We start from the raw sequence: 52,719 nt of genomic DNA, 5'->3' as shown, positions 1-52,719 counted from the left end.
GGCGACCTGACGGTGCGGATGGAGGGCGAGTTCCACGGAGTGTTCGCGCGCATGCGCGACGACGCCAACGCCACCGTGGCCCAGCTCACCGCCATCGTCTCCCGCATCCAGGACGCCTCGGCCGCCATCAACACCGCCTCCACCGAGATCGCCTCCGGCAACAACGACCTGTCCCGCCGCACCGAGCAGCAGGCCGCCAACCTCGAGGAAACGGCCGCCTCCATGGAAGAACTGACCTCCACCGTCAAGCAGAACGCCGACCACGCCCGACAGGCCAACCAACTGGCCATCGGCGCGGCCAACGTCGCCTCCGAGGGCGGACAGGTCGTCGGACAGGTCGTGGCCACCATGGCCGACATCCAGGCCGCCTCGCGCAAGATCGCCGACATCATCTCCGTCATCGATGGCATCGCCTTCCAGACCAACATCCTGGCCCTGAACGCGGCCGTGGAAGCCGCACGCGCCGGCGAACAGGGCCGCGGCTTTGCCGTGGTCGCCACCGAGGTCCGATCCCTGGCCCAGCGCAGCGCCACCGCCGCCAAGGAAATCAAGGCCCTGATCGAGGATTCCACCGGCAAGGTCGCCGACGGCGCCGCCCTGGCCGAGCGCGCCGGCAGGACCATGGGCGAGATCGTGGCCTCCGTGCAGCGGGTCACCGACATCATGGCCGAGATCAGCGCCGCCTCCCAGGAACAGGCCGCCGGCATCGAGCAGGTCAACCAGACCATCGTGCAGATGGACGAGACCACCCAGCAGAACGCCGCCCTCGTGGAAGAAGCCTCCGCCGCCGCGCGCGCCATGGAGGAACAGGCCGCTGGCCTGGCACAGGCCATCGCCGTGTTCCAGACCGGACAGGATCGCGCGCCACTGCCCCGCGCCGCCTGACCGGCCCCGCCGGCCCGGCCCGGCGACGGACCCCGCACCGGCGTCAACTCCGGGCCGGCGGCGCCGATAACCGCCACGACCCCGTGCCCGCTCCACCGCCTCCGGATCCCGAAATGAGCGCCGCCCACCTGCCGCACCCGCCCGCGGACCCGCGCGAGTTCGCCTTCTCCGACCGCGACTTCCGCCGCGTCTGCCAGATGATCCACGCCCGCGCCGGCATCGCCCTGGCGCCGGGCAAGCGCGACATGGTCTACGGCCGCCTGTCGCGGCGGCTGCGCGCCCTGGGCCTGTCCGGGTTCGGCCCGTACCTGGACCTGCTCGAGGACGACCCCGCCGGTGCGGAATGGCAGCATTTCACCAATGCCCTGACCACCAACCTCACCGCCTTCTTCCGCGAGCCGCACCACTTCGAGCGGCTGCGCGCCCAGCTGCGCGAGATCGGCGGCGGCGCCACCGTCCGGCTGTGGTCCTGCGCGGCCTCCACCGGCGAGGAGCCCTACTCCATGGCCATCGCCGCCTGCGAGGCCTTCGGCTCCCTCGCCCCGCCGGTGCGCATCCTGGCCACCGACATCGATACCCAGGTGCTGGCCACCGCACGCCGGGGGGTGTATCCGCTCGAGCGCGTCGCCGCGCTGGACGAGGGCCTGCGCCGCCGCTACTTCCAGCGCGGCGTCGGCCCCAACGAAGGCCGCTGCCGCGTCCACCCGGCGCTGCAGGCGCTGGTCGAGTTCCGCCAGCTCAACCTGCTGGCGCCGCGCTACGAGGTCGGCGGGCCCTTCGCCGCCATCTTCTGCCGCAACGTGATGATCTACTTCGACAAACCGACCCAGCGCGCCATCCTCGCCCGCCTGGTCGGCCACATGGGCGACGGCAGCCTGCTCTACACCGGGCACTCGGAGAACTACCTGCACGCCGCCGACCTGATCCAGCCCTGCGGCCGCACCCTCTACCGCCGCACTCCGCCGGCGACGCGCGCATGACCGCCCTGCGCGCCGACGATGTCCTGCGTTACCAAGACCCGCAGTTCCGGGTGCCGGCGGCCAAGCTGCTGCCCACCCAGTACCTGGTGGTGGACGACGGCACCGCGCTGGTGACCGTGCTCGGCTCGTGCGTGGCCGCCTGCATCCGCGACCCGCTGCTGCGCCTGGGCGGCATGAACCACTTCCTGCTGCCCGACGGCAACGGTGGCGACGGCGCCCCGGCCCGCTACGGCAGCTACGCCATGGAGGTGCTGATCAACGAGCTGCTCAAGCGCGGCGCCAGCCGCAAGCGGCTGGAGGCCAAGGTCTTCGGCGGCGCCAACGTGCTCAAGGGGTTCACCAGCAATCCGGTGGGCACCCGCAACGCCGAGTTCGTGCGCGCCTACCTGGACGCCGAGCGCATCCCGGTGGTGGCCGAGGACCTGTGCGGCATCCATCCGCGCAAGGTCTGGTTCTTCCCGCAGACCGGGCGGGTGATGGTGCACCGGCTGCCGCATGCGCACGACGCCGCGGTGGCCGCGGCCGAGTCGGCGGTGCGCGCGCGGCTGTCGCGCACGCCGGTCAGCGGCGGCGTGGAGCTGTTCTGATGGGCCAGCCGGTGCGGGTGCTGGTCGTGGACGACTCGGCGGTGGTGCGGCAACTGCTGACCGAGCTGCTGGCGCGCGACCCCGAGATCGAGGTGGTGGGCACGGCCGCCGACCCGCTGCTGGCGCGCGAGAAGATCCGGCGGCTGAACCCGGACGTGCTGACCCTGGACGTGGAAATGCCGCGGATGGACGGCCTGGCCTTCCTGGAGCACCTCATGCGCCTGCGGCCGATGCCGGTGGTGATGGTCTCCTCGCTCACCGAGCGCGGCGCCGACGTCACCCTGCAGGCCCTGGCGCTGGGTGCGGTGGACTTCGTCACCAAGCCGAGGCTGGGCGTGGCCCAGGGGCTGGCCGAGTACGCCGGCGAAATCGCCGCCAAGGTCAAGGCCGCCGCCCGCGCCCGGGTGCGGCCGCTGACGCGGCCTGCGACGCGCCTGGAGCCGCTGGCGCCGGCGGCGGCGGCCACCGCACCGTTCCGGACCACCGAGCGCATCATCGCCATCGGCGCCTCCGCCGGCGGGACCGAGGCCATTCGTGCGGTCCTGGAACGGATGCCGCCGGACGCGCCGGCGGTGATGCTCGCCCAGCACATCCCGGGCAGCTTCAGTCGCGCCTTCGCCGAGCGCCTGGACCGGCACTCGCCGCTGCTGGTGCGCGAGGCGAGCGACGGCGAAGCGGTGCTGCCCGGGCACGCCTACCTGCCGCCGGGCGACCGCCACCTGCAAGTAGTGCGCGACGGCGCCCGCTGGCGCTGCCGGGTGGACGACGGCCCGCCGGTGAACCGGCACCGGCCCTCCGTGGACGTGCTGTTCCGCTCGGTGGCGCGCAGCGCAGGCCCCAACGCAGTGGCCGCCATCCTCACCGGCATGGGCGACGACGGCGCCCGCGGCCTGCTGGAACTGCGCCAGGCCGGCGCCGCCACCCTGGTCCAGGACGAGGCCAGCAGCGTGGTCTGGGGCATGCCGGGCGCCGCGGTCAAGCTCGGCGCCGCCCAGGAGATCGTGCCGCTGGAGCGCATCGCCGGCCGCCTGCTGGAACTGGCCGCGGGCTGAGGCCGGCCGCGGGCGCCGGGCCGCGCTTCCGCGCCGGCCGTCCCGCCGGCACGAGGCCGCTCACCCCTCCTGGTTGGCCACGCCGTGCGGCACGTGGCCGGCGGCGACGTGCAGGCGGGCGCTGTCGATGTTGTGGGTCGAGTCGTCGAAGAAGATGTCGGCCCCGAACGCGGCCAGGAACGGACCCTTGTCGCGCCCGCCCAGGAACAGCGCCTCGTCCAGGCGCACGCCCCACTCGCGCAGGGTGCGGATGACGCGCTCGTGCGCCGGCGCCGAGCGCGCGGTGACCAGGGCGGTGCGGATCGGCGCGTCCTCGCCCGGCGGAAACGCCGCCTGCAGCGCGTGCAGCGCCGACAGGAAGCCACGGAACGGCCCGCCGGACAGCGGTTCGCGCGCACGCTGCCGCTCGTGAAGGCCGAACGCCTCGACGCCCTGCTCGCGCGAGATGCGCTCGCTCTCGTCGCCGAAGATCACCGCGTCGCCGTCGAAGGCGATGCGCAGCTGGTCGCGCGGCGCATCCACCGCACGCGCCGGCAGGATCGTCGCCGCGGCCACGCCGTGCTGCAGCGAGCGGCGCACCGACTCGGGGTTGGCCGAGAGGAACAGGTCGGTCTTGAACGGCGCCACGTACGGCCAGGTCGGCTCGCCGGAGGTGAACACCGCGCGGACGATGTCCAGGCCGTGGTGCTGGATCGAGTTGAAGATGCGCAGCCCGGTGTCGGCCGAGTTGCGCGACAGCAGGATCACCTCGACCTTTGGCACCTCCGGCGGCAGCCGCCGGTTCAGCGCCAGCAGCTTGCGCACCACCGGGAAGGCCACGCCCGGATCGAGGACCTGGTCCTCGTGCTGGCGCTGGTACTCGGCGTAGGCCTCCACGCCCTCGCGCTCGAACAGCGCATGACTTTCCTCCAGGTCGAACAGCGCCCGCGAGGTGACCGCGATGGTGAGCAGGCGGGCGGCGTTGTCGTCGGGTCGGGCCATGCGCCGATTATCGTGCATGCGTGGCGACGGTGCTCGCCTGTCGACCGGCTCCGGCTACTGGGTCACCGCCACCCGCACCGGTGCGCCGCGCTGGCTGTCGCGCGTGACCGCGCGCACCTCCAGCATCAGCCGGATCGGGCGCTGCTCCGGCGGCAGCAGGTCGTGCCAGGTGAACTGGTGTTCGGCCTTGCGGCCGTTGACCGGCGAAGTCACGACCCCCTCGGGGATCAGCCCTTCGGGAGCGGCACCGTCCACCACGCGGTACTCGAAGCCGATCTCGTCCAGGTCGTAGCCGGTGCCGCGCGGCCACTTGATCTGCACCGACAGGAAGCCCAGTGCATCGCAGCTGGCGCCGCCACCGGCGCCGCGGATGACGCTGGTGGCCTCGATTTCCGGTGGCGGGATGGATGGATTGTCGATCAGCGACGGATGGATCACTGGAAAGGGCGTCATGTTGCTGGTGAACAAGCACGCCGCAAAAGCCTGCGCCGGCAAGACGCAGAGCAAGAACAACAAGCGCAACTTCACGGGACCCCTCCCCTTCCGTTGTCTCGACCCCAGGTTGTACGCCGGCGAGGAAGACCCACTTCGTCCGGCGCTCCGGACGCGGCAGGGCCGCATCCGGAAACGCTATTTCATACCACGAACTGCTCGCTCAGGATACGTTCCTCGAGGTTGTGTTCCGGATCGAACAACAGCGTCACAGTCCTGTCGGTCGATTCGCGGATCACCACCTCCACCACGTCGCGCGTCTCGTGCGAATCGGCGGTGACGCTGACCGGGCGCTTGTACGGATCCAGCACCTCGAAGCGGACCTCGGTGTCGGCCTTGAGGATCGCGCCGCGCCAGCGTCGCGGGCGGAACGCGGCGATCGGGGTGAGCGCGATGGTGTGCGAGCCCAGCGGCAGGATCGGGCCGTGCGCGGAAAAGTTGTAGGCGGTGCTGCCCGCGGGCGTGGCGACCATCACGCCGTCGCAGATCAGCTCGTCCAGGCGCGCCTGGCCGTTGAGATGGATGCGGATGTGCGCCGCCTGCCGGGTCTGCCGCAGCAGCGAGACCTCGTTGTAGGCCAGCGAACCGACGCTGCTGCCGGATTCGGTCTGGGCGAGCATTTCCAGCGGGCGCAGCTTGGCCGGCTCGGCCCCGGCGAGGCGCTCGAGCAGGTCGTCGGCGAGGTAGTGGTTCATCAGGAAGCCGACGGTGCCGAGCTTCATCCCGTACACCGGCTTGCCCAGTCCGCCGTGGCGGTGGAGGGTCTGCAGCATGAAGCCGTCGCCGCCAAGCGAGCAGATCACGTCGGCCTCCTCCGGCGCATGCTGGCCGTGGCGCGCGACCATCGTCGCCAGCGCCTCCTGGGCGTTGGGCGCGGTGCTGGCCAGGAAAGCGATGCGGGGGCTGACGCTCATCGGGGTCTCCATGCGCGGTGCTGCGTCCGGCACGGGAGCATAACCCCAGCGGCCCCGCCTTGCCCCCTGGGGGCGAGGCGGGCGCGCGGCCATCGCACACCGTGGCGGCGATGGCAGGGACAACGCGGGGCGCCGGCGATCCGGCGCCCCGCCAGGGCTCAGCCGCGGGCTGCCAGCTGGCCCAGCTTCTGCACGGCCACCGACAGGGTCGGGTAGTCGAGCGTCTTCTGCGCGGACAGCTCCGCCAGCATGCCCAGGGTGAAGCGCAGGGCCGCGTCGTCGCGCTGCAGCCAGTGGCGGACCTTGGCATCGGCGTCCGCGCCCGGCATCGCGATCACCTGGCCGGCGAGCGCGCGGTGGTGCGCGGCCAGCTCGTCGCGCATCACCCCGCGGGCGACCGCGTGCCAGCGGCCGTCCACCGCCAGCGCGTCGATCTGCTCGAACAGCCACGGCAGGCCCAGCGCGTCGCCCAGGCGGAAGTGCACGCGCGAGACATCCACCGGCTTGAGCTTGCGCGAGCGGGCCAGCTCGATGATGTCGAACGCCGGCTCCAGGTACGGCAGTTCGGCCAGCTGCTGGGCCAGCTTCGGCGGCATGCCCTTGTCGCGCCACTCGCGCAGCGAGGCCTCGTAGGCCGGACGCTGCGAGTCGGGCAGCACGCCGGACGCCTCGCGGATGTCGTTGAACGGGTCGTGGTAGCGCTCCACCGCCTCGGTGATGCTCGGCATCGGGCCGGGGCGGTTGAGCAGCCAGCGCACGAACGAGCGCTGCAGGCTCCAGATCACCTGCAGGGCGTCGATCTGCGAGGCCTCCGGCAGCTTGCCGTCCAGCGCGTCGATCTGCGTCCACAGGTCGCGGGCGCCCAGCACCTCGCGGCTGATGGTGTAGGCCTTGGCCACCTCGGCCGGGCTGCGACCGGTGTCCTCCTGCATGCGCAGCAGGAAGGTCGCGCCCATCCGGTTGATCGTCTGGTTGGTCACCGCGGTGGCGATGATCTCGCGCTTCAGGCGGTGCTTCTCCATCTGCGCGGCGTACTTCTTCTGCAGCGGCACCGGGAAGTAGCGCTGCAGCTCCTTGGACAGGTACGGGTCCTCGGGGATGTCCGAGTCCAGCATCTGCTGGAAGGCCACCAGCTTGGAGTACGACAACAGCACCGCCAGTTCCGGACGGGTCAGGCCCTGGCCGCGCGCCTTGCGCGCCGACAGCTCCGCGTCCGAAGGCAGGAATTCGATCTGGCGGTCGAGCAGGCCCTGCGCCTCGAGGGTGCGGATGAAGTGCTGCTTGGAGCCCAGGCGCTTGACGCTCATCCGCTCCATCAGGCTCAGCGCCTGGTTCTGGCGGTAGTTGTCGAGCAGCACCAGGCGGGCGACCTCGTCGGTCATCGAGGCCAGCAGCTTGTTGCGCGCCGGCACCGTCAGCTTCCTCTGCGCGACGACCTCGTTGAGCAGGATCTTGATGTTCACCTCGTGGTCGGAGGTGTCCACGCCGGCGGAGTTGTCGATGAAGTCGGTGTTGAGCAGCACGCCGGCCTGCGCGGCCTCGATGCGGCCGAGCTGGGTCATGCCCAGGTTGCCGCCCTCGCCCACGATCCGGCAGCGCAGCTGGCAGCCGTTGACGCGCAGCGCGTTGTTGGCACGGTCGCCGACGTCGGCGTTCTGCTCGCTGGATGCCTTGACGTAGGTGCCGATGCCGCCGTTCCACAGCAGGTCGACCGGCGCCTTGAGGATGGCGCTCATCAGCTCGTTCGGGGACAGAGACTTCACGCCCTCCTCCAGGCCCAGCGCGGCGCGGACCTGCGGGGTGATCTCGATCGCCTTGGCGCTACGGGGGTAGACGCCGCCGCCCTTGCTGATCAGTTTCGTGTCGTAGTCGGCCCAGCTGGAGCGCGGCAGCTTGAACAGGCGCTCGCGCTCGGCGAACGACGTCGCCGCGTCCGGATCCGGGTCCAGGAAGATGTGGCGGTGGTCGAACGCGGCCACCAGACGGATGTGCTTGGACAGCAGCATGCCGTTGCCGAACACGTCGCCGGACATGTCGCCGATGCCGACGCAGGTGAAGTCCTCGCTCTGGCAGTCGCGGCCCAGGGCGCGGAAGTGGCGCTTCACCGACTCCCAGGCGCCGCGGGCGGTGATGCCCATGCCCTTGTGGTCGTAGCCGACCGAACCGCCGGAGGCGAAGGCGTCGCCCAGCCAGAAGCCGTGGGCGATGGCCAAGCCGTTGGCGATGTCGGAGAAGGTCGCCGTGCCCTTGTCGGCGGCGACCACCAGGTACGGGTCGTCCTGGTCGTGGCGGACCACGTCGCGCGGCGGCACGATCTTGCCGCCGACGATGTTGTCGGTGATGTCCAGCAGGCCCTGGATGAACAGCTTGTAGCAGGCGATACCCTCGGCCAGCACCGCGTCGCGGTCGCCGGAGGCCGGCGGCTGCTTGACGAAGAAGCCGCCCTTGGCACCGACCGGCACGATCACGGTGTTCTTGACCATCTGCGCCTTGGCCAGGCCCAGCACCTCGGTGCGGAAGTCCTCGCGGCGGTCGGACCAGCGCAGGCCGCCGCGGGCCACCGGGCCGAAGCGCAGGTGCACGCCTTCCACGCGCGGGCCGTAGACGAAGATCTCGCGGTACGGGCGCGGCTTGGGCAGGTCCGGGACCTGCGCCGAGTCGAACTTGAAGCTGATCGTCGGCGGCGGGTTGCCGTCGGCGCCGGTCTGGAAGTAGCTGGTGCGCAGGGTCGCGTCGATCGCGCCGATGAAGCCGCGCAGGATGCGGTCGTCGTCGAGGCTGGAGACGCGGTCCAGCAGCTTCAGCAGCGCGCCGCGGGTGGCCGCTTCCTGGGTGGCGCGGTCGCCGCTGCGGGCGTCGACCACTTCCTGCAGGATCTTCACCACCGACTCGTCGCCGCCGGCCAGCACGCGCAGCTGGTCGGCCAGGCGCTGCTGCCCGGCCAGGATCTGGGCGCGTGTCTCGCGGCCGGTGGCCGGGTGGAAGCGCGCCTCGAACAGCTCGACCAGCAGGCGCGCCAGCAGCGGGTAGCGGCCGAGGGTCTCCTCGACGTAGTTCTGCGAGAACGGCACGCCGGTCTGCAGCAGGTACTTCCAGTAGCCGCGCAGCAGCGCGACCTGGCGCCACTCCAGGCTCGCCGACAGGACCAGGCGGTTGAGGCCGTCGTTCTCGGCGCGGCCGGACCAGATCGCGGCGAAGGCTTCCTCGAACGCAGGCGCCAGCGCGGCGACGTCGGCGCCACCGGCCGGGCGCTCGACCTCGAAGTCCTGGATGTACAGCGGCTGCTCGCCGCCGCCCGGCAGGCTGGCCTGCAGGCGGTACGGGTGCTCGGAGATGACCTTCAGGCCCATGTTCTCCATGAGCGGCAGCACGTCCGACAGCGGGATGTCGTCGTGCTGGCGGTACAGCTTCAGGCGCAGGCTCGGCACCCCGTCGCGGGTGACGGTGTGCAGGCTCAGGCGCAGGTCGTCCGGACCGGTCAGCGCGGCCAGCTGTTCGACGTCGTGCGCGGCGCGCTCGGGCGAGATGTCCTCGATGTAACCCGCCGGCAGGGCGCGGCCGTAGACGTCGGCCAGGCGCAGTCCTTCGGCCTCGCCGTGGCGGCCGATCAGCACCTCGCGCAGGTCGTCGCGCCAGTTGCGCAGCAGGTGCGCCAGGCGCTGCTCCAGCTCGCTGGTGTCCAGTTCGGCGGCGCCGCCGCCGCGCGGACGCACGATCAGGTGCAGCTGGGCCAGGGGCGACTCGCCCAGGACCACGCTGGAATCGACCTGCTCGCCGTGCAGCGCGTCCTTGAGCAGGGTCTCGATGCGCAGGCGCACGTCGGTGTTGAAGCGCTCGCGCGGGATGTAGACCAGCGCCGAGAAGAAGCGGCCGTAGCGGTCGCGGCGCAGGAACAGGCGGCTGCGCACGCGCTCCTGCAGGCCGAGCACGCCGGTCGCGGTGCGGTACAGCTCGTCCTCGGTGGACTGGAACAGCTCCTCGCGCGGCAGCGTCTCGAGGATGTGGCGCAGCGCCTTGCCGCTGTGGCTGGCCGGCGACAGGCCGCTGCGGCGCATGACGTGCTCGTAGCGCTCGCGCACCAGCGGGATCTCCCACGGGCGGCGGTTGTAGGCGCTGGAGGTGTACAGGCCGAGGAAGCGCTGCTCGCCGGTGATGTTGCCGTTGGCGTCGAACTCGAGGACGCCGATGTAGTCCATGTAGCCCTTGCGGTGGATCCGCGAACGGGCGCTGGTCTTGGTCAGGATCAGCGCTTCGGTGACGCCGGACTGGTTCAGGCCGTGCGCGGCCAGGCCCTTGACCGGGCGCGGCTGGCCGTTGTCCTTGCCGCGCATCAGGCCCAGGCCGGTGCCTTCGACCGGCGCCAGCACCGCTTCGCCACCCTTCCTGACCACCTTGTATTCGCGGTAACCGAACAGGATGAAGTGGTCGGCGGCGGCCCAGCGCAGGAACTCCTGCGCCTCGCGGCGGCCGGTGTCGTCCACCGGCATGCGGCGGGTGGCCAGGTCGTCGGCCAGCACCTGCATGCGGTCGCGCATCACGCCCCAGTCGGCGACGACGGCGCGGACCTCGGCCAGCACGTCGGCGATCTGCTGTTCGATGCGGCGCATTCCTTCGGCCGGCTGGCGGTCGATCTCCAGCAGCATCAGCGACTCGGGCTTGCCCTCGCCCACCGACAGCAGCTTGCCGGAGGCGTCGCGGCTGATCCGCACCAGCGGATGGCCGAGCACGTGCACGCCCACGCCCATCTCGGCCAGCGCCATGCTCACCGAGTCGACCAGGAACGGCATGTCGTCGTTGACGATCTGCAGCACGGTGTACGGCGATTCCCAGCCGTTGTCCTTCAGCGAAGGATTGAACACGCGCACGTTCGCGGTGCCCGGACGGCGGCGGCGGGCGAACTCGAGCATGTCCACGCCCATGGCGGCCCAGACCTGCGCCGGGTGCTGCGGGTACTCGTCCTCTTCAAGGCGGCGGTAGAACTCGCCCAGGAACTCCTGCAGCTCGGCCTGCGCCGTGGCCGGCGCCTGCTTGCGCGCCGCGGCGAACACCGGCTCCAGGGAGAAGCGGCCGGCCGTCGGCGCCGCCGCGGCGGCAGTGCTGGCCTGCTTCCTGGGGCGGGCCGGCGCCTTCTTCGTGGTCCGTTTGGCACCGGAGGAGGACGATTTCATGGAATTGCAGCTCCGCGAAAGTTTGAGTGCGCGAATTGTATGCCGTCCTCCCGCGGGAACCTTGCTGCACCACGGAAGAAATTACCTCTTCCTTAATAATGAACTGGACGGTATAGTCCAATCCCTCATGGACCCGGCCACCCAGCCCGCCCTGCGCCAGCCCGCTGACGCCCGCCACCGGCGGGTGCACGACGCCGTGCGCGACCTGGTGCGCGAACAGGGCGTGCAGATCAGCATGGACGCGGTCGCCGCGCGCGCCGGCTGCTCCAAGCAGACGCTCTATGCGCGCTACGGATCCAAGCAGGCGCTGCTGCTGCAGGTGCTCGCCGACGACAGCCGCATGGACAGCCGCCTGTCCGGGCAGCCGGATGCGGCGAACCTGCGTCCGGCGCTGGTCGAGTTCGCCCGCGACCACCTCGCACGGCTGTCCAGCCCCGGCACGATCGGCGTGGCCCGCCTGGTCACCAGCCAGGCCGTGCAGTTCCCCGACGAGGTCCGCTCGCTCTACACCATCTGGATCCAGGCCCTGCAGGACCGGGTCGCCGCCTGGCTGCAACAGGCCATGCGCCGCGGGCTGCTGCGGCATGACGATCCACACTGCGCGGCCGAGCTGCTGCTTGGCATGATCACCGGCCTGGATTTCGACCGGCAGCGTTTCCTCGTCCCGCACCGCGACACCGAGGCGGCGCAGGCCCACTGGGCCGAGTTCGCCGTCGACAGTTTCCTGCGCGCCTTCGCACCTCCCGTTTCCCGCAACTGAACATTCCCCCCGGAGTTCCCATGCGCCTCCACCGCCCCCTCCTCCTGGCCTGCAGCCTGCTCGCCCTGACCGCCTGCGGCGGCAAGGAACAGGCCGGCGCGCCGCCTCCGCCGGAAGTCGGCGTGATCGAGGCGAAGCCGCAGACCGTGCCGCTGACCCGCGACCTGGTCGGCCGCCTGTCGCCGTACCGCAGCGCCGACGTGCGCGCCCGCGTGGCCGGCGTGCTGCAGCGCCGGGTCTACCAGGAAGGCAGCGACGTGCGCGAAGGCCAGGTCCTGTTCGAGATCGACCCGGCCCCGCTGCAGGCCAGGCTGGGCGTGGCCCGCGGCCAGCTGGCCCAGGCCGAGGCCAGCTACGCCAATGCGCGTTCCAGCGCCGAGCGCGCGCGCCAGCTGGCGCCGCAGAAGTTCGTGTCGCAGAACGACCTGGACAACGCCATCTCCGCCGAGCGCACCGCCGCCGCCGCGGTCGAGAGCGCGCGCGCCGCGGTGCGCACCGCCGAGATCGACCTGGGCTACGCCAAGGTGACCGCGCCGATCTCCGGCCGCGCCGGCAAGCAGCAGGTCACCGAGGGCGCCCTGGTCGGCGAAGGCCAGGCCACCCTGCTGACCACGGTCGACCAGCTCGACCCGCTGTACGCGAACTTCTCGATCAACTCCAACGAGCTGGCGCAGCTGCGCGGCGCGGCGAACGTGTCGCTGGCCGGCACCGGCAACACCCCGGTGCAGGTGGTGCTGGGCAACGGCGAGGTGCATCCGGAAGCCGGCACGCTGGACTTCTCCGACACCAGCGTCGACCCCGCCACCGGCGCGGTCACCATGCGCGCCCTGGTGCCCAACCCGGGCCTGGCCCTGTTCCCCGGCAGCTTCGTCACCCTGAAGGCCAAGCTGGGCGAACTGCGCGACGTCTACCTGGTGCCGCAGGAAGCGGTGCTGCGCGACGCCAACGGCCCGTACGTGCGCGTGATCGGCGGCGACGGCAACGTCCAGCGCAAGAACGTCACCACCGGTGGCGTGCACGACGGCCAGTGGATCGTCAGCAGCGGACTTGCCGCCGGCGACAAGGTGATCGTGTCGGGCGTGCAGAAGGTCATGGAAGGCGCCCCGGCCACGGCGACGCCGTGGCAGCCGGGCGCCGACGGCAATGCCGCCGGCGCCGCCCCGGCGCAGCCACAGGCCAAGCAGCCGGCCGACCAGGCCGCCAAGTCCGAGCCGGCCGAGTAAGGATTCCCGCCGATGCCCAAGTTTTTCATCAACCACCCGGTCTTCGCCTGGGTCGTTGCGATCCTGATCTCGCTTTCGGGCGTGATCGCGATCCTCGGCCTGGGCGTGGAGTCCTATCCCAACATCGCCCCGCCGCAGGTCACCGTCAGCGCCACCTATCCCGGCGCGAGCGCGGCCACGGTGGAACGCGCGGTCACCCAGGTGATCGAGCAGCAGCTGACCGGCATCGACCACCTGCTGTACTTCAGCTCCTCGTCCAGCGCCACCGGCCGCGCCAGCATCACCCTGACCTTCGAGACCGGCACCGATCCGGACATCGCCCAGGTGCAGGTGCAGAACAAGGTCGCCCTGGCGACCCCGCGCCTGCCGACCGAGGTAACCCAGCAGGGCGTGGTGGTGGCCAAGGCCAACGCCGGCTTCCTGATGGTGGTCGGCCTGGTCTCCGACAACCCCGCGGTGGACCGCAACGCGCTCAACGACATCAACGGCTCGCGCGTGATCGACCAGATCTCGCGCATCCCGGGCGTGGGCAGCGTGCAGCAGTTCGGCGCCGAGTACGCGATGAACATCTGGCTGGACCCGGGCAAGCTGCAGGGCTACGGCCTGTCGGCCAGCCAGGTACTGGCCGCGGTGCGCGCGCAGAACGTGCAGTTCGCCGCCGGTTCGGTCGGCGCCGACCCGGCGCCGGAAGGCCAGGTGTTCACCGCCACGGTTTCGGCCGAGGGCCGCTTCACCAGCCCCGAGCAGTTCGAGCAGATCATCCTGCGCGCCGATTCCGACGGCACCACGGTGCGCCTGCGCGACGTGGCGCGGGTCAGCTTCGGCCCGGGCGCCTACGGCTTCGACACCAGGTACAACGGCAAGCCGGTCGGCGCCTTCGCCGTGCAGCTGCTGCCGGGCGCCAACGCGCTGAACGTGGCCGAGGCCGTCCGCGCCAAGATGGACGAGCTGCAGGCGACCTTCCCGCAGGGCGTGACCTGGATCTCGCCGTACGACTCCACCACCTTCGTCAAGATCTCGATCAAGGAGGTCATCAAGACCCTGCTCGAGGCGGTGGTACTGGTGTTCCTGGTGATGCTGGTGTTCCTGCAGAACATCCGCGCCACGATCATCCCGACCCTGGTCATCCCGGTGGCCCTGCTGGGCACCTTCCTGGGCCTGTCGATCATCGGCTTCACCATCAACCAGCTGACCCTGTTCGCGATGGTGCTGTCGATCGGCATCGTGGTCGACGACGCGATCGTGGTGATCGAGAACGTCGAGCGCATCATGAGCGAGGAGGGGCTGTCGCCCTACGACGCCACGATCAAGGCCATGGGCCAGATCACCGGCGCGGTGGTCGCGATCACCGTGGTCCTGGCGGCGGTGTTCATCCCCTCCGCCCTGCAGGGCGGCGCGGCCGGCGAGATCTACAAGCAGTTCGCCCTGACCATCGCCATCGCCATGGCCTTCTCGGCGTTCCTGGCCCTGGGCTTCACCCCGGCGCTGTGCGCGACCTTCCTCAAGCCCAGCCACCACGCCAACTCGAACTGGGCGTTCCGCACCTTCAACAAGTACTACGACCGGATCAGCCGCACCTACGTCGGCCACATCGGCAGCGCGGTCAAGCACGCGCCGCGCTGGATGATCCTGTTCGCGGTGCTGGCGATCCTGTGCGGCTTCCTGTTCTCGCGCATGCCCGGCAGCTTCCTGCCCGAGGAGGACCAGGGCTACGCGATGGCCATCGTGCAGCTGCCGCCGGGCGCCACCCTGCAGCGCACCCAGGCCGTGTTCGACGACATGCGCGGCCGGCTGAGCCAGATCGAAGGCTATGAGAGCATGATGCAGGTGGCCGGCTTCAGCTTCGTCGGTCAGGGCGAGAGCGTCGGCATGGCGTTCATCAAGCTCAAGCCGTGGGAGGAGCGCAAGCTCACCGCGCCGGAGTTCATCCAGCAGGCCAACGGCGCGCTGTACGGGCTGAAGGAAGCCAGCATCTTCGTGGTCAACCTGCCGACCGTGCAGGGCCTGGGCCAGTTCGGCGGCTTCGACATGTGGCTGCAGGACCGCAGCGGCCAGGGCCAGGCGGCGCTGACCGCCGCGCGCAACCAGCTGCTGGGCGCCGCGTCGCAGAACCCCGCGCTGGTCGGCGTGCGCCCGAACGGCCTGGAGGACGCGCCGCAGCTGCAGCTGAGCGTGGACCGCGTGCAGGCGCAGTCGATGGGGCTGGACGTGGGCGACATCTACAACGCCATCAGCCTGATGCTGGCGCCGGTGTACGCCAACGACTTCTTCTACGAAGGCCGCATCAAGCGCGTGAACCTGCGCGCCGACGCCCCGTTCCGCACCGGCGCCGAGTCGCTGGGCAACTTCTACACGCCCAGCCCGGTCAACGGCGAGATGATCCCGCTCAACAGCGTGGTCAGCACCGACTGGATCACCAGCCCGCCGTCGCTGAACCGCTACCAGGGCTATGCGGCGGTCAATATCGTCGGTTCGCCGGCCCCGGGCCACAGCTCGGGCGAGGCGATGGCGATCATGGAAGGCATCGTCGAGAACGACCTGCCGGCCGGCTTCGGCTACGACTGGTCGGGCATGTCCTACCAGGAGATCCTGGCGGGCAACACCGCCACCCTGCTGCTGGTGCTGTCGATCGTGGTCGTGTTCCTGTGCCTGGCGGCGCTGTACGAAAGCTGGTCGATCCCGGTGGCGGTGCTGCTGGTGGTGCCGCTGGGCATGCTCGGCGCGGTGCTGTTCACGATGATGCGCGGCCTGCCGAACGACATCTTCTTCAAGATCGGCCTGATCACCATCATCGGCCTGGCGGCGAAGAACGCGATCCTGATCGTGGAGTTCGCGGTGGAGCAGCGTGCGGCCGGCAAGACCCTGCGCGACGCCACCGTCGAGGCGGCCCGCCTGCGCTTCCGCCCGATCCTGATGACCTCGTTCGCGTTCATCATGGGCGTGGTGCCGATGGCCCTGTCCACCGGCGCCGGCGCCAACGCCCGCCACGCGATCGGCACCGGCGTGATCGGCGGCATGCTGTTCGCCACCTTCCTGGGCCTGCTGATGATCCCGGTGTTCTTCATCGTGGTCCGGCGCATGCTCGGCGACAAGCTCGACGAGCCGTCGCGCGAGTGGCGCGAGAAGCAGGCCCGTGAGGGCGGCCAGGCCATGCGCTGACCGCCACGTCCCCGCAGGCAACCAAAGCCCCGGCCACAAGCCGGGGCTTTTCTTTTGCCGTTGCGCTGTGGCCGTTGCTCGTGCCGTTGCTTCTGCCGTTGCCGTTGCTTGTGCGGTTGCTTCTCCCCCGCCTTCGAGCGAACCGGGCATCGCAGCGGCGATGGGGGCGAAGAGGCCCACCTGTCTGAGCGAAGCGGGTTGTGGGCCGTCCCCCGCCGTCGCTTGCGATGCTCGGCAAATGCGGAAGCAACGGCCAGAGCTTCGGTGAGCCGTTGCGCGGATCCGGGCACCTCGTGGCTGCTGCGCCGTCGGTAACCGGCCCTCTCCCCTGCCCCTCTCCCGGAGGGAGCGGGGAAAAGCAACGGCCCAGAAGCAGACGCTCCGGCGAGGCCGGGGCGTCCGTGGGATCGGGCAAGCCGGGAAGGCTTACTTGATGGCCGCCTGGTAGCGGCGCTCGACCTCGTCCCAGTTGATCACGTTGTAGAACGCGCCGATGTATTCCGGACGGCGGTTCTGGTACTTCAGGTAGTAGGCGTGCTCCCACACGTCCAAGCCCAGGATCGGGGTGTTGCCCTCGCTCAGCGGGCTGTCCTGGTTGGCGCTGCTTTCGACCACGACCTTCTTGTCCGGGGTCACGCTCAGCCACGCCCAGCCGCTGCCGAAGCGGGTCAGCGCGGCCTTGGTGAAGGCTTCCTTGAACTTCTCGAAGCCGCCCAGATCGCGGTCGATGGCCTCGGCCACGCCGCCCTTGGGCTCGCCGCCGCCGTTGGGCGACATCACCGTCCAGAACAGGCTGTGGTTGGCATGGCCGCCGCCGTTGTTGCGCACCGGGCCCTGCAGGTTCTCCGGCAGGGTCTTCAGCCTGGCCACCAGCTCCTCGACCGGCAGGTCGGCGTACTCGGTGCCTTCCAGCGCGGCGTTGACGTTGTTGATGTAGGTCTGGTGGTGCTTGGTGTGGTGGATCTTCATCGTCTCCGTATCGATGTGCGGTTCCAGCGCATCGTAGGCATACGGAAGCTCGGGGAGGGTGTAGGCCACGTTTGGTCTCCTTGTGAACGTTTGCCCGGGATGCCGGGCGCAGCCCCGACAGTGTAGGGATACCGGCGCGCCCGACCAAGCCGTTGACGGCAATGCTGCATCCCGGCGGTTGGAGGGAACGCCCAGCCTGGCGATTCCCGGGTTGCACCGGCGTGAACCATCGCGTCGCCGCGGAGGACCGCGTTCAACATCGCCGGCGCGGGCTCGCGCATACTCCCGAGTATCCCTTCGCGAGCCGGACCCATGCGTTTCCAGCGTACCCGTCGCCTCCTCGCCGCCGTGCTCGTGCTCGGCGTCCTGGCCTGGCTGCTGCGGCCGGACGCGCCGATGGTGCCGGCGCAGGCGCCGCTTCCCGCCGCGGGCCAGGCCGCCGCCCCGGCCGCTGCCCTGCCCTCGTTCCTGCCGCCGGAAGCGGCGCCGGTGATCCGCGCGATCCAGCAGGGCGGACGCTTCCCGCACCGGCAGGACGGCAGCGTGTTCGGCAATCGCGAAGGACGGCTGCCCGCCCGCGAACGCGGCTGGTACCGCGAGTACACCGTGCCCACGCCGGGACTGGACCACCGCGGTCCGCGCCGGATCGTCCCCGGCGGCGATCCGCCGAGCGAGTGGTACTACACCGCCGACCATTACGAGAGCTTCCGCGCCTTCGAGCCGGGGGCCGGAGCAACACGATGAGCGATTCGGGATTCGACATCGGCCTGGACGACGCCAGCCAGGCCGGCGTGTTCGAGGTGGACGCCGCCGACCTGTCGGCGCTGGCCGCGGCCGCGCGCGACGCCGGCCTGCTGGTGCGGCGCATCGAACTGGACGGCTGCCAGGACAAGCAGTCGCTGCTGATGCGCCTGGGTGCGGTGCTGGACCTGCCGCCGGGCTGGGGACGCAACTGGGACGCGCTGATGGACGCGCTGCGCGACCTGGGATGGCTGCCGGCGCCGGGCTACGTGCTGCTGTTCGAAGGCGCCGGGCAGCTGCACGGACGGCTGCCGCACGAACTGGAGACGCTGGTCGGCATCCTCCAGGAAGCCTCGGCCTGGTGGGCCGGCTCGGACGTACCGTTCTGGGCCTTCGTGGCGATGCGCGCCTCGACGCCTCAGGGCGCGGACAGGTAATCGGCCAGCCTGCCGAGCTGCAGCCCGATCACCCCGTCGACCGCCGGGGCGATGGCCTCCAGACCGCCAGGCGTATAGCCGCCGGCGCGGTAGATGACGGTGATCCGCGTGCCCTGATCCTCGGGCGCCAGGTGCCATTCCATCACCCCGTGCAGGCCCATGCCCTGCAGCGGGCCCAGCGCGCCGACCATGCGCAGCGTGCGGGGCGCGTCGACGAACCCGACCTGCAGGTGCATGGCTTCGCGGCCGTCGCCAGTGCGCTCGCAGAAGCAGCCGCCGGCGCGCGGCTCGATCGAGAGGGTGGACTCGCTGCCCCACCAGTTGTGGTCCTTGGACCACCAGCGGTCGACGCCGCCGACCAGGCCCTGCCAGGCCACGTCCGGCGCCACGGCGACGGTGCGCGAATGTTCGACGGTGAAGCCGGCCGGGCCGGCTTCCTTGACCGCGGCAGCGGCCGGGGCCGCCCACGCCAGCAGCACTGCCAGCAGCACGGCGGCCTTGGTCAGGCCGGCGTTGATCCGGAAGTCCATTCCCCTGCCCCTGCGCTGGATGCCAGCGGGTGGTGTACGCCGTCCGCCGCGGCGCCGGCAAGTGCCATTAGCCGTCCAGTTCGGCCCAGCGGGCATAGGCATGGTCCAGTTCGGCCTGGGCTTCGGCCATGCGCCGGGTGTGTGCGGCGACCTGCCCCGGGTCCTGCTGGTAGAACCCCGGCTCGGACATCGCCGCGGCCAGCGCCGCCAGTTCGGCTTCCAGCGCCTCGATCCGCGCCGGCAGCTGCTCCAGTTCGCGTGCGTCCTTGTAGCTGAGCTTGCGCTTGCCGGCGGCGGGTACGGGCGCCGGCGTGGCTGCGGGCGCGGCCGGGGCCGGGGCGGCGGCCGCCTTCAGTGCGGGCGCTTCCTTCGGCGCCGGCCGCTGCCGCAACCAGTCCGAATAGCCGCCGACGTATTCGCCGACCTTGCCCTCGCCTTCCATCACCAGGGTCGAGGTGACCACGTTGTCGAGGAAGTCGCGGTCGTGGCTGACCAGCAGCAGCGTGCCCGGGTAGTCGGCCAGCAGCTCCTCGAGCAGTTCCAGCGTCTCCACGTCCAGGTCGTTGGTCGGTTCGTCCATCACCAGCAGGTTGGACGGCTGCGCGAACAGGCGCGCCAGCAGCAGGCGGTTGCGCTCGCCGCCCGACAGGCGGGTGATCGGCGCGCGCGCCCGCTCGGGGGTGAACAGGAAGTCCTGCAGGTAGGCCAGCACGTGCTTGCGGCTGCCGTTGAGTTCGACGAAGTCCTGGCCGCCGGCCACGTTCTCCATCGCGTTCCAGTCCTCGCGCAGGGCGGCGCGGTACTGGTCGAAATAGGCGATCTGGAGGTTGGTGCCCAGCTTCACCTCGCCGGCCTGCGGCTGCAGTTCGCCCAGCAGCAGCTTCAGCAGCGTGGTCTTGCCGCTGCCGTTGGGGCCGACCAGGCCGATGCGGTCGCCGCGCAGCACGGTGGTGGAGAAACCGCGCACCATCACCCGCTCGCCGTAGGCGAAGGACACGTCCCTGGCCTCGATCACCTTCTTGCCGGAGGACTCGCCCTGCGCGGCTTCCAGGCGCACGTTGCCGGACAGCTCGCGACGCTGCATGCGCTCCACGCGCATCGCCTTGAGCCGCCGCACGCGACCTTCGTCGCGGGTGCGGCGGGCCTTGATGCCCTGGCGGATCCAGGCCTCCTCCTGCGCCAGCAGCTTGTCGAAGCGCGCGTTCTCCTGCGCCTCGGCGTGCAGGCGTTCCTCGCGGCGGCGTTCGTAGTTGGCCCAGTCGCCCGGCCAGCTGCTGACCTGGCCGCGGTCGATCTCGACGATGCGGGTGGCCAGGGCGCGCAGGAAGCGGCGGTCGTGGGTGACGAAGACCACGCTGCCCTTCCATTCGCGCAGGAACGACTCCAGCCAGTCGATCGCTTCGATGTCGAGGTGGTTGGTCGGCTCGTCCAGCAGCAGCACGTCCGGGTCGGAGACCAGCGAACGGGCCAGCAGCACGCGCCGCTTCATGCCGCCGGACAGCCGCGCGAACACCGCCTCGCCGTCCAGTTCCAGGCGGCTGAGCACCGATTCGACGCGGCGGTCCAGCGCCCAGCCGTCGGCGGCGTCGATCTTCGCCTGGACCCGCCCCACCGCCGCGGCGTCGTAGTCGGCGGCGTGGCTGAGATGGTGGAACTCGGCCAGCCAGCGGCCCAGCTCGCCCAGGCCGTCGGCAACCACGTCGAACACGGTCCCGTCGGTGCCTCCGGGCACTTCCTGCTCCAGCCGCGCCACGCGCACGCCGGCCTGGACCCGGACCTGGCCGTCGTCCGGCTGCAGTTCGCCGGCGATGAGCTTGAGCAGGGTCGACTTGCCCGCGCCGTTGCGTCCGATCAGCGCGATGCGTTCGCCCGGTTCGATGGCGAGGTTGGCGTGGTCCAGCAGCAGCGGGCCGCCGACGCTGTAGTCGACGTCCTGGAGGGTGATCAAAGGCATCCGCGCATTGTACGCGGCGGGTCGCGGCCACCGGGTGCACGCGACCTGCGACAATGGCGCATGACCGATTTCGCCTCGCTGCCCCTCTCCCCCGCCTTGCGCCCCGGCCTGGAAGCGCTGGGATATACCAGCGCCACGCCGGTCCAGGCCGCGTCGCTGCCGCCGATCCTCGAAGGCCGCGACCTGATCGCGCAGGCGCCCACCGGCAGCGGCAAGACCGCCGCGTTCGGGCTTGGCCTGCTGCAGCGCCTGGATCCGGCCGGATCGCGCTGCCAGGCGCTGGTGCTGTGCCCGACCCGGGAGCTGGCCGACCAGGTCGGCCGCCAGCTGCGCAGGCTGGCCACCGGCATTCCCAACCTCAAGCTGAGCATCCTCACCGGCGGCACCGCGCTGGAGCCGCAGGTCGCCTCGCTGCAGGCGCACGATCCGCAGGTGGTGGTCGGCACGCCTGGCCGCGTGCAGGAACTGGCGCGCAAGCGGGTCCTGCATCTGGGCGCGGTGCGCACCCTGGTCCTGGACGAGGCCGACCGGATGCTCGACATGGGCTTCGAGGAGGCGGTACGCGAGATTGCCAACCGCTGCCATGGCCAGCGCCAGAGCCTGCTGTTCTCCGCGACGTTCCCTGAGGAGATCCGCGCGTTGGCCCGCCAGCTGCTGCGCGATCCGGCCGAGGTGGCCGTCGACGGCGGCGAGTCCGCGCCGGATATCGAACAGCGCTTCTACGAGGTCGATCCGCAGTTCCGGCAGAAGGCGGTGGCGGGGCTGCTGCTGCGCCACCGGCCGGAGTCGGCGGTGGTGTTCTGCAATACGCGCAAGGAAGTGGACGAGGTGGCGGATTCGCTGCGCCAGTTCGGCTTTTCCGCGCTGGCCCTGCACGGCGACATGGAGCAGCGCGACCGCGACGAAGTCCTGCTGCAGCTGGCCAACCGCAGCTGCAATGTGCTGGTTGCCAGCGACGTGGCCGCGCGTGGCCTCGACGTGGAGGACCTGGCGGCGGTGGTCAACTACGAGCTGCCGACCGACGTGGACGCCTACCGCCACCGCATCGGCCGCACCGGTCGCGCCGGGCGCCGTGGCCTGGCCCTGAGCCTGGTGGCGCCGCGCGAGAACGCGCGCGCGGAGATGGTCGCCGCCGCGCAGGCGGTGGCACCGTCGCGCGAGAACGCGCCGCTGGCGACAGGCCGGCCCTCGCAGCCGGCGCAGGCCCCGATGACCACGCTGCGCATCGACGGCGGCAAGACCGACAAGCTGCGCCCCGGCGACATCCTCGGCGCGCTGACCGGTGAAGCCGGGCTGCCGGGTTCGGCGATCGGCAAGATCGTGATCGGCGCGACGCGGTCCTATGTGGCCGTCGCCAATGCGCAGGCCGGGCGTGCGCTCGCCCGCCTGGAGGCCGGGAAGATCAAAGGCCGCCGCTTCCGCGTGCGCAGGCTCTAGGCGCGGCGGGATCCCCTGCCCCCCGGGTGCGCTGCGCTTACCCGGGCTACGTCACCGCACCGGGCCCACCAGGTGGTAGCGGGACAGGGCCAAAGGCCGCTTCCGGGGCCGATGCTGTGCAACCGCCGGCTCAGTGCTTCAACAGCGCCAGCAGCGGCGCTTGCGCCGGCCAGCGGGCGCGTCCGCCCAGGGCTTCCAGTTCCATCAGCACGGCACCGCCGGCCAGCTGCACGCCCAGGCGCTGCAGCAGGCGCGCCGCGGCGGCCAAGGTGCCGCCGGTGGCGAGCACGTCGTCGACCAGCAGCACGCGTTCGCCGGGGCGCATGGCGTTGGCCTGCACCTGCAGGCGATCGCTGCCATATTCGAGCGCATAGGACTCCTCGAACAGTTCGCCGGGCAGCTTGCCCGGCTTGCGCAGCGGCACGAAGCCGGCGTCCAGTTCGCGCGCCAGCGCAGCGCCGAGGATGAAGCCGCGCGACTCCACCCCGGCCACGGCCTGGATCCCGGCTTCGCGCCATGGCGCCGCCAGGTCGGCCAGCATCGCGGCGAAGCCGGCGCGGTCGGCGAGCAGCGGCATCATGTCGCGGAACAGGATGCCCGGCGAAGGGAAATCGGGGACCTCGCGGATCAGCGAGGCCCAGGCAGGCGTGGTGTCGTCCATGGCGTGCGGATACCGGTGGCGGTGCCGGCGATGCTAGCGCCGTCGCGCCGGCCGTGTCTCAGGAGCTGCACGACAGCATCGAGCAGCCGGCGCGATGCCGCGCCCATTCCGGCCGGCGGCTGGCGTAGTGCGCGCGGCCCGCCTGGTCCTCGTATGGACGGCGCATGACCTCCAGCAGGTCGGTGATCCCCCGGGGCTCGCCCTGTTCGGCCCGGTCGATCGCTTCCTGCGCCAGCCAGTTGCGCAGCACGTAGCGCGGATTGGCCAGGCGCATGCGCTCGTGGCGCCGTGCCGGATCCAGTGGATCGGCGACCAGCCGTGCGGCGTAGCGCTGCAGCCAGTCGCGCAGGCCCACATCCACCCTCGCCCGAGCGGCCGGGTCGTAGAACGCGTCCTCGAACACGCCGACGTCCGGTGCGGCCGGATCCAGCTCCATCAGCTGGCGGAACGACAGGGTCATGTCCATCCGTCCGTCGTGCAGCAGCTCCAGCAGCTCCGCGTACAGGCGCAGGTCCTCGCCGGCGCATGCGGCCAGGCCCAGCTTGCGCGCGACCATGTCGCGCTCGGCTGCGGCCCAGGCGGCGTTGAAGCGGTCCAGTCCCGCTTCCAGCGGCGCAACGCCGTCGAACAGCGGCGCCAGGGCCTGGGCGAGCCGGGTGAGGTTCCAGTACGCGACCTGCGGCTGCCAGCCGAAGCGGTAGCGACCGCCGGCCGCGTCGGTGGTGTTCGGGGTCCAGTCCGGGTCGAAGTCCTCGATCCAGCCGTACGGGCCGTAGTCGATGGTCAGGCCCAGGATCGACATGTTGTCGGTGTTGAGCACGCCATGGACGAAGCCCACGCGCATCCATCCGGCGACCAGCCGCGCGGTGCCCTCGCACACGCGCGCGAACCACTCCGCGTCGCCGGCCGCGCCCTGCCCGGCCAGGTCCGGGAAATGATGGCGCTGCACATGATCGGCCAGCGTGCGCAGCAGCGCGGTGTCGCCCCGCGACGCAGGCAGCTGCCAGCTGCCGAAGCGCAGGAAGCTCGGCGCCATGCGGCACACCACCGCGCCCGGTTCGGGCTTCGGATGGCCGTCGTAGAACATGTCGCGCACCACGTCCTCGCCGGTGGCCACCAGCGACAGCGCCCGCGTGGTCGGCACGCCGAGGTGGTGCATCGCCTCGCTGCACAGGAACTCGCGGATCGAGGAGCGCAGCACCGCGCGGCCATCGGCGAAGCGCGAGTACGGCGTGCGCCCTGCCCCCTTGAGCTGCAGCTCCCAGCGCCGCCCGTCCGGCCCCAGCGCCTCGCCCAGCGAGATCGCGCGACCGTCGCCGAGCTGCCCGGCCCAGCTGCCAAACTGGTGGCCGCCGTAATTGGCCGCCCAGGGCTGCATGCCGGGCAGCAGCGCATTGCCGGCGAACACCCGGGCGAATGCCGGATGCGCGACGTCCGCTTCGCCGAAACCGACCAGCGCTGCCGCTTCGCGCGACCAGGCCAGCAGGCGCGGCGCCGCCACCGGCGTGGGATCGACCCGCGACCAGGCGGCCGTCACCTCGCGCAGGCGCGGCCCCGATTCCGGATCGCCGGGCAGGTCGCGCAGGAAGCTGTTGTCGAACTCGATGTGCATGGGATCGATGGCGCGCATGCGCGCGCGGCGTGGATGACGCCCGGGATGGATGCGCGCGGTGAACCTGATCGCGCGAACCCGGTGCGCGCAGCGGATGCGGCGCCCGCCTATCCGGTCGCCAGCTCGAACGGCCCGCCCTTCGCCAGCGCCCGCTGGTAGGCAGGGCGCGCATGGATGCGGTCCAGGAAGCCGGCCAGCTGCGGATAGGCATCCAGCCCGGCGCGCACCGCCGCCGCTTCGATCGGGAAGCTCATCTGGATGTCCGCCGCGGTGAAGCGCTCGCCGCCGAACCAGCCGCCGTTCCGGCGCAGCGCGTCTTCCATCCAGCCCAGGTGCAGCTTCACCTGCGGGCCGATGAAGCCGGACATCGCGCCGTCGACGATGCGCCTGGCGATGGGCCTGGCGAAGAACGGCATCGGCGCCGAGCGGATCTTCGCGAATACCAGGCTCAGCAGCATCGGCGGCATCGCCGAGCCTTCGGCGTAGTGCATCCAGTAGCGGTACTGCAGGCGTTCGGAGGAATCCACCGGCGTGGGCGTGGGCGAGAACGCGTGGGTGGTGTCGTAGCGCTCGACCAGGTACTCGAGGATCGCCCCGGATTCGGCCAGGGTGTGGCCGTCGTCCACCATCACCGGCGACTTGCCCAGTGGGTGCACCGCGCGCAGTTCCGGCGGCGCCAGCAAGGTCTTCGGATCGCGCGTATAGCGCACCAGCTGGTACGGCAGGCCGAGCTCTTCCAGCAGCCAGAGCACGCGCTGCGAGCGGGAGTTCTCGAGGTGGTGGACGGTGATCACGGGCGAGCCTCCGCGCGGTGGGGGGAGCCCCATCCTCGCATCCGGCCCCTGAAACGGAAAACGCCGGAGGCTTGCGCCCCCGGCGTTCCGTGGTGACCTGCCTTGCGGCGGGCCGGCGCGATTACAGCGCCTGCACCTGGTCGGCCTGCAGGCCCTTCTGGCCCTGCACGACGACGAAGGAAACCTTCTGGCCTTCCTGCAGCGACTTGAAGCCGGTGCCCTGGATCGAGCGGAAGTGCACGAACAGGTCGGCGCCGCTTTCCGGGGTGATGAAGCCGAAGCCCTTGGCGTCGTTGAACCACTTGACGGTGCCGGTCTGACGATCGGACATGATTGCTAACTCCTCAACTTAAGTAATGTAAAAGACACCGGTCCCGGGATTTCCGGTCCGTACTGGGTTGCAGGCGTTAGGCAAAGCGGATCGATGTAGACCGACCTTTGGGATCGGTTGTCACCAGGCCACGATTAACGGTGACCCATGCAAACACAGTGGGCGCACGATACCCGGATTCCCTCTGAATAGCGAGCCTCCCCCCGAACGGCCTGTTCAGCCGCCCCGGTTCCAGGCCTCGGCGGCGATCCGGTAGGACTCCAGCCGCGCCCCGTGGTCGTGGATGTTGGCGACCACCATCAGCTCGTCCGGCCGGTGCCGGGCGACGAAGGCTTCCAGGCCTCTGGCGACGGTTTCCGGGCTGCCGACCACGCTGCAGGCCAGCGCCCGCTCCACCCCGGCCTTCTCCTCCGGCGACCAGTAGGCCTCGATGTCGTCGATCGGCGGTGGGACCAGCCCCGGCCGCCCGCGGCGCAGGTTCACGAAGGCCTGCTGCGCGGTGGTGAACAGGCGGCGCGCCTCGGCGTCGGTGGCCGCGGCGATCACGTTCACCGCCAGGATCGCGTACGGCTGGCGCAGCCGCGCCGAAGGCCGGAAATCGCGGTGGTAGAGCATCAGCGCCTGGTCCATCGCATCCGGGGCGAAGTGCGAGGCGAAGGCGAACGGCAGGCCCAGCGTCGCGGCCAGCTGCGCGCCGAACAGGCTGGAGCCCAGGATCCATACCGGGACGTCCTGGCCCTCCCCCGGTACCGCGCGCACCACCTGCCCCGGCCGGGCCGGTTCGAAATAGCGCAACAGCTCCTGCACGTCCTGCGGGAAGCTGTCGGCGGCGTCGTAGTAGCGGCGCAGCGCCCGCGCGGTGGCCTGGTCGGTGCCGGGCGCGCGGCCCAGACCCAGGTCGATCCGGCCGGGGAACAGCGCGGCCAGGGTCCCGAACTGCTCGGCCACCTGCAGCGGCGAATGGTTGGGGAGCATGATCCCGCCGGCGCCCACGCGGATGCGCGAAGTCGCCGCGGCGACCTGGCCGATCAGCACTGCGGTGGCGGCGCTGGCGATGCCGGGCATGCCATGGTGCTCGGCCAGCCAGAAGCGGGTGTAGCCCAGCGCCTCGACGTGGCGGGCCAGGTCCAGGCTGTTGCGCAGCGCCGTGCCCACGTCGGAGCCCTCGCAGACGGGCGCGAGATCGAGGACGGAGAGCGGAACGCGCGGCGTCATGGACGTCCGGGACTTACTGGCGGGCCGGCTCGCGCTGGGGCGCCGGCGGACGGGCCACCTCCGCACCGGCCGGCAGCAGCGTGGCCACGCCATGGCCGCGCTCGGCCAGGTATTCCAGCCACTTGCCGAGGAAGGTGTTCATGCGCAGCCGGTGCCCGACCAGCTCGGCCGGCGGCGGGTACAGGCCCATCACGTCCTGCCAGCGGCGGCCCACGTAGCAGTGCGTGGTCTCGACCTGGCGCGCGTCGGTGTAGACGCGCAGGTAGGCCGAGGGGTCCGGTTCGCCGGTCAGCGGATCGCGCAGGTCGTAGGTCAGGCGCAGCTCGAGCGTATAGGGATGGCGCTCGAGCACGTCCAGGCGCACGTCCAGGCCGTCGCCGACGCTGGACAGCCAGCTGCCCTCGCCCAGCCGGGCCGGCGCGAACAGGCGCTGCATGCGCGCGTGGTTCTCCGCATACAGGCCCATCAGCCAGCCGAAGCGGCTGAGCCGTGGGATCCGCATGCCGGTGGGGGTGACCTGCTGCATGCGACCGATGCTACACGCTGCAGTGTGTACGCGGCAGGATTGACCGTCGCGCCCACCGGGCCTACCTTGGAGGAACCCTGCCGGAACGCCCGGCAGCGGTTCAGAACATCTCGCGCTGCAGGCCCAGGGTGGTCAGCACCTTGCTCGAGATCTCCTCGATCGAGGTGTGCGTGGTGCTGAGCGTGGGGATCCGCTCCATCTGGAACATGGTCTCGGCCGCCTGGACCTCGCGCTTGCAGGTCTCCAGCCTGGCGTAGTTCGAGTTCGGACGTCGCTCCTGGCGGATCTGCGCCAGCCGCTCCGGGTCGATGGTCAGGCCGAACAGCTTGCGGCGGTACGGCTTCAGCCGCGCCGGCAGGCGGTCGCTCTCCAGGTCCGAATCAGTCAGCGGGTAGTTGGCTGCGCGGATGCCGTAGTGCAGCGCCAGGTAGACGCAGGTCGGGGTCTTGCCGGCGCGCGACACGCCGACCAGGATCACGTCGGCCTCGTCGTAGCTGACCGCGATGCCGTCGTCATGGGTCAGCGCGTAGTTCATCGCGTTGATGCGGCGATGGTAGGTCTCGAAGTCGACGATGCCGTGGGCGTGGCCGACGCGCGGCTGCCGCGGCTCGTTGAGCTCGCGTTCCAGCGGCTCGATGAAGGGTTCGAACACGTCCAGCATCAGCGCCCCGCTCTCGGCCAGGATCGCGCTCAGCTGCGGGTCCACGCAGGTGTTCACCACGATCGGGCGGGTGCTGTGCTCGAGGCCGGCGGCGACGATGCGATCGCGCGCCTCGCGCGCCTTGTCGGGCTCGTCGACGAACGAAATCCGGTCGGTCAGGAAGCGGAAGCCGCTGAACTGGGTCAGCAGGCTGTGGCCGATGGTTTCGGCGGTGATACCGGTACCATCGGACACGTAGAACACGGGGCGGATGCTGGACATGTAAGCGTTTTCCCGGGACGAACACGAAACCGCCGGCACTTTCAAGATTTGTATGCCGCGATGCTGGGGTGCATCATAACGGTTCCACATATCTCGGGACGGCGGCCATTGCCCGGCCGGGCGGTGGCTCCAATGGAGCATCGCACTTGAACCAGAACATCCTGTGGTTGCACGAACTGCGCTTGGCCGACCTGGCACGCGTTGGCGGCAAGAATTCCTCTCTCGGTGAGATGATCGGCCACCTGGCCGGTCTCGGCGTGTCCGTTCCCGGCGGCTTCGCCACCACCGCGGAAGCCTTCAAGGCCTTCATCGCCCACAACAACCTGCACCAGCGCATCTACGACCGCCTGGCCACCCTGGACGTCGAGGACGTGCCGGCGCTGACCGCGGCCGGCGGCGAGATCCGCGGCTGGGTGATCGATGCGCCGCTGCAGCCCGAGCTGGACGCCGACATCCGCACCGCCTACGCGCAGCTGTGCGCCCAGAACGGCGGCAGCGACATCGCCGTCGCCGTGCGCTCCTCCGCCACCGCCGAGGACCTGCCGGACGCCTCGTTCGCCGGCCAGCAGGAAACCTTCCTCAACGTGACCGGTGCCGACGACGTCGTGCACAAGGTCAAGGAGGTGTTCGCCTCGCTGTACAACGACCGCGCCATCGCCTACCGCGTGCACCACGGCTTCAAGCACGAGGACGTGTTCTTGTCCGCCGGCGTGCAGCTGATGGTGCGTTCGGACGTGGGCGCCTCGGGCGTGCTGTTCACCCTGGATACCGAGTCGGGGTTCCGCGACGTGGTCTTCGTGACCTCCAGCTACGGCCTGGGCGAGATGGTCGTGCAGGGCGCGGTGAACCCGGACGAGTTCTACGTCTACAAGCCCACGCTCAAGGCCGGCAAGCCGGCGATCCTGCGCCGCACCCTCGGCAGCAAGGCGATCCGCATGGTCTATTCGGACAAGCCCGGCGAGCGCGTGCGCACCGAGGACACCCCGGCCGAGCTGCGCCGCCAGTTCTCCATCTCCGATGCCGATGTGCAGGAGCTGGCCAAGCAGGCGCTGGTCATCGAGCAGCACTACGGCCGCCCGATGGACATCGAGTGGGCGAAGGACGGCATCACCGGCAAGCTGTTCATCGTCCAGGCCCGCCCGGAGACGGTGAAGTCCCGCGGCCAGGCCACCCAGATCGAGCGCTTCGCCCTGGAGAAGCGCGGCGAGGTCATCGCCGAAGGCCGCGCCATCGGCCAGAAGATCGGCAGCGGCGTGGCCCGCGTGGTCCGCTCGCTGGACGACATGAACCGCGTGCAGCCTGGCGACGTGCTGGTCGCCGACATGACCGACCCGGACTGGGAACCGGTGATGAAGCGCGCCAGCGCGATCGTCACCAACCGCGGCGGCCGCACCTGCCACGCGGCGATCATCGCCCGCGAACTGGGCGTGCCGGCGGTGGTCGGCACCCACGATGCGCTGGACCGCATCGCCGACGGCCAGGAAGTGACGGTCAGCTGCGCCGAGGGCGACACCGGCTACATCTACGCCGGCGCCCTGTCCTTCGAGCGCACCACCACCGACCTGGGCAACATGCCGCCGGCGCCGCTGAAGATCATGATGAACGTCGCCAACCCGGAGCGCGCGTTCGACTTCGGCCAGCTGCCCAACGCCGGCATCGGCCTGGCGCGCCTGGAGATGATCATCGCCTCGCACATCGGCGTGCATCCGAAGGCGCTGCTCGAGTACGACCGCCAGGATGCGGACACGAAAAAGAAGATCGACGCCAAGATCGCCGGTTACGGCGACCCGGTGAGCTTCTACGTCGACCGCCTGGCCGAGGGCATCGCCACCCTCACCGCCTCGGTCGCGCCGAACCCGGTGATCGTGCGCCTGTCGGACTTCAAGTCCAACGAGTACGCCAACCTGATCGGCGGCCACCGCTACGAGCCGGAGGAAGAGAACCCGATGATCGGCTTCCGCGGCGCCAGCCGCTACGTCGATCCGTCGTTCGCCGATGCCTTCGCGCTGGAGTGCAAGGCGGTGCTGCGCGTGCGCAACGAGATGGGCCTGGAGAACCTCTGGGTGATGATCCCGTTCGTGCGCACCCTCGAGGAAGGCCGCAAGGTGGTCGAGGTGCTCGCCGCCAACGGCCTGCGCCAGGGCGAGAACGGCCTGAAGATCATCATGATGTGCGAGGTCCCGTCCAACGCGCTGCTGGCGGACGAGTTCCTCGAGATCTTCGACGGCTTCTCGATCGGCTCCAACGACCTGACCCAGCTGACCCTGGGGCTGGACCGCGACTCTTCGATCGTCGCCCACCTGTTCGACGAGCGGAACCCGGCGGTCAAGAAGCTGCTGTCGATGGCGATCAAGGCTGCCCGCGCCAAGGGCAAGTACGTGGGCATCTGCGGCCAGGGCCCGTCGGACCATCCGGACCTGGCGGAGTGGCTCATGCAGGAAGGCATCGAGTCGGTGTCGCTGAACCCGGACACCGTGGTCGACACCTGGCTGCGCCTGGCCAAGCTCAAGGCCAGCTGAGGCCCGCAGCAGTCGCTGCGAACACGAAGGCCCGCCGCAAGGCGGGCCTTTCGTTTTGCCAGAACGGCGCCGAGGCTACTGCGTACGCTGGCATCCGGCGCGTCGCCGCACGCCGCGCCGGGAATGAACCAAGGCGCTGGCGGAGTCTGGCGCGTCGCCACGCGTAAGCCACATCACCGCATCGCATGCCGACCTGCGGGAAAAGATGTTGGGGCCCGGTGGTCTTCCGGTGGTCAGCTCCGGACGGAGCCGCGGCAGCGCAGGGGTATCCCGCATCGCGCGGTTCCGCCGTCCATGGCTCCAACGCGCGACCGCAGCCCATCCATGACCTGCTTGCGGGATACCCCCGCGCTACCGCGTCTTCGGGTACGTTCCGGTCGTGGCTTCGTTCGTGTTCCCCCTCTCCGGGGGGAGAGGGCTAGACGCGTTTCTTGTAGAGCGGGGCTTGCCCCGCTGCTTTTCGCCGGCGCAGGGACATCGGGCGTGGGAGCCGGGCAAGCCCGGCTCTACAGGGTGCAGGCCTCTCCCGGACAGAGGGGCTTGGGCGCGCATTCGTAGCCCGGGTAAGCGAAGCGCCCCGGGGCACGGGAACGATGTGGACATCCGGCCCAGGCGTGGCGGGCCGCGCGTCCCGGACGCGGCTTCGGCTCCAGCTGCGGACGCGAGATCAGTCCAGCGCCAGCCGCGCCATGTGGCGGCGGTAGTGGCGCAGCTCCTCGATCGAGTCGTGCACGTCGCTCAGCGCGGTGTGCGAGGACTGCTTGTGCACGCCGGCCAGCACGTCCGGGGCCCAGCGCCGGGCCAGTTCCTTGAGGGTGCTGACGTCGAGGTTGCGGTAGTGGAAGTACTGCTCCAGGCGCGGCATCAGGCGGTGCAGGAAGCGGCGGTCCTGGCAGATCGAGTTGCCGCACATCGGCGAGGCCTTGGCCGGTACCCACTGGTTGAGGAAGGCGACGGTGCGCGCTTCGGCCTGGGCGATGGTCACGTCGCTGTCGAGCACACGCTGCCACAGGCCGGACTTGCGGTGCTGGTTGCGGTTCCATTCGTCCATCGCTTCGAGCGTGGCCAGCGGATGGGCGATGGCCAGCTCGGGGCCTTCGGCCAGGACCTGCAGCTGCGAGTCGGTGACCACGGTGGCGATCTCCAGGATGGAGTCGTTGTCCGTGTCCAGCCCGGTCATCTCCAGGTCGATCCAGATCAGGCGGTCCTGCCCTTGGGCGATGGCCATGCGTGCGCGTTCCCTTTGTGCCGCCCCGCGCGGGGTGCGGTTTCCAGTGCAAGTGTGTCCCGGCGCCGGCGCTTCGCTGCCCCTGCGCGGGCTGGCATGATAGCGCAGTCATCCGCACGCGCCGCCCGATGGAAACCTCCGCCGACATCCATGCCGTGCTCGCCGCGATGCTGGCGCCGGCGTTCTTCCTCACCGCCACCGCTTCGCTGCTGCTGTCGGCCAACAACCGCCTGGCGCGGATCATCGACCGGACGCGCACGCTGCTGCGCGAGCTCACCGCGATCGAGGACAGGCAGGAGCGCGACCTCTACGAGAAGCGCATCGCCCTGCAGCGCCGGCGCAGCCTGACCATCCTGCGGGCGGGCCAGCTGCTGTACGGGGCGATCAGCTGCTTCGTGGGCACGAGCCTGGCGGTGTCGATCGACACCTTCACCGGCCACCAGCTGGGCACGGCGCCGATCTGGCTGGCCTCGATCGGGGTGCTGTCGATGTTCGCGGCCAGCCTGCTGCTGGCCCGCGAGTCGACCCTGGCGGTCACCGCGATCAACGAGGAAATGGACCACCGCCCTTCCCGCCCGGGGTGATTACTCCCCTCTCCCGCCGGGAGAGGGGCCGTTCGTGCTCTTCGCGCGGCGCGCGCAGCCGGGCGTCCGGCGAGTAGCGGGCAAGCGGAGCGGCCCCCGGGTACGGGATGTCGCGGGCGGCCGACATGGGCTGCGGACAGGGTCCCCGGATGCGACCTTCGGCCTTGTCCGGGCTACAGCGGCGGCTTGCCGCGCTTGGCGCGGAAGTAGTTGGTCAGCCTGCGCCCGGCCTCCTCGCCCAGTACCCCGCCCTGCACCGCCACGCGATGGTTGTGGCGGGGATCGGCCGGCAGGTCGAACACGCTGCCGCAGGCGCCGGTCTTGGGGTCGCTCGCACCGTAGACCACGCGGGCGACCCGCGCGTGGACCATGGCCATGGCGCACATCGCGCACGGTTCGAGGGTCACGTACAGGGTGCAGCCCACCAGGCGGTGGTTGCCCAGGCGGGCGCCGGCCTGGCGCATGGCCACGATCTCGGCATGCGCGCTGGGGTCGTGGTCGGTGATGTTGCGGTTCCAGCCTTCGCCGATGACCTCGCCTTCGGGCGAGACCAGCACCGCGCCGACCGGGATTTCGTCGTCTTCCTTCTCGGCGCGTTCGGCCAGGGCCAGGGCGTGGCGCATGAAGCGCTCGTCCGCGACCGGGTCCACCGCCACCGCGGTCGACGCCTCGCGCGCGTCCAGCAGCTTCCAGAACACGCGGGTGGCGCCGAGGCCGCCCAGCGGCTTGTAGGCGTACTCGGGGATGTCGCCGGCGACGTGGTAGCCCAGGCGCCGGTAGAAGCCGGTGGCGCCCTCGACCAGCGACGCATCCAGAGTGATCAGGCGGCGGCCATGGTCGCGCGCCAGCCGTTCCAGCCCGGCCACCAGCTGCGCGCCGATGCCCGATCCGCGCAGCGAACGGACAGTCATCACCTTGGTCAGTTCGGCGCGGTGCGGCTGGCTGGGCGCGGTGACCAGCGCCAGGGAGCCGGTGCCGACCAGCCTGTCACCCTGCCAGGCGCAGAGGATGAAGCGCTCGCCACGCGCGGCCGCCTGCAGGCACGCGTCCCAGAAGGCGCGTGCGTCATCCAGGGACAGCGGATGCATGAAGCCCACCGAACCATTGCCGGCCACGGTCTCGACCAGCAGGTGCGCCAGTGCGTCGCGGTCGGCCCCTTCGGCGGGGACGATACGGAGGGAGGAAACTTCGACGTTCATTACCAGCGCTGGTGGACGTGCGGCCTGATGTCCTGTGCGTAGATGCGTGCCACCGCGTCCATCGTCTCCGGCGGCAGCGGCGGCAGGTCGGCCGCGGCGATGTTGGCCCGGGCCTGCTGCGGGTTGCGTGCGCCGGGGATCACCACGGTCACCGCCTCGTCCATCAGGATCCAGCGCAGCGCGAGCTGGGCCAGCGTGGCGCCTTCGGGCACCAGCGGGCGCAGCTTCTCCACCGCGGCCAGGCCGACCTCGTAGGGCACGCCGGCGAAGGTTTCGCCCACGTCGAAGGCTTGGCCGTGGCGGTTGAACTGGCGGTGATCGTCGGCCTCGAAACGGGTGTCGGGGCGGAACTTGCCGCTGAGCAGGCCGCTGGCCAGCGGCACGCGCACGACCACCGCCACGTTGCGCCGCTGCGCCTCGCGGAAGAACAGTTCCGCCGGACGGTGGCGGAACATGTTGTAGATGACCTGGACGCTCACCACGCCCGGGTATTCGATGGCCTTCAGGCCTTCCTCGACGCGCTCGACGCTGACGCCGTAGTGGGCGATCTTGCCGCGCTCGACCAGCCGCTCCATCCGTTCGAACACTTCCGGGTGGTAGTAGGCGTCGGTCGGCGGGCAATGCAGCTGGACCAGGTCCAGGCGATCGACGTCGAGATTGGCCAGGCTGCGGTCGATCCAGGCCTCGAGGTTCTCCGCGCTGTAGCCTTCCACGGTCTGCTTCGGCAGGCGCCTTCCGGCCTTGGTGGCCACGAACGGACGCGGGCCGCCCCGCTCGCGCAGCACGCGCGCGATCAGGCGCTCGGAATGGCCGTCGCCGTAGACGTCCGCGGTGTCGATGAAATCCAGGCCCGCGTCGAGCGCGGCATGCAACGCGGCGACCGACTCGGTGTCGTCGATCTTGCCCCAGGCCGCGCCGATGGCCCAGGCCCCGAAACCGATCTCGCCCACCTGGCGACCGGTACGGCCAAATGTCCTGGTTCGCATGCTCGCTCCTGGCGCGATGGTCGAAGGGATCCGCGACGCCGCAGGCCTTCGCGGGTTGCCATTATCAACCATCGGGCTCCAGGACGCGCCGCGCGCGCCGCCCCCTGCCCTGGGGCCGCCAGGGCCAGGCCTGGCGGCCGGCTCAGTCCGCCGGCTCTAGCATCAGGCCGTAGGGACGGGTGGCGGTGCGCTGCCTGTAGAACACCCGGTCGCGGTCGTGCGGCAGGCGGGCCACCGGCTGCCGCGCCGCATCGGCGAGCACCAGCGAGCCGTCGCGCGGATCGACGAACCAGGCGTACATCTCGCCCTCCAGCTCCAGTTCCGCCACGCAGTCGGGGCGATATCCAGGGTATACCCGCCCAGGACCGGGGCGTCGAACAGGGTCAGGGGGCAGACCACGCCGCCTTCGGTGTCCTCCCACAGGACCCAGGCGCCGGCCATCGCGGTCGCGTAGGGCTCGGGCGCGTCGGCGATGCCATCATCCGTCGGGTCCTCCGTGGAGGCCGTGGCCGCTGGCGGCGAGGCGCTCGTGGCAGCGTGTGGTATCGCGGATGGGCCGGCAGCAGGGACAGTTCCTTCCCGGCCCGCCTGCTCGCAGCCATGCAGGAGCAGCGCGACCAGCAGCGCCGCGCCCAGTCGCAGTGCATGGCGCGCAGCCCGATGCGCGGCCATCAGGGCACCGCCACCGTGGCCGAGTACGCGGGGAACGCCGCCGGATCTTCGACGCGGGTGTCCTCCGGGCCGATCAGGGTGCGGCCGGCTGGCACCAGGCCGAAGCGCAGCGTGGCCGTGCCCGCACCGTCGGCCTCGTAGTGGAAGATCGCCAGATCGGTGCCGTCCGGGCCGGCGCCGGGCAGCAGGTCCAGGCCGTGGAACACGAAAGGCGCGGAGTCGGCGTCGTCGGTGCCGGCCACCCACAGCCGGTTGTCGCGCGAGCGGTACGGCAGGCGCACGGTGAGCGTGTGCCCTTCCAGCTGGTGGCTGCCCACTGGCAGCGCATCCTGCGCCTGTCCCGCGGGTCCCTGTTCCCGAGTCTGCGGCTTGTTCCCGGGCTGGCCGGAACAGGCCACCAGCGCGGCCACCACCGCTACGAGCCAGATCCTTCCAAGGCGTCCGGACATCGATCCCCCCGCGCTTCCTCCGCGAGCCTTCAATCCTGCGGCAGAGCCAGGCGGCTGTCTTGAACGAAGCGGACATCGGCGGCGCCCGGTGGCCCCCTGCCGGGGGCAGACCGGGCGCACGACGCACTAGGGCCCGCCCGGCTTCACCACCAGCCGCAACACCGGCGTGGGCGTGGGCTGGGGTGCCGAGGCGGGTTTCGCCTCCACCCCGGCCTTGGCCGCCTCCACCCGCCGCCGGCGCTCTTCCGCCGCATTGACCGCCGCCTGCAGGCGCGGCGTGAACTCCTGGGCGAGCATGCCGCTGATCACCACGTCGCCGGACTCCGGATGCTGCTGGCGCAGTTCGCGGGCGCGCCCGACCGTCTGCGCGCACAGCTTGCCCACCTCGTCCACGCAGGTCGAATCCACGCAGCGGCCGCTCCACACACCGCGCAGCGTCTCCGCCCAGCGCTCGCCGTCGCGGTTGCGCCGCGACTCCTCGACGATGGCCTCACCCTTGCTGCGCGCCGCCTGCCACACCGCGGTCACATCGTGCACCGACTCCGCGTTCTCCATCTTCTTCGTCTTCGCCAGCGTCGCCTGGGTCAGCTCGGCGATCGCCTTGCGGCAGGTGTCGTCCAGGCATTTTCCGGCGAGGTTGGACTCGAACAGCTTGGCGTAACCCACCTGCTCGGATTCGAACTGCGACTGCGCACCGGCCGGCGTGTAGCGGTAACGACGCTCGCAGATCGTCTGTTCGTGGCAGCCGAAGCTCGCGCCGCCCGGCGGCAGCTCGATCGTCAGTTCGGGGAAGGTGACGGTCCAGTCCCAGTGCCCGCCCCACACCGCCAGGTCGACGAACACGCGCGCGGTCAGCCCCGGGGCGATGAAGAAGCTGGCGCCGTACACCGGCTCCTTCACCGCGAACGAGGCCGCCTTGCTGTCCGGACTGATCCTCAGCGCGATGGGCTGGCCGTGGACGACGGCATGGCGGCGGTTATTGTCGTAGAGGTCTTCCAGCACCAGGCCCAGCTGCTTGCCGCGCAAGCCGATCTCCACCGCCGGGAACACCTGCCCGCCGACCACGCCGAAGTTGCCGTGGCCGCCGATCAGGTCGAAATCGTCGAAGGTGTGGACGAACGACAGGTCCTTGCCGCCCGGCGTCGGCGACGTGAACTGCCCGCCCGCGAAGGGCTTCGGCAGCGCCGCGGTGAAGTCCTTGTCCAGTCCGATGCTGAAGCGGTGGGTGCCCACGCCGGGCAGCCGCGCGCCAATGCCGGCGTTGGCGTGGACTTCGGCGACCAGCTCCTTGCCGTCGAACAGCTTCGAGGCGGGCATGCCGGCGGCGGCGTATTCCTGCTTGCTGGCGTTGACCGGCTCCAGCACCGGCTTCAGTTCGTCCTTGCCCGGCGTGCCCGGCGTATAGGTGTAGGTGCCGGCAAAGGCGATGGGGAAGCGCCGTCCCATGCCGTAGCCGAAGCCGGCGAACAGCTCGACGTAGTAGGTCTCGCGACAGCCGACGAAGCACCAGTCGATGCTGGTCTCCATGCGCTGCTTCCACTGGTAGTCCTGGGCGAGGGTGAAGCCGGTGACGAAGACAAAGCGCTCCAGCTCGAAGCTGCGCGGCGCACCGCTCGCCTCCTGCATGCCCGGTGCCGGCTGCTTCGAACCGGAACCGGTCGCGCGGGTCGCGGGGACGTTGGCCAGCTCCTCCACGCACACTTCGGCCTGGTTGGCCAGTTCGGCGGCGAGCTGTTCGTCGGGCAGGCTGCGCAGCCGGGCCAGCTCGACTTCGTCCGTGCGTCCGCGCAGGCCGGCGACCTTGCCCTGCCCGCTGCGCAGCGCGGCGATGCCGGCGTCGATCTGGCCGCGGATCTTCTCCTGTTCGCGGGCGCGGTTGGCCAGCGCTTCGGCCCGCCGCTTCGGGTCGGCGATGTAACGCGGATTGCCGCGCTGCGCGAACGCTGCCGCCGGATCCGCGCCCAGCCGTTCGAAACAGGCGATGCCGGCCTTGGCCAGCTGGGCGCGGCCGTTGCCGCTGCAAGCGCCGGGCTTGAGCCGGTAGCCGAGCGCGCTGCGCACCACCACCCCGCCCTGCTTCACCTCCACCGCCTCCAGCGCGTCCTCGCGCACCTCGACCAGCGCCGGCATCCGCCGCAGATGTCCGGCGAGGCTCGCCAGCGAGCGCGGGTTGTCGAGGATCGGGCGGAAGTCCACCTTCGAGGCGCCGATCTTCACCGTCGGGGTGGTCTTCAGGCTTGCGGCCTGGATGCGACGCACCTCGCCCAGCGTCGCCAGCGCCTCGCCGTAGTCCTGCGCACGCACCAGTGCCTGCGTGGCCGGGACCTGGGGCCGGATCTCGGCCGGCGTGCGCAGGGGCGCGAGCGGCACGTCCTGCGCGGTGGCGGGCATGGCCAGGAGCAGCAGGAACAGGCAGGCGGATACCTGGAGCAGGCGCGGCATGGGCACGGGTCCTCGCGGAAGCTGGAAGGCAGGCGTGCCAGCCCGTCGCGGGGCCGTCCCCGCCGGAGCGGACCGGCGGGCGCAGAGGATCGTCGCGGCCCGGGCCGCTGTATTGAACGAAACGGACCTGCCGGCTCAGCTCAGCAGCGACAGCGGCCGGGAGGCGCCGGCCTGGCGGCGCCCGGCCAGGGTGTAGGCAGCGACGTTCTGGCGCTGGCGCATGAACGCCACCGGCATCCAGCCGACGAAGCGGCGGAAGTCACGGGTCAGGTGCGCCTGGTCGGCGAACAGGCCCAGCGCCTGCTCCATCGCCGTCGCGCCGCGGCTGGCCATGCTGGCCGCGACGCGCAGGGCGCGGTACTTCATCGCCAGGGTCTTGGACGAGGCGCCGTAGTGCTCCAGGGTCAGCCGGCGCAGGTGGCGGCTGCCGACGTCCAGCGACGCAGCCAGCGTATCCAGCGACAGGTCCGGCGAGAACTCCAGCCAGTGGTCGGTCGCCGCCAATGGGTGCGCGGCGGCGCCCGGGCGCATGCGCAGCATGAGGAAACGCTCGAGGGTGCGGATGCGGGTGGCCTGATCGCGGTCGGCGGCCAGCATGTCGCACAGCCGCTCCACCGCCTGCTCTCCCCACAGCCCGGCGCCATCGAAGAGCTGGTCGGCGAAGTCCTGTGCCGGCGCGCCCAGCAGCGCGTTCCAGCCCGCGGGCAGCAGGCCAAGGCACAGCATCTCCAGGCCCGGCTCCAGTTCGATGCGGTACGCCTCGCTGGTCGGCCCGACCAGGGCGACACGCGGCGCGGGTCGCGCGGGCGCGTCGCCGAAGCCGTAGCGGCTGTGGCCGGCCAGGCGCACATGCAGGTTCGGCAGCATCGCCAGCAGCACTTCGGTCGCAGGTGCCTGCACCTCGGCCACGAAGGCGTGCACGGTCACCAACGACCGCAACGGCGCCGACGGCAACTGGTAATCCAGGCGCATGCCGATTCCCCTTCATGCCGCGCTGGCGACTGCCGTGCGCGGTTCCGACCCGTGGCACGCACGGCTGCGCGTGCCTGGGGCGAGTCTATCGGATCGTCGGATGCCCGGCAGTGGCCGGACGGCACTTCCGCACCGGCCAGCACGATCTCATGCCGGAGACGCGGTGCGGGCCCTGCCGCACGCCTCACGCGCCAGCCGCCAGCCGGCGGCGGAGGTGCGGGTCAGTCCCGCGGCTCAGGGGGCCGACCGTCGCGCGTCGCGCCGCGGGCCGCCTTGGCCTGCCTGTCCTTGTCGTAGTGCCACTTGATGGCGAAGAACATGCCCACGCCGAGCACGCCGAGCTTGAACACGATGAAGACGATCGGGAACCAGTCGACTGACGCCACGGCGATCACTCCCACTCGATCGTCGCCGGCGGCTTGCCGGAGATGTCGTAGACCACGCGGGACACGCCGCGCAGCTCGTTGATGATCCGGTTGGAGACCTTGCCGAGGAAGTCGTACGGCAGGTGCGCCCAGTGCGCGGTCATGAAGTCGATCGTTTCCACCGCGCGCAGCGCGATCACCCACTCGTAGGCGCGCGCGTCGCCGACCACGCCCACCGACTTCACCGGCAGGAATACGGCGAAGGCCTGCGAGGTCCTGTCGTACAGGCCGGCCTTGCGCAGCTCGTCGATGAAGATCGCATCGGCGCGGGCCAGCAGCTCGGCGTACTCCGGCTTGACCTCGCCGAGGATGCGCACGCCCAGGCCCGGGCCCGGGAACGGGTGGCGGTAGACCATTTCGCGCGGCAGGCCCAGCTCCACGCCCAGGCGTCGCACCTCGTCCTTGAACAGCTCGCGCAGCGGTTCGACCAGGCCCAGCTTCATGTGCTCGGGCAGGCCGCCGACGTTGTGGTGGCTCTTGATGACGTGGGCCTTGCCGGTCTTGCTGCCGGCCGACTCGATGACGTCCGGGTAGATCGTGCCCTGCGCCAGCCACCTGGCGTTCTTCAGCTTCGAGGACTCTTCCTCGAAGATCTCGACGAACAGGTTGCCGATGATCTTGCGCTTGGCTTCCGGGTCGGCCACGCCCTCCAGCGCCTTGAAGTAGCGCTCGGCGGCATCGACGCGGATCACCTTGACGCCCAGGTGCTCGGCGAAGGTCGCCATCACCTGGTCGCCTTCCTGCCAGCGCAGCAGGCCGGTGTCGACGAACACGCAGGTCAGCTGGTCGCCGATGGCCTTGTGCAGCAGGGCCGCGACCACCGAGGAATCCACGCCGCCGGACAGCCCCAGGATCACCTCGTCGGAACCGACCTGCTCGCGCACGCGGCGGATCTGGTCCTCGATGATGTGCTCGGCGGTCCACAGGGTCTGGCAGCCGCAGATGTCGACCACGAAGCGGCGCAGCAGCGCGGTGCCCTGCTTGGTATGGGTGACCTCGGGGTGGAACTGCACGCCGTACCAGCGGCGGCGGTCGTCGGCGAAGGCCGCGACCGGGATGCGATCGGTCTTCGCGGTGATGGTGAAGCCCGGCGGCGCGACCGAGACGTGGTCGCCATGGCTCATCCACACGTCCAGCCGCGGCGGCGAACCCGGGTGGTCCTTCAGGCCCTCGAACAGGCGGTCGGCCGCGACCAGCGACACTTCCGCGTGGCCGAACTCGCGCTGGTCGGCCGCCTCGGTGGCGCCGCCCAGCTGCACGGCCATGGTCTGCATGCCGTAGCAGATGCCGAGGATCGGCAGCCCGGAATCGAACACTTCCTGCGGCGCGCGCGGCGAGCCGGCCTCGGTGGTCGACTCGGGGCCGCCGGAGAGGATGATGCCCTTGGGCGCGAACGCGGCGATCTCGGCCGGGTCGTGGTCCCAGGCCCAGATCTCGCAGTAGACGCCGAGTTCGCGGATGCGGCGGGCGATCAGCTGGGTGTACTGCGCGCCGAAGTCGAGGATGAGGATCTTGTCGCTGTGGATGTCGGTCATCGGCGGCCGGCGCTCGGCGGTCCTGTCTGGTTGCGTGGTGGTGGCCATCCGTGGCGAGGTGGATGCGGGCTCCGGGGAACCCTGCCCGGCCATCAATGGCCGGGCGTTCGCGGACGCGCGAGGCAGCGCCTCGCGAACGCGTCCGCTCACCCCATCCGGTAGTTCGGCGGTTCCTTGGTGATCTGCACGTCGTGGACGTGGCTCTCGCGCTGGCCGGCGCCGGTGATCACCACGAACTTCGGCCGGGTGCGCATCTCCTCGATGGTCGCGCAGCCAACATAGCCCATGGTGGCGCGCAGGCCGCCGATGAGCTGGTGGATCACGCCCGACAGCGGACCGCGCACCGGGACGCGGCCTTCGATGCCTTCCGGCACCAGCTTGTCGGCGTCGGAGGCATCCTGGAAGTAGCGGTCCTTGGACCCCTTCTCCATCGCGCCCAGCGAGCCCATGCCGCGGTAGCTCTTGTAGCTGCGGCCCTGGAACAGCTCGATCTCGCCCGGCGATTCCTCGGTGCCGGCGAACAGGCCGCCGATCATCACGGTGGAGGCGCCGGCGGCGATGGCCTTGCCGATGTCGCCCGAGTAGCGGATGCCGCCGTCGGCGATCAGCGGGATGCGGTCCTGCAGGGCCTCGGCGACCATGTCGATCGCGGTGATCTGCGGCACGCCGACGCCGGCGACGACGCGGGTGGTGCAGATCGAACCGGGGCCCACGCCGACCTTCACCGCGTCGGCGCCGGCGTCGTACAGCGCCAGCGCGGCTTCGCCGGTGACGATGTTGCCGCCGATCACCTGCACCTGCGGGAAGTTCTTCTTGACCCAGGCGACGCGGTCGACGACCGCCTGCGAGTGGCCATGCGCGGTGTCGACCACGATAACGTCGACGCCGGCGGCGACCAGGGCCTCGACGCGCTGCTCGGTGTCGCCGGCCACGCCGACCGCGGCACCGACCAGCAGGCGCGCCGACGAATCCTTCGACGCGTTCGGGTTGTCGGTCTTCTTCTGGATGTCCTTGACCGTGATCATGCCGCGCAGCGCGTAGTCGTCGTTGACGACCAGCACCTTCTCGATGCGGTGCTTGTGCAGCAGCCGCAGGACTTCCTCGTCCTGGGTGCCTTCCTTCACCGTGACCAGCCTGTCCTTCTTGGTCATGATGTGGCGGACCGGATCGTCCAGCTCGGTCTCGAAGCGCATGTCGCGGCGGGTGACGATGCCGGCCAGCTGGCCGGCTTCGTCGACCACCGGCACGCCGGAGATGTTGCGGGCGCGGGTCAGCGCCAGCACTTCGCGGATGGTGGTGTCGGGCTTGACCGTGATCGGGTCGCGGATCACGCCGGACTCGAACTTCTTGACCTTGGCCACTTCCGCGGCCTGCTGCTCGACGGTCAGGTTCTTGTGCAGGATGCCGATGCCGCCGAGCTGGGCCATGGCCACGGCCAGGCGGGCTTCGGTGACCGTGTCCATCGCCGCCGAGACGATCGGCAGGTTGATGCGCAGGTCGCGGGTGAGACGCGTGCCGAGGTCGACATCCTTCGGCAGCACGGTGGAGTGGGCGGGGACGAGGGAGACGTCGTCGTAGGTCAGCGCTTCGGCCTGGATGCGTAGCATCGGCATACCCGGGTGTGGGGAAGCGCGCCATTATACCCCTGAACGGGATGCCGACGCCTGCCCTGCGGATGGCACCCAGCGTTCCGGATGGCGGGCGCGGAAGTCCGGGGGCGCCGGCACCCGCGGCCATTCGCGACGTCGCGGAAGCGCGTCTGGCGTCGGAAAACGGGCCCGCGGGGCGTGGCGGGATCCTGGACGTCGTCCCAAAGGGGGCTGGCGCAAGCAGGCCATGGTTGGCCTGCGGTCGACTGTCGGAGCCATGGACGGCGGAGCCGGCCGATGCGCCAGAGCTCCTTGAGGCGGCGGCCCCTTCCGAAGCGTGCGCCCGCCCTCGTCGTTGTCCTTGCCGCGACTACCCGGCACCAGGCGCCGGAGGCGGCGCCGGACGGCTGGAAGGAACGGCGGGCGCGATCAGCCCCGCTCCTGCGCCTCGACCGCCTCGATCGTGTTCTGCATCAGCGTGGCCACGGTCATCGGGCCGACCCCGCCAGGGACCGGGGTGATCCAGCTGGCGCGTTCGGCGGCGGCCGCGTAGCCGACGTCGCCGACCAGGCGGCCGTCCTCCAGGCGGTTGATGCCCACGTCGATCACAACCGCGCCCGGCTTGACCCATTCGCCCGGGACGATCCCCGGACGGCCCACGGCCACCACCAGGATGTCGGCGTTGCGCACCGACTGCTCCAGCACCTCGGCCGGGGTGAACTTGTGGCAGCTGGTCACCGTGCAGCCGGCGATCAGCAGTTCCAGGCCCATCGGCCGGCCCACGTGGTTGCTCACGCCCACCACGGTGGCGTTGCGGCCGCGGACCGGGCGGTCGGTATGGGCCAGCAGGGTCATGATCCCGCGCGGGGTGCACGGGCGCAGGCCGAACTGGCGCAGGGCCAGGTGGCCGACGTTGGACGGGTGGAAGCCGTCCACGTCCTTGCGCGGGTCGATCCGCTCGATCAGGCGGCTGGCGTCGGCGATGCCCGGCAGCGGCAGCTGCACCAGGATGCCGTGGATCTTCGGATCGGCGTTGAGCCGGTCGATCAGCGCCAGCAGCTCGGCCTCGCTGGTGCCGGCGGGCAGGTCGTAGTCGAAGGCCTCGATGCCGACCTTCTCCGCGGCGCGGCGCTTGTTGCGCACGTACACCGCCGAGGCCGGGTCGTCGCCCACCAGGACCACGGCCAGGCCCGGGCGGGCGCGGCCGGCGGCGATCCGGGCGTCCACCCGCACCTTGAGTTCGTCGAGCAGGGCGTCGGCGACGCGGCGGCCATCGAGGATGCGGGCAGTCATGGGGATGCTTACGGCTGGTGGGGCGGAATCGGCACATTGTCCCCGATTCGGCAACGGCGAGGTAGGCAGCGATGGATACCGTGCAACTGGAGGCGGCCGCGTTCCGGCGCCTGCTGCGCCACCTCAACCAGGAACGGCCCGACGTGCAGAACATCGACCTGATGATCCTGGCCGGGTTCTGCCGCAACTGCCTGGCCGACTGGTACCGCGAGGCCGCGGTCGAAGCCGGGCTGGACATGGACAAGGAACAGGCCCGCCAGGCCGTCTACGGCATGCCCTTCGCCGAGTGGAAGGCCCGCCACCAGCGCGAGGCCACGCCCGAGCAGCTGGCCGCGTTCGAGGCCGCGCGCCAGCGCCACGGCTGAGCGCGGCGACGCAGGTGGGCGGCCTGCTGGCTGCCCTGCCCCGGCCGCCCGGGAACGTCGCGCTGGACCACGACCACGACGAACCTCCCGATGCGCCCGACTACGGCGAGGCGCTGACGGCGACACGCGTCGACGGTGCCCCCGCACTCAACCGGCAGCGTCGCCCCCTGCGGGCGGCGCCGGGTCCCCGGCCGCCGTGTCCAGCCGCTTCGAGGAACGCCGCGGCGTGGTGAACGGCGTCGGCGTGGCCGGCGGGGTGTTGCCGATGATCAGCGGGCGCCCGGCGCGCACGTCGCCGGCGGCGACCTCCAGGGCGAAGCGCTCGGCATCCAGCCGCCGCACCTCCTCGGTCACCGCCGCCGCCTCCGCAGGCGACACGTCCAGCGCCTCCAGCGCGGCCTGGCCGAAGCGCACCGCCGACTCGAAGGTCTCGCGGATCTGGTAGTCCACGTCCAGCGCGACCAGCTCCAGCGCGTGTTCGCGGTCGAAGGCGCGGACCAGCACCTTGGCCTGCGGGAACAGCCGGCCGCACATCTCCGCGATCTGGGTGGCCGCGGCGCGGTCGTCGACGCAGATCGCGATCAGCCGGGCGTTGCCGGCGCCGGAGGCGCGCATCACGTCGGCGCGGCGGCCGTCGCCGTAATAGACCTTGAAGCCGAACTCGCCGGCCGAGGTGATCATCTCGATGTCGGTGTCGATGATGGTCACGTCCACGTCGCGCGCCAGCAGCGCCTGGCTCATCACCTGGCCGAAGCGGCCGAAGCCGACGATCAGCACGCTGCCGGTCAGGCCTTCGGCGACCTCCACGCCGTCCAGCGAGGGCGGACGGTCGCAATGGGTGGCGCGCCGCACCAGCAGCACCACCAGCGGGGTCAGCGCCATCGACAGCACCACGATGGCGGTCAGGTTCGCGTTCGTCGCGCCGTCGATGACCCCGGCCGCCTGCGCCGCCGAGAACAGCACGAAGGCGAACTCGCCGCCCTGCGCCATCAGCACCGCGCGGTCCAGCGCTTCCGGATGCGGGCTGCGGGTGATCCGCGCCACCACGTAGATGCACGCGGCCTTGCCCAGCATCATCGCCAGCACGCCGGACAGGATCAGCGGCCAGTTGGCCGCGACCACCGCCAGGTCCAGGGCCATGCCCACGCCGAGGAAGAACAGGCCCAGCAGCAGCCCGCGGAACGGCTCGATGTCCGCCTCCAGCTGGTGGCGGAAGGTGGAACCGGACAGCAGCACACCGGCAAGGAAGGCGCCCATCGCCATCGACAGGCCGCCCAGGTCCATCAGCAGGGCCGCACCGAGCACCACCAGCAGCGCCGCCGCGGTCATCACTTCCCGCGCCTTGGCCGCGGCCAGCAGCCGGAACAGCGGGTTGAGCAGCCACACGCCGGCGACCACCAGCCCCGCCAGCGCCGCGATCGCGGTGAGGATCCCCAGGCCGCGGCCGCCACCGTCGATCTGCGGCAGCGGCGACATGAACGCCACCAGCGCCAGCAGCGGCACGATCAGCAGGTCCTCGAACAGCAGGATCGAGACGATCTTCTGCCCGCGCGGCAGGGCGATATCGCCGCGCTCGGAGAGCAGCTGCATCACCACCGCGGTGGAGGTCAGCACGAAACCCGCCGCGCCGATGAACGCACTGCGCAGGTCCAGCCCACCGAGCATCGCCACCCCGGTGAGCACCACGGTGCACAGCCCGATCTGCAACGCGCCCAGCCCGAAGATCTGCCGGCGCAGGCTCCACAGGTACTGGGGCCTCATCTCCAGGCCGACCACGAACAGGAACATCACCACGCCCAGTTCGGCCACGTGCAGGATCGCCTGCGGGTCGCCGAACCAGTTGAAGCCGAACGGGCCGATCAGCAGGCCCGCGCACAGGTAGCCCAGCACCGAGCCGAGGCCGAGCCGGCGGAAGATCGGGACCATGACGACCGCCGCGCCCAGCAGCGCGACGACATGGAGCAGCTCGCTCCCGGTGGGGCCTTCAGCCGCCATGCACTCCTCCTGCAGGCCGGCCCTGGGCCGGCGATGTCACTGGGATGGCGCCGCGCGGGCCGCCTCAGATGCCGGTGCCGCAGAACCGGGCGTAGTCGATGTAACCGGGGAACGGACGGCCGGGGGCGCAGACCGGGCAGTCCGGATCCGGCGCCAGCTTAACCTCGCGGAAGCGCATGGCCAGCGCATCGAACTGCAGCAGGCGTCCGGCCAGCGGCTCGCCCAGGCCCAGCAGCAGCTTGATCGCCTCGGTCGCCTGCAGCAGGCCGACGATGCCCGGCAGCACCCCGAACACCCCCGCCTCGGCGCAGTTGGGCGCGAATTCCGGCGGCGGCGGTTCCGGGAACAGGCAGCGGTAGCACGGGCACTGCCCGCGCGCGCGGCCGGCATCGAACACGCTGGCCTGGCCGACGAAGCGCTGCACCGCCCCGTATACCAGCGGCTTGCCCAGCTTCACGCAGGCGTCGTTGAGCAGGTAGCGCAGCGGGAAGTTGTCGGAGCCGTCGAGCACCACGTCCACGCCTTCGAGCAGCGCCTCGACGTTGGCCGAGGTCACCCGCTCCCGGATCGCCTCGACCCGCACGCGCGGGTTGAGCGCGGACAGGCGCTGCCGCGCCGATTCCACCTTCGGCACGCCGATGGTGTCCTCGACGTGCAGGATCTGCCGCTGCAGGTTGCTGCGGTCGACCACGTCGTCGTCCACCAGGCGCAGGCGGCCGATGCCGGCGGCAGCCAGGTAGAACGCCGCCGGCGACCCGAGCCCGCCGGCGCCGACCACCAGCACGCGCGAGTTCTCCAGGCGGCGCTGGCCGTCCACGCCGACCTCGGGCAGGCGCAGGTGGCGCGAATAGCGCTCGAGGAAATCGGCCTCGTCCGGTTCCAGCTGCGGCCGCACCAGCGGCAGGCCATCGGCGGCCCAGCGCGTGGTGCCGCCCTCGACCGAGGCGATGTTGCGGTAGCCGGCCGCGTGCAGGACCTCGGCCGTGGCCAGCGAGCGTTTGCCGAGCTGGCAGATCAGCAGCACCTCGGCCTCCCGGTCCGGCAGGTGCCGGCCCGGATCGGCCTCCAGCTCGGCGCGCGCGATCGCCAGCGCGCCCTCGGCCTGGCCGGAAGCGCGTTCGTGCGGCTCGCGGATATCGATCAGCAGCGCGCCCTGGCGCTGGCGTTCCCGCGCCTGCTGCGGCGTTGTCTGGGGGATGGACATGGACCCGATTATGGGTGGGCGGTTCCGGCGGGGAAACCCGCCGGCGCGATTCGCTGTGTTTTGGGTACGGAGCCGCCGCACCCGTTCCCCGGATGCGCTTCGCTTATCCGGGCTACACGCTGCACCGGTAGAGTCGGGCTTGCCCGACTCCCACGTATCCGGAGGTGACGTCTGGCAAGAGCAGCGGGGCAAGCCCCGCTCTACACGACAGGCCTCACCGGCCCGATCGAAGCGCCGGAAGAGGTGGTGCGGCAAACGCATCGACGGAACGGAGACGGCTGTTGTCACCCTCCCCCTGCCCCTCTCCCGGAGATGGCGAGGGAGAACAAAGAACGAAGCCACGAGCCAAACGCACCCGAAGACGCGGTAGCGCGGGGGTACGCCGCAAGCGGCACATGGATGTGCCGCGCTCGCGCGTTCGAGCAGGACGCGGAACCGCGCGATGCGGCATACCCCGCGCTGCCGCGGCTCCGTCCGACGCCGGCACGTCCCACGCTGTTGCTGTTGCTGTCGCCTTTGCTGCCGGGGGCGCAATGCAGCGGGGCAAGCCCCGCTCTACAGGGGGTCGCCGCGGAGGGTTAGAGGGGCAGGACCTCGACCAGGTCGCCGGTCGCGTAGTCGCGGGCGCCCTCTTCCAGCACGATCAGCACGTCGCTGTCGGCGGCGCCGCGCAGGCGGTGGGAACCGTCGGCCGGATTCGGGTGGACCTGCAGCACCGCGTCGTCGGCGGACTGGCCCAGACGGCCGCGCAGGAACTCCGCCCGCTCGTGCGCCTTGCGCCATGGCGCCGCCAGCCGCGCCCGCCAGCGCGGCCGCGGCTCGCCGCGGCCCTGCAGCGCATCCAGCAGCACCCGCCCGAACACCGCGAACGTCACCAGCGTCGACACCGGATTGCCCGGCAGCGCCAATACCAGCGCCCGCTCCGCCTCGCCGAACAGCAGCGGCATCCCCGGACGCATCCGCACCTTCCAGAAATGGATCCGCCCGCGCGACTGCAGCCAGCGCGACAGATGGTCCTTCTCGCCCGCCGAGACCCCGCCGCAGGTCAGCACCACGTCGAAGCTGTCCACCGCATCGCCCAGCGCCGCCTCGATCCGCGCCGGATCGTCCGGCAGCGTCGGCCACGCCACCGGCTCCAGCCCGAGCGCGCGCAGCTGCGCCATCAGCAGGTCGCGGTTGCTGTTGTAGACCTGGCCCGGCCGCAGCGGCATGCCCGGCTCGACCAGCTCGTCGCCGCTGGCGAACACCGCCACCGTCGGCCGCGCCACCACCGGCAGGCGGTCGATGCCCAGCGACGCGGCCAGGCCGATCCGCGCCGGCGTCAGCACCTGCCCGGCCTGCAGCACCTCGTCGCCCTCGGCCACGTCCTCCGCGCGCAGGCGCACGTGCGCGCCGCGCTCGAGGCCTGCCGGCGCGACCACCCGATCGCCCTCGACCGTGGCGTTCTCCTTGATCAGCACCGTGTCCGCGCCCTGCGGCAGCGGCGCGCCGGTGGTGATGCGCACGCATTCGCCCGGGCCCACCACCAGGCCGGCATCGGCTCCCGCGAACTGCTCGCCCACCAGGCGCAGCGTGGTCGGCGCACTGGCCGAGAGGTCCGCGTGGCGCAGCGCGAAGCCATCCATCGCGCTGTTGTCGAAGGCCGGCAGCGGCGACGGCGCGATCACCCCGGACGCCAGCACGCGGCCGTCAGCGCGGCCGGTGGCGACCGGCTCCACCGGCAGGCGACGCGCACCGGCGACCGTGCGCACGATCTCCAGCGCCTCGACCAGGCCGATCCGGGTCGGGAATGCTTCGGTACTCATCGGCGGCTCCGTTGCAGGCCGCTCACGGCAGCGCGATGCGCGCCGCGGCGAGGTCCTGCGGGGTGTTGAGGTTGCCGAAGCGTACGCCGGCGAAGCGCACGCATGGCAGTTGCAGGCGTTCCTGCAACCGGCGCGGAGCCAGTTCGCCGGCGGCAATCGCCCCGGTGAGCGCGGAACGCAGCGGTGCCGCGCGGTACAGCGCAACCAGCGGCTGCAGCCCGTCTCCATCCTCGGCCACCGCCCCGGCATCGGACGCGCCGCTGGCCAGCGTGCGCACCAGGCAGTCGTTCACGTCGAACAGGTCCACCGGCAGGGTCAGCAGCCACGGCGTCGTGCACGCGTCGGCCAGCACCTCGATCCCCGCCAGCGGCCCGCTGCCGGCCGGGAGGCGGTCGGGCACGGCCTGCAGGCCGGCTTCGGCATAGCGCTGCAGGTCGCGGTTGGCGCTGACCAGCACCGGGCCGGTCTCGCCAGGAAAGCGGTGGGCGAAGCGCAATACCTGCGGGATGCCGTCGCGCTGCAGCCAGGCCTTGTCGACGCCGCCGAGGCGGCTGCCGAGGCCGCCGGCCAGCAGGCCCAGGGTCAGCGCATCGGCGGCGAACACCGCCGCCACCTCACTTGCGCTTGACGTGGCGCATGAGCCGGCGCTTGCGCGCGACTTGGCGGTCGGTCAGCTCGTTCTTCTTCCCTTCGTACGGATTGGCGCCTTCGCGGAACAGCATGCGCACCGGCGTGCCGACCAGCTTGAAGCGCTTGCGGAAGAAGTTCTCCAGGTAGCGCTTGTACGCCTCCGGCAGCTCCTTCAGGCGCGTGCCGTGGACCACGAAGGTCGGCGGGTTCTCGCCGCCCGGGTGCACATAGCGCAGCTTGGCGACGTGGCCGCGCACGCTCGGCGGCGGATTGGTCTCGTACGCGATCTCCAGCGCCTTGTTCACCTCGCTGGTGCTGAAGGTGCGGATCGCCGAGGCATGGGCGCGGTGGATCGCGCGGAACAGCTCGCGCAGGCCGGAACCGTGCCTGGCCGAGATGCGCACCGATTCGGCCCAGGGCACGAACGAGAGCTTCCGCGACAGCAGCGCCTCGGCCTGCTCGCGCTGGTAGGTGGTCAGGCCGTCCCACTTGTTGACCGCGATCACCAGCGCACGGCCGGCGTCGAGCACCGCGCCGAGCACGGTGGCGTCCTGGTCGGTCACGCCCTCGGTGGCGTCGAGCATCAGCACCGCGACCTGGCAGCGCTCGATGGCCTGCATGGTCTTGACCACGCTGAACTTCTCGACCGCCTCCTCGACCTTGCCGCGGCGGCGGATGCCGGCGGTGTCGACCAGCCGGTAGAGCTTGCCGTCGCGCTCCAGGTCCGCCGCGATCGAGTCGCGGGTCGTCCCAGGGACCTCGGAAGCGATCATCCGCTCCTCGCCCAGCAGGCGGTTCACCAGGGTCGACTTGCCCACGTTGGGGCGGCCGACGAAGGCGATGCGCAGGCGGTCGGGATCGTTGTCCAGCTCCTCGCCGCTGCCCTCTTCCGGCAGGCGCCCGAGGACCTCGGCGTGCAGGTCGTCCAGGCCCTGGCGGTGGGCGGCGGACACGGCCAGCATGTCGGCGAAGCCGTAGCGCGCGAACTCGCCGCGCACGGCTTCCTCGAAGGTGCCGTCGATCTTGTTGATGACCAGCAGCGTCGGCCGCGCCAGCTTGCGCAGCCAGGCCAGGATCTCGTCGTCCAGCGCCGAGGTGCCTTCGCGGCCGTCGACCACGAACAGGATCAGGTCGGCCTCGGCCGCCGCGGCGCGGGCCTGCCGTGCGGTGGCGCCGGCCAGGCCTTCCTCCTCGCCGGCGATGCCGCCAGTATCGACCAGCAGGAACGGCCGGTCGGGGTCGAGCCGGCACACGCCGTAATGGCGGTCGCGGGTGACCCCGGGTTCGTCGTGGACCAGCGCGTCGCGGCTGCGGGTCAGCGCATTGAAAAGGGTCGACTTGCCGACATTCGGCCGTCCGACCAGGGCAACCAGCGGCAACATGGCGCGATCCCTGCCTGCATCCGTCCGTCAGTCCAGACGGAAAGCGGTCAGGCCGCCTTCGACGTTCTGCACCACGAGGATTCCATCGGCCACCTGCGGCTGGCCTTTCACCGCCTTGCCGCCGACGCGCTCGCGCGCGACGAACTGGCCGTCGGCCAGGCTCAGCCAGTGCACGTAGCCGTCGTAGTCGGCGACCACGGCGTAATCGCCATGCACCACCGGCCCGGTCAGCGAGCGGCGCGCCAGCGCCGGCTGCGACCACAGCGCCGCGCCGCTGTACTTGTCGAGCATGTACACGGTGCCCGCCGGGCTGGACAACAGCAGGCCGGACGGCGCGGCGGCCATGCCGCCGATGCCGCCGTGCTCGCTCTGCCACATCGGCCGGCCGCTGGGGCCGTCGATGGCGATGGTGCGGTTCTTGAAGCTGCTGGCGAACAGCTGGGTGCCGTCGATCAGCGGCGCGCTGTCCACGTCGGACATGCGCTCCAGCTCGGTGCGGCCCTCGCCGGTGCCGACCATCTGCTCCCACAGCACGCGGCCGTCCTGCAGCGCGATCGCGGTCAGGGTGCCGTCGTCGTTGCCCGAGAACAGCACGCCCGGGCCGTAGGCCAGCGGCGCGTTGCCGCGCACGGTCAGCGGCGGCAGCTCGTGTTCGGAGAACCAGCGGCGCTCGCCGCTCGAAGCGTCGAAGGTCGAGATCCGGCCGTCGTTGCTGCGCACGATGACCAGGCCCTGGACCACCAGCGGGGCCACGATGACCTCGCTGGTCACCTTGGCGCGCCAGCGCTCGCTGCCGTTGGCGGCATCCAGCGCGATGACTTCGCCGCCGAGGCCGCCGACCACGACCAGGCCCTCGCCCACGCCGGGGCCGCCGGCCAGGCGCAGGCCTTCCTTCTTGTCGGCCTTGAAGCGCCACGCTTCCTTGCCGGTATGCAGGTCCAGCGCGGTGACCGTGCCTTCGGCGGCGGCCGCGTACACGCGGCCGTCGGCCAGCGCCGGGGTCTGGCGCGCGCCGATGCGCTGCTCGCCGTCGCCCAGGTTGGCCGACCAGATCTTGCGCGGCTTGATCGTGGCCTGGAAATCGACCAGCTCGGCCGGTTCGGCGGCCTTCTTGG

Annotated in this window: 44 protein-coding genes and 1 pseudogene (1 of these 45 cut by a window edge); 13 read left to right on the top strand and 32 right to left on the bottom strand. The window is 71.0% G+C overall.

Features of this window, described 5'->3' with window-relative positions; genetic code table 11:
- The 4 genes from PSEJ35_RS0106230 to PSEJ35_RS0106215 form a co-directional block, all read left to right on the top strand.
- Positions 1–885, top strand: an 885-nt coding sequence (locus PSEJ35_RS0106230) for a methyl-accepting chemotaxis protein (RefSeq protein WP_028917039.1), incomplete at its 5' end; no start/stop codon positions are given.
- Positions 886–998: 113 nt separating this feature from the next.
- Positions 999–1,865, top strand: a complete 867-nt coding sequence (locus PSEJ35_RS0106225; RefSeq protein ID WP_037082549.1) for a CheR family methyltransferase — start codon at positions 999–1,001, stop codon at positions 1,863–1,865.
- On the top strand, positions 1,862–2,452 hold the full coding sequence (cheD, locus tag PSEJ35_RS0106220; protein WP_037082547.1) for a chemoreceptor glutamine deamidase CheD: 591 nt from the start codon (positions 1,862–1,864) through the stop codon (positions 2,450–2,452). The genes PSEJ35_RS0106225 and cheD overlap by 4 nt, the downstream gene beginning before the upstream one ends.
- Complete coding sequence (locus PSEJ35_RS0106215) at positions 2,452–3,504, top strand: chemotaxis response regulator protein-glutamate methylesterase (protein WP_037082544.1); 1,053 nt, start codon at positions 2,452–2,454, stop codon at positions 3,502–3,504. Before cheD ends, PSEJ35_RS0106215 begins: the two co-directional genes overlap by 1 nt.
- Before the next feature lie 60 nt (positions 3,505–3,564).
- Here the strand turns inward: PSEJ35_RS0106215 and PSEJ35_RS0106210 are convergent, their stop codons facing one another.
- The 4 genes from PSEJ35_RS0106210 to PSEJ35_RS0106195 all read right to left on the bottom strand — a co-directional run bounded on the left by PSEJ35_RS0106210 (position 3,565) and on the right by PSEJ35_RS0106195 (position 11,059).
- Entirely contained in the window at positions 3,565–4,485 is a 921-nt protein-coding gene (locus tag PSEJ35_RS0106210; protein ID WP_028917035.1) for a 5'-nucleotidase, read from the bottom strand.
- A gap of 54 nt (positions 4,486–4,539) precedes the next feature.
- On the bottom strand, positions 4,540–4,938 hold the full coding sequence (locus PSEJ35_RS0106205; RefSeq protein WP_232207587.1) for a hypothetical protein: 399 nt from the start codon (positions 4,936–4,938) through the stop codon (positions 4,540–4,542).
- Positions 4,939–5,120: 182 nt separating this feature from the next.
- On the bottom strand, positions 5,121–5,891 hold the full coding sequence (locus PSEJ35_RS0106200) for an NAD kinase (protein WP_028917033.1): 771 nt from the start codon (positions 5,889–5,891) through the stop codon (positions 5,121–5,123).
- Between the two features lie 158 nt (positions 5,892–6,049).
- Positions 6,050–11,059 (bottom strand): NAD-glutamate dehydrogenase domain-containing protein, encoded by a 5,010-nt coding sequence (locus PSEJ35_RS0106195; RefSeq protein ID WP_028917032.1) that lies wholly within the window; start codon positions 11,057–11,059, stop codon positions 6,050–6,052.
- A gap of 127 nt (positions 11,060–11,186) precedes the next feature.
- Here PSEJ35_RS0106195 and PSEJ35_RS0106190 point away from each other — a divergent pair, with 127 nt between their 5' ends.
- The 3 genes from PSEJ35_RS0106190 to PSEJ35_RS0106180 are packed head-to-tail and all read left to right on the top strand — an operon-like array spanning position 11,187 to position 16,201.
- Positions 11,187–11,819 carry a TetR/AcrR family transcriptional regulator gene (locus PSEJ35_RS0106190; protein ID WP_028917031.1) on the top strand — a complete coding sequence of 211 codons (633 nt, stop codon included), beginning with the start codon at positions 11,187–11,189 and terminating at the stop codon, positions 11,817–11,819.
- 20 nt (positions 11,820–11,839) lie between these two features.
- Positions 11,840–13,042: an efflux RND transporter periplasmic adaptor subunit gene (locus PSEJ35_RS15565; protein WP_037082542.1), complete on the top strand. Its 1,203-nt coding sequence runs from the start codon at positions 11,840–11,842 to the stop codon at positions 13,040–13,042.
- A 12-nt stretch (positions 13,043–13,054) separates the two neighbouring features.
- Positions 13,055–16,201 (top strand): multidrug efflux RND transporter permease subunit, encoded by a 3,147-nt coding sequence (locus tag PSEJ35_RS0106180; RefSeq protein ID WP_028917030.1) that lies wholly within the window; start codon positions 13,055–13,057, stop codon positions 16,199–16,201.
- Positions 16,202–16,627: 426 nt separating this feature from the next.
- Here the strand turns inward: PSEJ35_RS0106180 and PSEJ35_RS0106175 are convergent, their stop codons facing one another.
- Positions 16,628–17,239: a superoxide dismutase gene (locus PSEJ35_RS0106175; RefSeq protein ID WP_028917029.1), complete on the bottom strand. Its 612-nt coding sequence runs from the start codon at positions 17,237–17,239 to the stop codon at positions 16,628–16,630.
- Between the two features lie 243 nt (positions 17,240–17,482).
- On the opposite strand from PSEJ35_RS0106175, the gene PSEJ35_RS0106170 reads away from it, so the two are divergent.
- Positions 17,483–17,914, top strand: coding sequence for a ribonuclease domain-containing protein (locus PSEJ35_RS0106170; protein WP_028917028.1), 432 nt, complete (start codon positions 17,483–17,485; stop codon positions 17,912–17,914).
- Positions 17,911–18,348, top strand: a complete 438-nt coding sequence (locus PSEJ35_RS0106165; protein WP_028917027.1) for a barstar family protein — start codon at positions 17,911–17,913, stop codon at positions 18,346–18,348. Before PSEJ35_RS0106170 ends, PSEJ35_RS0106165 begins: the two co-directional genes overlap by 4 nt.
- Here PSEJ35_RS0106165 and PSEJ35_RS0106160 read toward each other — a convergent pair.
- Positions 18,330–18,878 carry an SRPBCC domain-containing protein gene (locus PSEJ35_RS0106160; RefSeq protein WP_051412541.1) on the bottom strand — a complete coding sequence of 183 codons (549 nt, stop codon included), beginning with the start codon at positions 18,876–18,878 and terminating at the stop codon, positions 18,330–18,332. The genes PSEJ35_RS0106165 and PSEJ35_RS0106160 overlap by 19 nt on opposite strands.
- A gap of 67 nt (positions 18,879–18,945) precedes the next feature.
- A complete protein-coding gene (locus PSEJ35_RS0106155; RefSeq protein WP_028917025.1) occupies positions 18,946–20,832 on the bottom strand; it encodes an ATP-binding cassette domain-containing protein in 1,887 nt (628 codons plus the stop codon).
- A 60-nt stretch (positions 20,833–20,892) separates the two neighbouring features.
- Between PSEJ35_RS0106155 and dbpA the strand changes: the two genes are divergently transcribed.
- Positions 20,893–22,269, top strand: coding sequence for an ATP-dependent RNA helicase DbpA (gene dbpA / locus PSEJ35_RS0106150; protein WP_028917024.1), 1,377 nt, complete (start codon positions 20,893–20,895; stop codon positions 22,267–22,269).
- Positions 22,270–22,399: 130 nt separating this feature from the next.
- Here dbpA and PSEJ35_RS0106145 read toward each other — a convergent pair whose 3' ends face one another.
- The 7 genes from PSEJ35_RS0106145 to PSEJ35_RS0106115 form a co-directional block, all read right to left on the bottom strand.
- Entirely contained in the window at positions 22,400–22,930 is a 531-nt protein-coding gene (locus tag PSEJ35_RS0106145; RefSeq protein ID WP_028917023.1) for an adenine phosphoribosyltransferase, read from the bottom strand.
- Between the two features lie 58 nt (positions 22,931–22,988).
- A complete protein-coding gene (locus PSEJ35_RS0106140) occupies positions 22,989–24,560 on the bottom strand; it encodes a YdiU family protein (RefSeq protein WP_051412540.1) in 1,572 nt (523 codons plus the stop codon).
- Positions 24,561–24,649: 89 nt separating this feature from the next.
- Positions 24,650–25,336 (bottom strand): glutathione S-transferase, encoded by a 687-nt coding sequence (locus PSEJ35_RS0106135; RefSeq protein WP_028917021.1) that lies wholly within the window; start codon positions 25,334–25,336, stop codon positions 24,650–24,652.
- Between the two features lie 121 nt (positions 25,337–25,457).
- Positions 25,458–25,667, bottom strand: coding sequence for a cold-shock protein (locus PSEJ35_RS0106130; protein WP_024867930.1), 210 nt, complete (start codon positions 25,665–25,667; stop codon positions 25,458–25,460).
- A gap of 216 nt (positions 25,668–25,883) precedes the next feature.
- Positions 25,884–26,882: an LLM class flavin-dependent oxidoreductase gene (locus tag PSEJ35_RS0106125; protein WP_028917020.1), complete on the bottom strand. Its 999-nt coding sequence runs from the start codon at positions 26,880–26,882 to the stop codon at positions 25,884–25,886.
- 13 nt (positions 26,883–26,895) lie between these two features.
- Positions 26,896–27,408: a DUF1249 domain-containing protein gene (locus tag PSEJ35_RS0106120; RefSeq protein WP_028917019.1), complete on the bottom strand. Its 513-nt coding sequence runs from the start codon at positions 27,406–27,408 to the stop codon at positions 26,896–26,898.
- A 100-nt stretch (positions 27,409–27,508) separates the two neighbouring features.
- Entirely contained in the window at positions 27,509–28,330 is an 822-nt protein-coding gene (locus PSEJ35_RS0106115) for a pyruvate, water dikinase regulatory protein (protein WP_028917018.1), read from the bottom strand.
- A 146-nt stretch (positions 28,331–28,476) separates the two neighbouring features.
- Here PSEJ35_RS0106115 and ppsA point away from each other — a divergent pair, with 146 nt between their 5' ends.
- The gene (ppsA, locus tag PSEJ35_RS0106110) at positions 28,477–30,849 is read left to right on the top strand and encodes a phosphoenolpyruvate synthase (RefSeq protein ID WP_028917017.1); all 2,373 of its coding nucleotides are present in this window, start codon (positions 28,477–28,479) and stop codon (positions 30,847–30,849) included.
- A gap of 667 nt (positions 30,850–31,516) precedes the next feature.
- On the opposite strand, the gene orn is transcribed toward ppsA, so the two are convergent.
- Complete coding sequence (orn, locus tag PSEJ35_RS0106105; protein WP_028917016.1) at positions 31,517–32,071, bottom strand: oligoribonuclease; 555 nt, start codon at positions 32,069–32,071, stop codon at positions 31,517–31,519.
- 134 nt (positions 32,072–32,205) lie between these two features.
- Between orn and PSEJ35_RS0106100 the strand changes: the two genes are divergently transcribed.
- Entirely contained in the window at positions 32,206–32,661 is a 456-nt protein-coding gene (locus PSEJ35_RS0106100; RefSeq protein WP_028917015.1) for a DUF2721 domain-containing protein, read from the top strand.
- A 173-nt stretch (positions 32,662–32,834) separates the two neighbouring features.
- Here the strand turns inward: PSEJ35_RS0106100 and tadA are convergent, their stop codons facing one another.
- The 11 genes and pseudogenes from tadA to folD form a co-directional block, all read right to left on the bottom strand.
- Entirely contained in the window at positions 32,835–33,344 is a 510-nt protein-coding gene (gene tadA / locus PSEJ35_RS17590; protein ID WP_255326726.1) for a tRNA adenosine(34) deaminase TadA, read from the bottom strand.
- A gap of 78 nt (positions 33,345–33,422) precedes the next feature.
- Positions 33,423–33,749 (bottom strand): annotated as a pseudogene (locus PSEJ35_RS17585) (GNAT family N-acetyltransferase); the annotation flags it as partial.
- A 110-nt stretch (positions 33,750–33,859) separates the two neighbouring features.
- Positions 33,860–34,846 (bottom strand): aldo/keto reductase, encoded by a 987-nt coding sequence (locus PSEJ35_RS0106090; protein ID WP_028917013.1) that lies wholly within the window; start codon positions 34,844–34,846, stop codon positions 33,860–33,862.
- Positions 34,847–34,988: 142 nt separating this feature from the next.
- Positions 34,989–35,174, bottom strand: a complete 186-nt coding sequence (locus tag PSEJ35_RS16605; protein ID WP_028917012.1) for a hypothetical protein — start codon at positions 35,172–35,174, stop codon at positions 34,989–34,991.
- Between the two features lie 343 nt (positions 35,175–35,517).
- On the bottom strand, positions 35,518–35,835 hold the full coding sequence (locus tag PSEJ35_RS0106080; protein WP_028917011.1) for a hypothetical protein: 318 nt from the start codon (positions 35,833–35,835) through the stop codon (positions 35,518–35,520).
- Between the two features lie 258 nt (positions 35,836–36,093).
- On the bottom strand, positions 36,094–38,409 hold the full coding sequence (locus PSEJ35_RS0106075; protein ID WP_028917010.1) for a hypothetical protein: 2,316 nt from the start codon (positions 38,407–38,409) through the stop codon (positions 36,094–36,096).
- Between the two features lie 135 nt (positions 38,410–38,544).
- Positions 38,545–39,381, bottom strand: a complete 837-nt coding sequence (locus PSEJ35_RS0106070) for a helix-turn-helix transcriptional regulator (RefSeq protein ID WP_028917009.1) — start codon at positions 39,379–39,381, stop codon at positions 38,545–38,547.
- Between the two features lie 221 nt (positions 39,382–39,602).
- Positions 39,603–39,767 carry a hypothetical protein gene (locus PSEJ35_RS17430; RefSeq protein WP_198014157.1) on the bottom strand — a complete coding sequence of 55 codons (165 nt, stop codon included), beginning with the start codon at positions 39,765–39,767 and terminating at the stop codon, positions 39,603–39,605.
- Positions 39,768–39,772: 5 nt separating this feature from the next.
- Positions 39,773–41,341 (bottom strand): glutamine-hydrolyzing GMP synthase, encoded by a 1,569-nt coding sequence (gene guaA / locus PSEJ35_RS0106060; protein ID WP_028917008.1) that lies wholly within the window; start codon positions 41,339–41,341, stop codon positions 39,773–39,775.
- A 146-nt stretch (positions 41,342–41,487) separates the two neighbouring features.
- Positions 41,488–42,948, bottom strand: a complete 1,461-nt coding sequence (gene guaB, locus PSEJ35_RS0106055; protein ID WP_028917007.1) for an IMP dehydrogenase — start codon at positions 42,946–42,948, stop codon at positions 41,488–41,490.
- Between the two features lie 411 nt (positions 42,949–43,359).
- On the bottom strand, positions 43,360–44,223 hold the full coding sequence (gene folD / locus PSEJ35_RS0106050) for a bifunctional methylenetetrahydrofolate dehydrogenase/methenyltetrahydrofolate cyclohydrolase FolD (RefSeq protein WP_051412539.1): 864 nt from the start codon (positions 44,221–44,223) through the stop codon (positions 43,360–43,362).
- Positions 44,224–44,294: 71 nt separating this feature from the next.
- On the opposite strand from folD, the gene PSEJ35_RS0106045 reads away from it, so the two are divergent.
- On the top strand, positions 44,295–44,588 hold the full coding sequence (locus PSEJ35_RS0106045; protein WP_028917005.1) for a DUF1244 domain-containing protein: 294 nt from the start codon (positions 44,295–44,297) through the stop codon (positions 44,586–44,588).
- A 147-nt stretch (positions 44,589–44,735) separates the two neighbouring features.
- On the opposite strand, the gene PSEJ35_RS0106040 is transcribed toward PSEJ35_RS0106045, so the two are convergent.
- The 6 genes from PSEJ35_RS0106040 to bamB all read right to left on the bottom strand — a co-directional run.
- Entirely contained in the window at positions 44,736–46,583 is a 1,848-nt protein-coding gene (locus tag PSEJ35_RS0106040) for a monovalent cation:proton antiporter-2 (CPA2) family protein (protein WP_028917004.1), read from the bottom strand.
- Positions 46,584–46,647: 64 nt separating this feature from the next.
- Positions 46,648–47,787, bottom strand: a complete 1,140-nt coding sequence (gene moeB, locus PSEJ35_RS0106035) for a molybdopterin-synthase adenylyltransferase MoeB (RefSeq protein WP_028917003.1) — start codon at positions 47,785–47,787, stop codon at positions 46,648–46,650.
- A gap of 578 nt (positions 47,788–48,365) precedes the next feature.
- Complete coding sequence (glp, locus tag PSEJ35_RS0106030; RefSeq protein WP_028917002.1) at positions 48,366–49,592, bottom strand: gephyrin-like molybdotransferase Glp; 1,227 nt, start codon at positions 49,590–49,592, stop codon at positions 48,366–48,368.
- Between the two features lie 22 nt (positions 49,593–49,614).
- On the bottom strand, positions 49,615–50,196 hold the full coding sequence (locus tag PSEJ35_RS0106025; RefSeq protein ID WP_037082585.1) for an NTP transferase domain-containing protein: 582 nt from the start codon (positions 50,194–50,196) through the stop codon (positions 49,615–49,617).
- A gap of 10 nt (positions 50,197–50,206) precedes the next feature.
- Entirely contained in the window at positions 50,207–51,604 is a 1,398-nt protein-coding gene (gene der, locus PSEJ35_RS0106020; protein ID WP_028917000.1) for a ribosome biogenesis GTPase Der, read from the bottom strand.
- A 27-nt stretch (positions 51,605–51,631) separates the two neighbouring features.
- A protein-coding gene (gene bamB / locus PSEJ35_RS0106015) for an outer membrane protein assembly factor BamB (protein ID WP_028916999.1) crosses the window boundary here: on the bottom strand, positions 51,632–52,719 show its 3' portion. The gene runs 109 nt beyond the window's last position; only the last 1,088 of its 1,197 coding nucleotides appear in the window; its start codon lies off the right edge, out of view; it ends in the stop codon at positions 51,632–51,634.

Source organism: Pseudoxanthomonas sp. J35 (genome assembly GCF_000513995.1).
Lineage (GTDB): Bacteria > Pseudomonadota > Gammaproteobacteria > Xanthomonadales > Xanthomonadaceae > Pseudoxanthomonas.
Note: the sequence above shows the minus strand (reverse complement) of the source record. Positions and strands in the feature narration are given on the sequence as shown.

What these genes read in the sequence shown, in the direction of transcription:
- PSEJ35_RS0106195 (WP_028917032.1), bottom strand. Translation starts at nt 11,059, where the DNA reads ATGAAATCGTCCTCCTCCGGTGCCAAACGGACCACGAAGAAGGCGCCG.
- dbpA (WP_028917024.1), top strand. Translation starts at nt 20,893, where the DNA reads ATGACCGATTTCGCCTCGCTGCCCCTCTCCCCCGCCTTGCGCCCCGGC.
- PSEJ35_RS0106190 (WP_028917031.1), top strand. Translation starts at nt 11,187, where the DNA reads ATGGACCCGGCCACCCAGCCCGCCCTGCGCCAGCCCGCTGACGCCCGC.
- PSEJ35_RS0106130 (WP_024867930.1), bottom strand. Translation starts at nt 25,667, where the DNA reads ATGTCCGATCGTCAGACCGGCACCGTCAAGTGGTTCAACGACGCCAAG.
- PSEJ35_RS15565 (WP_037082542.1), top strand. Translation starts at nt 11,840, where the DNA reads ATGCGCCTCCACCGCCCCCTCCTCCTGGCCTGCAGCCTGCTCGCCCTG.
- PSEJ35_RS0106070 (WP_028917009.1), bottom strand. Translation starts at nt 39,381, where the DNA reads ATGCGCCTGGATTACCAGTTGCCGTCGGCGCCGTTGCGGTCGTTGGTG.
- PSEJ35_RS0106170 (WP_028917028.1), top strand. Translation starts at nt 17,483, where the DNA reads ATGCGTTTCCAGCGTACCCGTCGCCTCCTCGCCGCCGTGCTCGTGCTC.
- PSEJ35_RS0106140 (WP_051412540.1), bottom strand. Translation starts at nt 24,560, where the DNA reads ATGCGCGCCATCGATCCCATGCACATCGAGTTCGACAACAGCTTCCTG.
- PSEJ35_RS0106040 (WP_028917004.1), bottom strand. Translation starts at nt 46,583, where the DNA reads ATGGCGGCTGAAGGCCCCACCGGGAGCGAGCTGCTCCATGTCGTCGCG.
- PSEJ35_RS0106115 (WP_028917018.1), bottom strand. Translation starts at nt 28,330, where the DNA reads ATGTCCAGCATCCGCCCCGTGTTCTACGTGTCCGATGGTACCGGTATC.
- folD (WP_051412539.1), bottom strand. Translation starts at nt 44,223, where the DNA reads ATGACTGCCCGCATCCTCGATGGCCGCCGCGTCGCCGACGCCCTGCTC.
- PSEJ35_RS0106145 (WP_028917023.1), bottom strand. Translation starts at nt 22,930, where the DNA reads ATGGACGACACCACGCCTGCCTGGGCCTCGCTGATCCGCGAGGTCCCC.
- PSEJ35_RS0106090 (WP_028917013.1), bottom strand. Translation starts at nt 34,846, where the DNA reads ATGCGAACCAGGACATTTGGCCGTACCGGTCGCCAGGTGGGCGAGATC.
- PSEJ35_RS0106225 (WP_037082549.1), top strand. Translation starts at nt 999, where the DNA reads ATGAGCGCCGCCCACCTGCCGCACCCGCCCGCGGACCCGCGCGAGTTC.
- PSEJ35_RS0106120 (WP_028917019.1), bottom strand. Translation starts at nt 27,408, where the DNA reads ATGCAGCAGGTCACCCCCACCGGCATGCGGATCCCACGGCTCAGCCGC.
- PSEJ35_RS0106210 (WP_028917035.1), bottom strand. Translation starts at nt 4,485, where the DNA reads ATGGCCCGACCCGACGACAACGCCGCCCGCCTGCTCACCATCGCGGTC.
- PSEJ35_RS0106200 (WP_028917033.1), bottom strand. Translation starts at nt 5,891, where the DNA reads ATGAGCGTCAGCCCCCGCATCGCTTTCCTGGCCAGCACCGCGCCCAAC.
- guaA (WP_028917008.1), bottom strand. Translation starts at nt 41,341, where the DNA reads ATGACCGACATCCACAGCGACAAGATCCTCATCCTCGACTTCGGCGCG.
- der (WP_028917000.1), bottom strand. Translation starts at nt 51,604, where the DNA reads ATGTTGCCGCTGGTTGCCCTGGTCGGACGGCCGAATGTCGGCAAGTCG.
- PSEJ35_RS0106100 (WP_028917015.1), top strand. Translation starts at nt 32,206, where the DNA reads ATGGAAACCTCCGCCGACATCCATGCCGTGCTCGCCGCGATGCTGGCG.
- glp (WP_028917002.1), bottom strand. Translation starts at nt 49,592, where the DNA reads ATGAGTACCGAAGCATTCCCGACCCGGATCGGCCTGGTCGAGGCGCTG.
- PSEJ35_RS0106160 (WP_051412541.1), bottom strand. Translation starts at nt 18,878, where the DNA reads ATGGACTTCCGGATCAACGCCGGCCTGACCAAGGCCGCCGTGCTGCTG.
- PSEJ35_RS0106075 (WP_028917010.1), bottom strand. Translation starts at nt 38,409, where the DNA reads ATGCCGCGCCTGCTCCAGGTATCCGCCTGCCTGTTCCTGCTGCTCCTG.
- PSEJ35_RS0106205 (WP_232207587.1), bottom strand. Translation starts at nt 4,938, where the DNA reads ATGACGCCCTTTCCAGTGATCCATCCGTCGCTGATCGACAATCCATCC.
- PSEJ35_RS0106125 (WP_028917020.1), bottom strand. Translation starts at nt 26,882, where the DNA reads ATGACGCCGCGCGTTCCGCTCTCCGTCCTCGATCTCGCGCCCGTCTGC.
- guaB (WP_028917007.1), bottom strand. Translation starts at nt 42,948, where the DNA reads ATGCTACGCATCCAGGCCGAAGCGCTGACCTACGACGACGTCTCCCTC.
- PSEJ35_RS0106180 (WP_028917030.1), top strand. Translation starts at nt 13,055, where the DNA reads ATGCCCAAGTTTTTCATCAACCACCCGGTCTTCGCCTGGGTCGTTGCG.
- PSEJ35_RS0106045 (WP_028917005.1), top strand. Translation starts at nt 44,295, where the DNA reads ATGGATACCGTGCAACTGGAGGCGGCCGCGTTCCGGCGCCTGCTGCGC.
- PSEJ35_RS0106215 (WP_037082544.1), top strand. Translation starts at nt 2,452, where the DNA reads ATGGGCCAGCCGGTGCGGGTGCTGGTCGTGGACGACTCGGCGGTGGTG.
- PSEJ35_RS0106155 (WP_028917025.1), bottom strand. Translation starts at nt 20,832, where the DNA reads ATGCCTTTGATCACCCTCCAGGACGTCGACTACAGCGTCGGCGGCCCG.
- moeB (WP_028917003.1), bottom strand. Translation starts at nt 47,787, where the DNA reads ATGTCCATCCCCCAGACAACGCCGCAGCAGGCGCGGGAACGCCAGCGC.
- cheD (WP_037082547.1), top strand. Translation starts at nt 1,862, where the DNA reads ATGACCGCCCTGCGCGCCGACGATGTCCTGCGTTACCAAGACCCGCAG.
- PSEJ35_RS0106165 (WP_028917027.1), top strand. Translation starts at nt 17,911, where the DNA reads ATGAGCGATTCGGGATTCGACATCGGCCTGGACGACGCCAGCCAGGCC.